This is a genomic window from Dyella flava, from assembly GCF_016904955.1.
Taxonomy (GTDB): Bacteria; Pseudomonadota; Gammaproteobacteria; order Xanthomonadales; family Rhodanobacteraceae; genus Dyella_B; species Dyella_B flava.
The window spans coordinates 340,549-395,858 of record NZ_JADIKE010000038.1; the positions used below are offsets into that span (position 1 = coordinate 340,549).

A 55,310-nucleotide genomic window follows, 5' to 3' on the forward strand; every position below is an offset into this window, starting at 1 on the left:
ACCGGGGCTACCGGGGGCACCTGGCGCAGGCGCGCGCGCATGTCTGGGACTTCTTCCACCCCGCGGGCGATCAGGCGAGCCAGTTGGGCGGTATGGCCGTTGCGGCTGTAGTAAAGAACCAGAATGTCACTCATTGAGCTTGGGGCGAAGGAATGTCCGATCCATTCTACGTGGGCGTTGCCGTTCCTGTCTGTTCGCAGACCACAGCGCTGTCGGCGCGCGGCTTTTCGGAGCATCCCCCGCCGGGATGGGGTAGTGTACGGTCCGTACCAGGGAAGTCGGCACCATGAACCTGCGTTTTGATCGCGACCGTACCCTTACCTTCGGCCATTTTCTCTGGCAGCGCTTTCTCGACGACAAATGCTTCGAGACCGCCGGCGCGTTGTCCTACACCACCCTGGTTTCGCTGGTGCCGCTGACGGTGGTGGTGCTGACCATGTTTGCGGCCTTTCCCATGTTCGAGGATGCCCGCGACACGCTGATCAATTTCGTTTTCAGCAATTTCGTGCCCGCGGCGGGCGAGACCGTACAGAACGCGCTGATCGATTTTGCCTCCAACGCGCGAAAGCTCACCGGCATAAGCATCCTGGTGATGTTGTTCAGTGCCGTGTCGATGATGATCAGCATCGAAGACCGCCTCAACCGCATCTGGCAAGTACATGCCCATCGGCCTTGGGGCCCACGCCTGTTGCTTTACTGGGCAGCGTTGACGCTGGGGCCCATCCTGGTGGTCGGCGGCATTGCGCTCACGTCCTACGTGGCGGCGGTGCCAATGCTGCGCACTGCCACAGAGTCGTTGGGCATCGGCCAGCAGTTGCTCAAGGCGGTGCCCTTTGTGGTGACGTTTTTTACGTTATGGCTGATGTACACCACCGTTCCCAATCGTCGTGTCAACAAAAGACATACGGCGATAGGCGCCTTGCTCGGCGCCTTGCTGTTCGAGGGCGCCCGCTGGCTGTTTACCCACTATGTGCGGCATGCGCATAACTACCAGCAGATCTACGGGGCATTGGCGATTATTCCGTTGTTGCTGCTGTGGATTTATCTGTCGTGGGTGATTGTGATTCTGTGTGCTTCAGTGGCGGCATCCGTGTCGGCATTTGAATATCAGAAGCCGTGTGATGTCATGCCGGAAGGCGCCGAATTTCTCGGCCTGCTGGTCGTGCTGCGGCACTTCATCGAGGCACAGCGCGCAGGGCACGGTGTTGATCCCGTGGCGATACGAGCTGCGGAACCTTGCTTGCGCAGCACCACCATCGTGACGTATTTCGAGGATTTGTCACGCGGCGGATTGATCCAGCGCAACGAGACCGGACAATGGCTGCTGATCCGTAGTCTCGACAGCACGGATCTGCTGCATGTCTATCGAAACAATCGTTACCGCATGCCGTTGAACCCTGCCGAGCAGGCCGCCGCCGCGGGCATCGCGCTGCCGCCGGAATTGTTGTCGCTGCTCACCAAAGTGGCACATGCGCTGCAGTCAACCCTGGGTGCACACTTGGACAAGGTTTATCCTGTCAACGCGGCAACATCGCCCAAGCACCCCGTCTCACATCCCCTGGAATCGGAAACATGAAGCTGTTTGCATCGTCGCTACTGCTCGCCGCATGCGCCCTGGCGACTCCCGTTTTTGCCGCCATGCCGGCGCAACCATCGCTGAAGGTGACGACGCTCGACGGCAAACCCTACGATCTGGCAACCCAGCGCGGCCATTGGGTGATCGTGAATTTCTGGGCCACCTGGTGTGGACCGTGCATCAAGGAATTACCGGATATCTCGCATTTCGTGGCGACGCATCCGAACGTCTCGGCCATCGGCATTGCCTACGACGATACCGATCCGGCCGACATCCGCGCCTTCTTGCAAAAGCATCCCGTGACCTATCCTGTGGCGCAGGTCACGATGGACAAGCCGCTGAAAGATTTTGATGAGCCGAGTGGCCTGCCCATGACCTGGCTGATCGGCCCGGATGGCAAGGTGGCCAAGGAGTTCACGGGACCGGTTACCCCGGCTTTGCTGAGTGCCGCCATCGGAAAGTGACGGCATGAGCAGTGCGCGCTTCCTGGTCAGCGGCCGAGTGCAAGGCGTGTTCTTTCGCGCCAGCACGCGCAACGAAGCGCTCAGGCTTGGCTTGAACGGTTATGCCCGCAATCTGACCGACGGCCGGGTGGAAGTGGTGGCCAGTGGCCCGTCAGAAACCCTGCACAAGCTGGAACAATGGCTGTGGCAGGGCCCTCCCGCTGCACGGGTGGAAGATGTGGCGCGCAGTGATTATCAGCAGCCGGTGGCGAATGGGTTTGTCGTCAGCTGAGCCGGTTTGATCATTGATCAAAACTATCCGGCACCCATAGCGCTTTTTCGGTGATGTTTTCGCGCCTGCGTTTGCCTTTGAGCTTGGGTAGCTTCACGGGCGGTATCGGTTTGTCGTGACGTGGCACCTGCTCCAGCAGGTGCCGGATCAGGTTGATGCGACCACGCTTTTGGTCGTTGAAATCGACCACGAACCATGGTGCGTTGGCGGCATGCGTGCGTTCGATCATGACATCGCGCAGCTGGCCAAGCTCAGCGTATTTCGTGCGTGATGCCAGGTCGACCGGAGAAAGCTTCCAGCGCTTGAGTGGATCCTCAGCACGCGAAGTAAAGCGCCGCTCCTGTTCTTCTTGATCGACGGCCAGCCAATACTTGATCAGGATGATGCCGTCGTCGGTAAGCAATTTTTCGAATGCCGGCACCGCAGCGAGAAATGCTTCGTATTGCTCCTTGCTGCAAAAGCCCATTGCGGGCTCGACCACGGCGCGGTTGTACCAGCTGCGGTCAAACAACACGAATTCACCCGCCGCAGGCAGGTGCGTCACGTAGCGTTGAAAATACCATTGCGAGCTTTCCACCTCGTCAGGCTTGCCCAGTGCGGCGATACGGTAGCCGCGCGTGTCCATGCTCTCGGTAATACGCTTGATGGTGCCGCCCTTGCCGGCTGCGTCGCGCCCTTAAAACACCACCACCAGCCGCTTGCCGCTGCGTTTCAGCCAGCGGTGCAGACCGGCCAGCTCGATCTGCAAGGCTTCCATGGTCTTGTTGTACTGCTTGTCTTGCTTGCTCATGGCCTGTCTCCAGGAAAGGCTGTGGCGGCAAAGCTACAAGTCGAGATCAGCAGGCGGTCGGCCGATGCGATAGCGCGCGCTGACGGCGAGCATGGCACGGTGGAAGTCGGTGGCAAAACCTTGCATGTCGAACAGCGGGCTCTGACTGCGCTGCTGTACAAGATGACGCCGCAGCGTCGCCAGCGCTTCGCGATCATTGCCCAGGGCGGTCGCCATGCCTATAAAGGACACACTGTCGGCTGTGATCAGTTCCGGTAGTCCGAGGTGATGCAGCAGGCTGGTGACGGTACGTCCGGCCATGGTATCGCCGGTGCGCGTCAGCACCGGACAGCCGGCCCACAGCGCGTCCGACGCGGTGGCGCGCGCATTGGCAGGCAGCGTATCGAGATAAAGATCGACATGGGCATAGCGCGCGAGATATTCAGCGTAGGGCAGGCGCGGCATGAAGATCAGGCGTGCGGGTGCGATATCCAGTGCGCTGGCCGCCTGGCGCAGGCGCTCGTGAGTCTCTTCAAAAGTGGAAAGCAGCCAGAGCACGCTATCGGGCACCTGCTGCAGGATCAGCATGCAGCGGGCAAAGACGGCCGGATTGAGCGCGTAGCTTTCGTTGAAGCAGGCAAACACGACCGCGTTTTCGGGCAGGCCGCAGGCTTGCCGCGAAGGTGTTTCGGCCATGCTACGGCCTGGATCATTCGGTTGCGCGCAACGCGGCAAACGGATCACCTTTTCGCTGACGTGCTCACGCAGCACGCTGGGAACGGTGATGGCGTCGGTGAGCAGGTAATCCATCCAGGGCGCGCCGGAGCTGCCGGTATAGCCCAGCCAGCCCACTTGTACCGGTGCGGCACGCAACGACATCACCTCGATGTTGCCGCGTCCGCGATAACCGTTGAGATCGAACAGGATTTCGATCGCCGTGCCGTGGATCAGCGAGACGACCTGTTTGCGATTGAGTCCCGAGACATCGTGCAGGGTTGCTGCCGCGGACAAGCGACGGCGGACCGCGCCACCATCATCGGGAGTGGTGGCGAACAGATGGATCTCCAGCTCGGTATCAGCCAGCGCCTCGATCAACGCAACGATGTGCTGGCCGACGGCGGTTTCATGGAAACCATCGGCCAGCATGCCGATGCGAACCGGACTGTCCGGCAGGGGTACGGGATGGCGCAGGTTGAACTGTTGCCGAAAGTCTGCCGCTTGCTGTTCGAGTACGGACGCGTAGGTCTTGGCGCAGCGCAATTGCAGTGCGGCGTCGGTGTCCTCGGCGAGAAAGGCAAAGGGATGTACGCCGGGCTGGCCTTCCGACACGGCAAGTATCACTTGCTCGCTCAATGCATCGATGTCTCGCCAACGGCACAGCCGACGGCGGACAAACAGCAACTGCCCGACCACCGGAATCGCCTCCGGGTTGCGCGACAAGGCATCGGTGAAGGCTTCATGGGCACCGATCACGTCGCCGGCTTCATCCAGCATCATGGCGGCCTGGAACATGTGCTGCACATTGTTCGGCGCCAGTTTGCCCGCTTGCAGCAGCATGGCCGCGCCGTCCCGCGGGCGGCGTTGCATGTGCAGCATGTGGCCGAGCATGGCGTGGGCCAGATCGGAAGACGGTGCGTGCTGCAAGGCCTGACGTACCTGCACTTCGGCTTCCGGCAGACGCCCCAGCTCCATTTCTGCGGAGGCCAGGTTGAGCCGGATGGAGGGATGTTGCGGCATGTTTTTCACCGCCAGGGCAAAGGCATCGCGTGCGTGCACGTGCTGGCCGCCGGCCATGTAAGCGGTGCCAAGCACCTGCAGCAGGGCCGGATGTCCCGGTGCATGAGTCAGCGCCTTTTGCAGGCGTTCAATCGCCGCACCCAGCTTGCCCTCGGCCATGGCCATGCTGGCCAGATTGCACTGCACCTCGATGTTGCCTGGCGCCAGCTCGGCGGCGCGAGTCATCGCCATCTGCGCATCGCGCTGGCGGCCCACGCGCAGCAGGGCGACCCCGTGCAAGCGAAGTAGATCGGCCGACACTGGGAACTGCCGACGCGCGAGTGCTCCGAGATTGGCGGCTTCTTCGTTGGCGTCGCGCTGCAGCAGCTCGTTGAGCCGTTGCAGGATCGGGGCGATGTCATTGGGCAGTGCGTCAGTCATGGAGCCAGGAGTGAGTGAAGAGGAGTGAGAAGTGAGTAAAGGCCGTCCTGCCAGCCGGCTGTGCCGGAGAGCTGTGGAGGTGTGTGAAAGTGCCCCTTGAGAATGCAGCCTAAGCGTAACGCGATCCAGCCGCTCTTACTCACTCCTCACTTCTTAATTTCTCACTCCTCAATCAGCCGCCGGCCAGCGATTTCAACTCGTCGGCCTGGTGTTCGCGGGTCAGCGTGCCGATCAGCTCAGCCAGATCGCCCTGCATGATGTCCGGCAGGCGGTGCAGGTCCAGACCGATGCGATGGTCGGTGACCAGGCTGTCCTTATAACGATAGGTACGGATGCGTTGGCTGCGGTCACCGGTGCCTACTTGCAGCCGCCGCGTGTGGGCCTGTTCGGCGCTCTGCTTGGATTGCGCTTCATCGAGCAGGCGGGCCTTGAGCAGGCTCATAGCGCGGGCGCGGTTCTTGTGCTGGCTGCGCTCGTCCTGGCATTCCACCACGATGCCGCTGGGCAGATGGGTGATGCGGATGGCCGAGTCGGTCTTGTTGACGTGCTGGCCGCCCGCGCCCGAGGCACGGAAGGTGTCTATTTTCAGGTCGGCCGGGGAGAGCTCGATCTCTTCGATGTCATCCAGTTCGGGCAACACGGCGACCGTGGCGGTCGAGGTGTGCACGCGCCCTTGCGACTCGGTCACCGGCACGCGCTTGACGCAATGCACGCCTGATTCGAACTTGAGCTGGGAGAACGCCCCGCGGCCTTCGATCCGGGCGACGATTTCCTTGTAGCCGCCGTGTTCACCGGGATTCTCGCTAAGCACTTCGACCTGCCAGCGTTGGCGCTCGGCGTAGCGGGTGTACATGCGGAATAGATCGCCCGCAAAAATGGCTGCTTCGTCGCCGCCGGAACCGGCACGCACTTCCAGGAACAGGTTGGCGTCGTCGCGCGGATCCTTGGGGATCAGCAGCAACTGCAATTCGCCGTCCAGTTCGGCCGCGCGCGTCTCCAGGCGAGTGATATCGTCCTCGGCCATGTCACGCAGCTCCGGATCGTCGAGCATGGCGCGCGCATCGGCCAGTTCGCGCTCGATGCCCGTTTGTTCGCGCATGGCGTCGGCCACCGGTTCGAGCTGGGCATATTCGCGCGACAGTTCGCGAAAGCGGGTGTTGTCGGCCAGGACGTCTTGCTGACCGAGTAACAGGCCGATTTCTTCGTGGCGTTCGGCGATGGCTTCGAGTTTGCGGCGTATGGATGGCGTCATGGACAGCGGCGGAAAGCGAGGGACGAGGGGCGAGCAGGATGCTCGCAGCCTGGAAACCGATGGAACGCGGCAGCCAGCCGCCCTCGCTATTTGTCCTCGAAGGATTCGTCCGTCGTGCCGGCTTTCGCGTCCTCGTCCAGTCCATACAGGCGACCGGCGGCGTGCAGTAGATCGTGATCCCCGCTGAGCGCGGCCGCACGCAGGCGTGCGCTGGGGTGATGCAGCAGTTTGTTGGTGAGCGTGTTGGCGAGGAACGACAACGCCTCGTCCGCCGACTTGCCGCGGGCGAGCATCGCGCGCGCTTTTTCCAGGACCTGGTCGCGATAGATTTCGGCGTGATGGCGCAGATCCAGCGCAGGATTTTTCACGGTGAGCGCACGACGCCACGCCATGTAGCGTTCGACTTGCAGGTCGATGATGGCGTCGGCTTCACGCGCAGCGTTCTCGCGCGAGCGACGGTTGTCGTCGATCACCTGGCGCAGGTCGTCGATACCGTAGAGGTAGACGTCATCGAGCTCGCCCACCGACGGTTCGATATCGCGCGGTACGGCGATATCGACCATGAACATCGGCTTGCGGCGGCGGGTGGCAATCGCCTTTTCCACCATCGCGCGGGTCAGCACCGGCTGCCGCGCAGCGGTGGAGGCGATCACGATGTCCGCTTCGGCCAGATGCTGCGGAAGGTCGTGCAGGCCGATGGCGTAGCCGCCGTGGCGACTCGCAAGCTCCTGCGCATTTTCCAGGGTGCGATTGGCTACGATCAGCCGGCGGACTTGCTTTTCCGCCAGATGACGTACCGCCAGTTCGATGGTGTCGCCTGCGCCGATCAGCAGCACGCAAGCCTGACGCAAATCAGTGAATACCCGCTCCGCCAGGCGTACGGCAGTAAAGGCCACGGATACGGTGTGTGCACCGATGCGCGTGTCGGTGCGGACTCGCTTGGCGACCGCAAAGGTGTGCTGCAGCAGGCGGTCCATCGGGGTTTTGAGGGTGTTGACCTCGCGCGCCTGCTGGTAGGCATCCTTCACCTGGCCGAGGATCTGCGGTTCGCCCAGCACCATCGAGTCCAGCCCGGTCGCGACCCGAAACATGTGCCTCACGGCTGCTTCGTCATCATGCCGATAAAGGAACTCGTCAAGCTTGCCCGGAGTCAGACGATGGTGACGATTGAGCCATTCCTGCGGCACGTCTTCCGCACCTGCCGCCACACTGACGTAAAGCTCGGTGCGGTTGCAGGTGGACAGGATCATTGCCTCGTCGACACCGGGTTGCTGGGTCAGGTCGCGCAGTGCGGTACCGGTTGCATCCACGTCGAACGCCACCTGCTCGCGCAAGCTGACCGGCGCGGTAAGGTGGTTGAGCCCGAGGGCGATCAGCTTCATGACGTGATGCGATTGGGGGCGACGGGCGTTGGCCGGCGTAGACTAGACATGGCCGGATGTAACCGGAACCGAAAGAAGATCTGGAGGAATAGTGTGCTGAGCGGGACGGCCAAGTTCAAGCAAGTGCGGCAGTATGTAGCTGTAGGTTTAGTCGTGCTTGGGGTGGCAGGATGTGCCGCGATACCCAATCGGGCTAGCGTCACATCGAAAACAACCCCGCAGCCGTTGGCGCAGATGACGGTAGCTACGCCAGACCTGGACCACGATCTGCTGGCCCAGCTCATGGCCGGTGAATTGGCGTTGTCCGGGGCGGATCTCAAGGCCGCCTCCCAGGCTTACGGCAAGGCGATGATGATTTCGCACGATCCGGAGGTGGCCGGCAAGGCTGCCGCTCTGGCGATCGCCATCCATGATCCGGATGCTGCGCGGCAGGCCATCGACCGCTGGCAGGCGCTTGGCGCCACCCCCGCCCAGTTGGCCCAGGCGCGGGCCGAGCTGGCGGTGGAGCAGGGCAAGACCGACGAGGCCCGGCACCAGCTTTCGCTGCTGCTGGCCAGTGGCGACAAAGACGCCTGGCGGATGTTCGGGCGCGTGCTCATCGGCAGCCGAGACGCTGCCTTGGCCTCCAATCTGCTGGAGTCGCTGGCCACGCCCAGCAGTCTGCCGCCGGATCCGAAGGCCTGGCTGGCGATGAGTCAGCTGGGTGAGCAGCTCGGTCGCCACCAGTATGCCCAGCAGATTGCCGATGCCGCGATGAAGCGTTTCGGCACGGCTGAGACGTATGCCTGGGCGGCACAACTCAAGCTCGACAATGGCGATCGCACCGGTGGCCTGAGTCTGTTGAAGCAGGCGCAGGTGAAGGATCCCACCAATATCGGGCTGCGCCTGACCTATGCATCCTTGCTCGGGCAGAGCGGTCAGTACGCGCAGGCCACCAGGTTGCTGGAGAAAGGTCCGCAGAACGCGCAGACCTATGCCATGCGCGCGGCGCTGGCAGCCAGTGCCAAGGACAACAAGTCACTCGAGCAGGTCTACAAACAGCTCTCGCAGGCGCCGGACGATGTGCGTACCGCCAGTGCCTATTTGCTCGGCCAACTGGCCGAAGTGCTTGGCCGCAAGGAAGAGGCGCTGAAATGGTATGACCAGGTGTCGGACGACGACGACCATGCCTTCGACGCCGATCTGCGCACCGCGATCATCCTGCAGGACCTTGGGCGCAGTGCCGAAGCGCATCAGCAATTGGCCGAGATGCAGACTGATTATCTCGATCAGCCCGCGCAGCTGCGCCGCGCCTATGAAGTGGATGCGGATCTGTACCTGCGCGAGAAGCGCTATGCGGAAGCCACCAATGCCTTTACGCATGCGCTGCAAGTGGTGCCGGATGATCCGGATCTCTTGTACGGCCGTGGCCTGGCTTATGCTGAGATCGGCAAGATCGATCAGGCGGTGGCGGATTTCCGCCGCCTGCTGCAGATCAAGCCGGACGACATTGACGCCAGCAATGCACTCGGCTTTACCTTGGCCGATGCCGGGCGCGATCTGCCGGAAGCCGAAAAATTGATCGCCGCGGCGCGTGCTGCGAAGCCCAACGATCCTTCCATTGCCGATTCCTGGGGCTGGCTGCAATACCGGCTCGGTCATCTCAATCAGGCTGCGCAGGTGTTGCGTGGCGCATGGCAGGCAGGCAAGGATGCCGATGTGGGCGTGCATCTGGGCGAAGTGCTGTGGAAGCAGGGACAGCACGATCAGGCGCAACAGGTCTTCGATGAAGTGCGTCGCATGGATCCCCACAACACCAGCCTGCAAGAAACCTTGAAGCGTCTCCAGCCATGAAATCATCGCTCCGTTTTCTCGCAGCGCTCGCACCGCTGCTGCTGGCTGCCTGTGCGCCACAACAAGTCGTGCGCAACAAAGGCGATGCCGCATCGCTGGCACAGCAGGCGGTGCGTGAGCAGCAATTGGCAAACGTCGATCATTGGACCTTGCAGGGCCGCCTTGGCGTGTCCAATGGCAAGGACGGCGGTAGCGGCGTGTTGACCTGGATTCAAAACGGCGATCGCTACGAGTTCACCTTGCGTGCGCCGATTTCCGGCAAGAGCTTCCGTCTTAGCGGCGGTCCTGACGGTGCGTTGCTGGAAGGGCTGGAGGGTGGCCCGTTACAGGGTGCCAATGCGGAAGAACTGATGCGTCGCGCCTTGGGCTGGGACATCCCGCTGGATGAACTACGTGCGTGGGTTCTGGGCGTGCGTACGCAAGGACAGGAAGCCGAATTGAGCTTTGGTGACGACAAGCTGCCGTCGTTGTTGCAGCAGGGCGGTTGGGCGATCAGCTACCCTGTGTGGGATAGCACACATCAACCGCCATTGCCGGCCAAGGTTTTTGCCGAAAAACCACCTTATTCCGTCCGGCTGGTGATCAGCTCCTGGACGTTGCAGTAACGCGCCTGGTTCAACTTGCCCATGTCATTCCGTATTGAACGTGCCGTCCGGACGCATGTCGACGCGATTTGCGCGATCGAACGCGCTGCTGTGGAGATGTTCCGGCAGCACAAGGCGTGGCGGTTCTATTCCGCTGTTTCGATCCCGCCCGAGCAATTAGAAGAGGAGATCCAGCGCGGGCTGGTGTGGGTGGCTTTGCCGGATGGTCGCGACGAACCGGTGGGTTTCGTCTGGCTCGATACCGAGCAGGGCAGTGATGTTGCGGGCATCGCCGAGATCGATGTGCTGCCCGAATACAGCCGGCGCGGCATCGGTGCGGCGCTGTTGAATCACGCCTGCGATTGGGCGAGGGCGGCGGGTTATCACCGGGTCGATCTCGGTACCCTGGCCGACGTGCCGTGGAACGCGCCGTTTTACGCCAGGCACGGATTTGCGATCGTGGATAAGCACGATCCGGCGTTTGCCTATGCACGCGAGCGCGATCGTGAGAACGGTTTTCCGGATACGTTGCGCGTGTTCATGTCGCGCCCGTTGTCACGTCCGCTTGCGCATGAATGGACCGTGTGGCCGGCGCCGGCCAAGCTCGATCTGTTCCTGCGCATCATCGGGTTGCGTGAGAACGGTCAAGATGAAACGCAGACGGTGATGCGGCTGCTCGACTGGAGCGATGAAGTTCGCCTGCGTGCGCGTGCTGACGAGCAGATTCACTCGCAAGACGAACACGCCGTGCGCGCGGCAGAATTGTTGCGGGAACGCGCTGGCATCCGCACCGGTGCGGACATAGCGATCGAGAAGCGCACGTCCGTCGATGCCAGCCTGGGTGGGAATGGCTCGGTAGCCGCCACCGTGCTGGTCGGCTTGAATCAAGTCTGGGGCTGTGGATTGGGCCTCGACGAACTCGACGATCTGGGGCGGCAGCTTGAGCTGGAGGTGCCGGTTTTCGTTCGTGGCCGCTCGGCGTGGGTCACGGGTGCAGGCGAGCACATCAAGCCGATCAAGCTGCCCAGGCGCTGGTACGTGTTGCTTGATACACACGAAAACGTGCGAACTGTTGATTTATTTCAAGCAACTGAATTGACACGTAATGCGCCCGCCGCCACAATTTCATCCTTTGCTTCCGGCGAAACGTTGGAGAACGTGTACGAGCCTGTCGTTCGCTCGCGCTACCCACGGGTCGCAGCGGCACTGGATTGGCTCGGAAGCCACGGCCACGCGCGGCTTTCCGGCAGCGGTGGTTGCGTTTTCCTCGAAACGGCAACGCCCGAACGGGCTGAGGCAGTCGCCAGGCGCTGTCCGGTCACGTTCACGGCCCGAGTGGTCGAGGGCGTCGGGTTGTCGCCGTTGCATCGGGCGCTGGTGCGCCACGCTGCAACGCGTTAACCGGCTGGCCAGGAAGCAGACTGCAAAACCAAAACGAGTAGTAACACTGGGGCGTCGCCAAGCTGGTTAAGGCACGGGATTTTGATTCCCGCATGCGTAGGTTCGAATCCTACCGCCCCAGCCATTCACACAATGGCCTGGTTTCTGAGGAAACAACCGTGGATACATCCAGCCCGATGCTGTTTGCCGGCAACGCTCACCGTGCCTTGGCTGAAGATGTCGCTCATCGACTGGGTGTGCCGCTAGGCAAGGCGCTGGTCGGCAAGTTCAGCGACGGCGAAGTCCAGATCGAAATCGAAGAGAACGTTCGTCGACAGGAAGTGTTCGTGCTGCAGCCCACGGGTGCGCCGAGCGCGGAAAACCTGTTCGAACTGTTGACCCTGGTCGACGCGCTCAAGCGCGCTTCCGCCGCCAGCGTCACGGCGGTCATTCCGTACTTCGGCTACGCCCGCCAGGATCGCCGCCCGCGCTCGGCGCGCGTGCCGATCACGGCCAAGCTGGTGGCCCGCCTGATCGGTACCGCCGGTGTGGACCGTGTGCTGACGGTGGATCTGCACGCCGACCAGATCCAGGGCTTTTTCGACGTGCCGGTGGATAACGTCTACGCCTCGCCGATCCTGCTGGCTGACATCTGGCGCAACTACAGCATGGACGACCTGATCGTGGTCAGTCCGGACGTGGGTGGCGTGGTGCGCGCCCGCGCCATCGCCAAGCGCCTGGATGACGCCGATCTGGCCATCATCGACAAGCGCCGTCCCAAGGCCAACGTCGCCACCGTGATGAACATTATCGGCGACGTCGAGGGCAAGACCTGCGTGATGGTGGACGACATCGTCGACACCGCCGGCACCTTGTGCGCTGCGGCCGCGGCCCTCAAGGAGCGCGGTGCCCGCAAGGTGGTGGCGTACTGCGTGCATCCGGTGTTGTCCGGTGCGGCGATCCGCAATGTCGAGGGTTCCCAGCTTGACCAGCTGGTGGTGACCAACACCCTGCCGCTGCGCGAGGACGCCAAGGCCTGCGCCAAGATCCGCCAGCTGTCGGTCGCCGAGTTGCTGGCCGAGACGATCCGCCGTATCGCCTTCGGTGAGTCGGTCAGCTCGCTCTATATCGACTGAGTTGGGCTGGGCCAGGGATTAGGGGCTAGTAGCGACGGCGGCACGCCCCCGGCTGGCCGCGAGCCACGCTACTGGCCCTTCGCCCCTGCTTTTGGCGTTAGGCCCCAAAATCCCGTATACTTGCGCGCTTTTCCGTCCGCATAAGCGGACAATCCGGCTCCTCTGGTCGCGGGGGAGTCAGTCTCGTCGCCGTGAGGCGGCTTCCAAACCAAGGCAATACTGACATGGCTAAGACTCATGAGATTCTGGCGCAAGGCCGCAAGGACGAGGGGAAAGGTGCGAGCCGCCGCCTGCGTCGTGCCGCTTTCGTGCCGGCCGTTGTTTACGGTGCGGGCCAGCCCGCTGAAAGCATCCAGATCGAACACAACACCATCCTGCTCGCCGCCAGGAATGAGTGGTTCTTCTCCTCGGTGCTCGACCTGAATGTCGACGGCAAGGTGCAGAAGGTGCTGGTGCGTGACTGGCAGAAGCACCCGTTCAAGCAGCAGATGCTGCACATGGACTTCCTGCGCATCAACGAGAACGAAGCGATTCGCGTGAATGTGCCGCTCCACTTCCTCAATCAGGAAAAGTCCCCGGCCGGCAAGACCGCTGGCGTGGTCATTTCGCACAACCTCAACGAAGTGGAAGTTTCCTGCTTGCCGAAGGATCTGCCGGAGTTCATCGAACTCGACCTGATCGACCTGAAGCCCGGCGACATCGTCCACCTGTCGCAGCTCAAGCTGCCGGCCAGCGTTGAGATTCCGGCCCTGCATCTGGGCGCCGATCACGACGCAGCGGTAGTCACCGCCGTGACCGTGCAGGAAGAAGTGGACGAAGCTCCGGCTGCCGAAGGTGCTCCCGAAGGCGAGGCCGCCAAGCCCGCCGCCGGCGACGCCACCAAGAAGTAAGTCGGCATGGCGCCTTCCTTCCTCTCCCCTCCGGGGAGAGGGTTGGGGTGAGGAGCCAATCTTGCGGCCAAGTCAATCCGACACATGGCAGGTCTACGACTCATCGTCGGACTGGGCAATCCCGGTACCGAATATCTCAGAACCCGGCACAACGCCGGGTTCTGGTTTGTTGACGCCCTGGCAACGGGGCAGGGCGAGCGCTTCGGTTTCGACGGCAAGCTGCATGGCGAAACCTGCAAAGTGCGCATCGATGGCGAGCCCGTATGGCTGCTGAAGCCGGCGACCTTCATGAACAAGAGCGGCATCGCCGTGGCCTCGGCGCTGCGCTACTACAAGATCGAGCCCGAAGAATGCCTGGTTGCGCATGACGATCTGGATCTTCCCGCCGGCACCGTGCGCATGAAATTCGACGGCGGCCACGGTGGACAGAACGGCTTGCGCGACATCATGGCCCACCTCGGACATGGCAAATTCCACCGTCTGCGCGTGGGCATCGGGCATCCTGGGCATCGCGATCAGGTCACCCCATGGGTGCTGGGTCGCCCTTCCGCCAAGGACGAGGATGCCATCATCGATGGCCTCGGCCGTGCACTGGACGTTTTGCCGCTGGCAGTCGACGGGCAGTTCGACAAGGCGATGCAGCAGCTCCACACACCCGAGAAGCGTTAAACGGTCAAGCTGCCGTTTTACTATTCCGTTTTTAGATTCTTTATTCCTGGATCCAGCATCATGGGCATCAAATGCGGCATCGTCGGCCTGCCTAACGTCGGCAAATCCACCCTGTTCAACGCGTTGACCAAGGCGGGCATTGCCGCGGCGAACTTTCCCTTCTGCACCATCGAACCGAACGTGGGAGTGGTGCCGGTGCCGGATGCGCGCCTGCAGGCGTTGTCGGATATCGTCAATCCGCAGAAGGTGATTCCCACTGCGGTGGAGTTCGTCGATATCGCCGGCCTGGTGGCTGGTGCCTCGAAGGGCGAGGGTCTGGGTAACAAGTTCCTCGCGCACATCCGCGAAGTCGATGCGATTGCGCACGTGGTGCGCTGCTTCGAGCACGGTGACATCGTGCACGTAGCCGGCAAGGTTGATCCGATTGCCGACATCGAAACGATCGACACCGAGCTGGCGCTGGCCGATCTCGATTCGGTCGAGAAGGCGTTGAATCGCGCCGAGCGTGCGGCCAAGGCCAATGACAAGGAGGCGCTGGCCAAGAAGCCGGTGCTGCAGAAGCTCGCTGCCGGCCTCAACGAAGGCAAGACTGCGCGCAGCCTTGGCCTGGATGAGGACGAAAAGGCGCTGGTGCGCGATCTGTTCCTGCTCACCCTCAAGCCGCTGATGTACATCGCGAACGTCCGCGAAGATGGCTTCGAGAACAATCCGCATCTCGACGCCGTGCGTACTCGTGCCATTGCCGAGGGCGCCGAAGTGGTGCCGGTATGCGCGGCCATCGAAGAAGAGCTCTCGCAGCTCGAAGACGCCGACCGCGATGAATTCCTCAAGGATCTCGGTCTGGAAGAACCTGGCCTCAACCGAGTGATTCGCGCCGGTTACAAGCTGCTTAATCTGCAGACTTATTTCACTGCAGGCGTGAAAGAAGTGCGTGCCTGGACCATCAAGCGTGGCTTCACCGCACCGCAAGCGGCCGGGGTGATTCATACCGATTTCGAGCGCGGCTTTATCCGTGCCGAAACGGTCTCCTACGATGACTTCATCCAGTACAAGGGTGAGTCTGGCGCGGCGGCGGCGGGGCGTCTGCGCAAGGAAGGCAAGGATTACGTGGTCAAGGACGGCGACGTGTTGCACTTCCTGTTCAACGTCTAACCCATACGATCGGCGAATATCAAAGCCCCGCTCAGGCGGGGCTTTTTTCGTGCGCCGATTCTTGCCGCGCCAGGGCCTGTTTACACTATTTGCGAGCTACGCAAATAGTGTAAACAGGCCCTGGGAGCAGATGATTGCGCGGGTCTTCCTATGTCCGAACAGCTGTTGCGTATCCGCCTGGCACGGCCTGAAGACGCGCCCGCCGTGGCGACCCTGATACGCCGCGTGGTGCGTCGCTGGGTTTTGCCGGATCAGCCGCGCAAGGCCGGGCAAGCCTTTCTTTTGCGCATCACCACCAGGTTTTTGCGCGAAAAAATCGTGGAAGGCCAGCGTTTCTATCTCGGTTATCTCGGTGATGTGCTGGTTGGCGTTTCGGGCATGCGGGACGATTGCCATCTGGTTCACTTCTTCGTCAGTACGCGCTACCAGGGCCGCGGCATTTCCCGGCGGTTGTGGCAACGGACCATGCGGGATGCCGTGCGCCGTGCGGGTACGCGTCGCTTTACGCTCAATGCCACGCGCTGCGGGGTGCCGATCTATCTGCGCTTCGGTTTCCGCGCCACCGGGCCTGAGCAGATTTCGCACAATGGCTTGCGGGTGACGCCGATGAAAATGATTCTGCCGGCGACGCGTGGTAAGCGGGCATAATGGCGTCTTCCAATCGTTGGCTTAGTCCGTTGGAGAGCACATGTCAGGCCAGCAGCATGAAGTGACTTTTCGTTTTCTTGCCCAGCCCACCGACGTCAATTTCGGCGGCAAGGTGCACGGCGGCATGGTGATGAAATGGATCGACCAGGCGGGGTACGCCTGCGCCGTGGCCTGGAGTGGTGCCTATTGTGTGACGGCGGCGATCAGTGGCATCCAGTTCGTCAAGCCGATCCTGATCGGTGATCTGGTGGCGGTACGGGCCAAGCTGATTCATACCGGCCGCTCCAGCATGCAGATGGCGGTTGACGTGCTGGCGCGTGACCTTCGTACCGGTGAAGAGCGCCTGGCGACCAGTTGCGTGATGGTGTTTGTCGCGCTGGACAAGCCCGATGGAAAGCCTGCGCCGGTGCCTCAATGGACGCCCCGTGACGAGAACGAGCGGCGTCTGCAGCAGGAGGCCCTGCATCTGCTTGAGCTTTCCAAGAGCATGCAGCAGCTGGTCGATACGCGCGGCGCCGGAAACGACTGAACCGCTGCGTCGGCTTGATCGGAAAAATCTCGAAAAAACCGCTGTTCAGCATCGTCAAGGTGTTGACACATCCGGCCTCGATCCACACAATAGCCGTTCTTTGTTGGAGGGATACCCAAGCGGCCAACGGGGGCAGACTGTAAATCTGCTGGCTTACGCCTTCGGTGGTTCGAATCCACCTCCCTCCACCAGCTCATTGCTCCGGGTAACCGGGTCGGGCTGGAAAGCAGGGTTGCAAACGCAAATGGAAATACGCTGTTGCGGCCTGTTAGACGAGTTCCGCGCAGGGCGGGAGTAGTTCAATGGTAGAACCTCAGCCTTCCAAGCTGATGGTGCGGGTTCGATTCCCGTCTCCCGCTCCATTGATCTCGTCGCTGTGTTTTTTTGTGCTCATGTAGCTCAGTCGGTAGAGCACTTCCTTGGTAAGGAAGAGGTCGCTGGTTCGATTCCAGTCATGAGCACCACCGCTTAGAGCTGTCGCGGTATCGCCTGATCACCTTAGTTTCCTCTCACTCATTGACTCCATCGGGATTTAGCGCTCATGGCAAAGGGTAAATTCGAACGCACCAAGCCGCACGTGAACGTGGGCACGATCGGTCACGTGGACCACGGCAAGACGACGCTGACGGCGGCGCTGACGAAGGTTGGCGCAGAGCGTTTCGGTGGTGAATTCAAGGCATACGACGCGATCGACGCGGCGCCGGAAGAGAAGGCGCGCGGTATTACGATCTCGACGGCGCACGTGGAATACGAATCGCCGAACCGCCACTACGCGCACGTGGACTGCCCGGGCCATGCTGACTACGTGAAGAACATGATCACGGGTGCGGCGCAGATGGACGGTGCGATCCTGGTGTGCTCGGCCGCGGACGGCCCGATGCCGCAGACGCGCGAACACATCCTGCTGTCGCGCCAGGTGGGCGTGCCGTACATTGTGGTGTTCCTGAACAAGGCCGACATGGTGGACGACGCCGAGCTGCTCGAGCTGGTGGAAATGGAAGTGCGCGAGCTGCTGAGCAAGTACGAATTCCCGGGCGACGACACCCCGATCATCAAGGGTTCGGCCAAGCTGGCGCTGGAAGGCGACCAGTCGGAAATCGGCGTGCCGGCGATCGTGGCGCTGGTGGACGCACTGGACAGCTACATTCCGGAGCCGGTGCGTGTGCTGGACAAGGCCTTCCTGATGCCGGTGGAAGACGTGTTCTCGATCTCCGGCCGCGGCACGGTGGTGACCGGTCGTGTGGAGACGGGCATCATCAAGGTCGGTGACGAAATCGAGATCGTGGGTCTGAAGCCGACGGTCAAGACCACGGTGACGGGCGTTGAAATGTTCCGCAAGCTGCTGGATCAGGGCCAGGCGGGCGACAACGTGGGTCTGCTGCTGCGCGGTACGAAGCGTGAAGACGTGGAGCGTGGCCAGGTGCTGGCCAAGCCGGGTTCGATCACGCCGCACACCGACTTCGAAGGCGAGATCTACGTGCTGTCGAAGGAAGAGGGTGGTCGTCATACGCCGTTCTTCAGCAACTACCGCCCGCAGTTCTACTTCCGTACGACGGACGTGACCGGTGCGATCAAGCTGCCGGAAGGTACGGAGATGGTGATGCCGGGTGACAACGTGAAGATCTCGGTGTCGCTGATTGCGCCGATCGCGATGAGCGAAGGTCTGCGCTTCGCGATCCGCGAAGGTGGCCGCACCGTCGGCGCCGGCGTCGTCGCCAAGATCACCAAGTAAGCAGTAAAATGGGAAGTCGCCCGTGATGCGGGCTGTAAAGCGCGAGGGTGGGGCATTCGCTGAGCCCTCGCGGCGCCAGGCGCAGCTTTACAGCAGGCAAAGCGAGCGACTTCACTTTTAGTTACCAAAAACGTACGCCAGTAGCTCAATTGGCAGAGCAGCGGTCTCCAAAACCGCAGGTTGGGGGTTCGAGTCCCTCCTGGCGTGCCATTTTTCCGAGGAATGATGGCGGGTGTGTCGCAACCAGTCTTGAAACGGGTTGCACCAAGCATCCGCTCGATGCGCATGAATACCAAGGCTGAACAGACCAAAGGCACGAGCGGCGCCGATATCGGCAAGCTGGTGCTGGCCGTGCTGGTGCTGCTGGCCGGCATCGTCGGATACACCTACCTCGGCAACATCGGCGCCGCTTCGCCGCTTCGCCTGATCACCATTCTGGTGGCAGTGGTTGCTGCCGGCGCCATTGCTGCGTTCACGGCGCCTGGTCGCCGTGCCCGCCATTTTCTGGCCGAGTCGCAATTTGAAATGCGCAAGGTGGTCTGGCCCACGCGGGACGAGACCATCAAGACCACCGGCATCATCATCGCAGTGGTCATTGTATTGTCCCTGCTACTAGGTCTGATTGACCTTATCCTGAAGTCGGTCGTGCTCGACTGGCTGCTCAAGCTTGGTTCGTAAGGAGCGTGCGATGAGCAAGCGTTGGTACGTCGTTCATGCCTATTCCGGCTTCGAGAACCAGGTAAAGAAGTCGCTGGTGGATCGCATTGCGCGCGCCGGGATGGAAGAGAAATTCGGTGAGGTGCTGGTGCCTACCGAAGAGGTGGTCGAAATGCGCAGCGGCCAAAAGCGCCGCAGCGAGCGCAAGTTCTTCCCTGGCTATGTGCTGGTGCAGATCGAGACCGATACCGAGGGCAAAGCTCCGCGTATCGACGACGAATGCTGGCATCTGGTCAAGGAGACGCCGAAGGTGATGGGCTTCATCGGCGGTACCGCCGATCGCCCGCTGCCGATCCGTGACAGTGAGGCCGATACCATTCTCAGCCGCGTCCGCGAGGGCGTGGAGAAGCCCAAGCCCAAGGTGCTGTTCGAGCCGGGCGAGATGGTTCGCGTCACCGATGGTCCGTTCAATGACTTCAACGGCGTGGTCGAGGAAGTCAATTACGAGAAGAGCCGCTTGCGCGTGGCCGTGCTGATTTTCGGCCGCTCCACCCCGGTGGAGCTCGAATTCGGCCAGGTCGAGAAGGCCTGAGTCCGGTTTTCGGCACGGGGCTTGCTTAAAGCCCGTTTCATCTCTAAACTACGCGGTTCACGCCGGGGTCTTTCGACTCGGCGTGTCCGTATTTCTGGATTTCGCAGGATCGCGGGGTCCCCTCCCACCAGGGATTGTGCATGGCGAGGAGCCGCAAGGCGCTTGAACTCGCGAGGAAACTCCAATGGCAAAGAAAGTTGTCGGTTATATCAAGCTGCAGGTCAAGGCCGGTCAGGCCAACCCGTCGCCGCCCGTGGGCCCGGCTCTCGGTCAGCGCGGCCTGAACATCATGGAATTCTGCAAGGCGTTCAATGCCGCCACGCAGAAGATGGAGCCGGGTCTGCCGATCCCGGTCATCATCACGGCCTATTCGGACCGTAGCTTCACCTTTATCACCAAGACCCCGCCGGCCACCGTGCTGATCAAGAAGGCCACCGGCGTCGCCAAGGGCTCGTCCAAGCCGAACACCGACAAGGTGGGCAAGATCACCCGCAAGCAGCTGGAAGACGTTGCGAAGCAGAAGGAGCCGGATCTCACGGCTGCTGATCTGGACGCCGCGGTGCGCACCATTGCTGGTAGCGCGCGCAGCATGGGCCTAGTGGTGGAGGGCTAAGACATGGCAAAGCTCACGAAGCGTATGAAGGCCGCTCAGGCGGCAGTGCAGCCGGGCAAGACCTACGGCCTGGAAGAAGCCCTCAAGATCGTCAAGGACAACGCCAAGGCCAAGTTCGCCGAGTCGGTGGACGTGGCGGTGCGCCTGGGCATCGATGCGAAGAAGTCCGACCAGGGCGTGCGTGGTTCTTCGCTGCTGCCGCACGGCACCGGCAAGACCGTCAAGGTTGCCGTGTTCTGCCCGGCCGGTGAGAAGGCCGAAGCCGCCAAGGCAGCTGGCGCCGATGCCGTTGGCATGGATGACCTGGCCGAGCGCATGCAGGCTGGCGACCTCGACTTTGGTCGTGTGATTGCCACGCCGGACGCGATGCGCGTGGTCGGTAAGCTCGGTCAGTTGCTCGGTCCTCGCGGCCTGATGCCGAACCCGAAGGACGGTTCGGTGACCGCCGACGTGGTCACGGCTGTGAAGAATGCCAAGGCCGGTCAGGTGAAGTTCCGCAACGACAAGGCGGGCATCATCCACGCCACCATCGGCAAGGCCACCTTTGATGCTGCGCAGCTGGCGGACAACCTGAACGCGCTGGTCGCCGACCTGCTGAAGGCCAAGCCGGCTACGGCCAAAGGCCAGTACCTGCAGAAGGTCGCGCTGTCCAGCACGATGGGCGTGGGCGTACCGGTCGATACCTCGACCCTGTCCGCGGCCTCGGCCAAGTAAGAAATTCAAGTCCTGCGTGGGGTTTGTGCTCCGCGCAGGCAGTTTTTGAGGGTAGCCCCGGCAGTATGCCGGAGCCGCCGTCAAAGACCGCAGGCGCGACCAGCGCGCGACGACGACGGGCAGGGAGCTCGATCTGGCAAAGGAATCGCCGTCGCCGCCAACGAGGTCGCTTAATCCGGTTTCCACCTGGCCTGCGTAGATGGTGCTGCCCCTTCTGGAATCGCTCTGGAAAGGCCACCACCCGGGACTTTAGTCCCCGATGTCAAGGACGGCATCGCTCAGGACCGCAAGCGGCAGGAGCCGTAAGCGGAGTTCATAAGAGGAGTGAAACATGGCTCTGAATCTCTCTCAGAAGCAAGAAGTAGTCGCCGAACTGGCCGAAGTTGCCGCGAAGGCTCACTCCTTGGTCGCTGCCGAGTATGCAGGCACCACGGTCGAACAGATGACCGCGATGCGCAAGAAGGCTCGCGAGTCCGGTGTGTACTTGAAGGTTGTCAAGAACACGCTCGCCGCGCGCGCTGTTGCCGGTACCGAGTTCGAGGTCGTCAAGGACGCCTTGGCCGGTCCGCTGTTGTATGCATTCTCGACGGAAGAACCCGGCGCTGCCGGTCGTCTGATCAAGGAATTCGCCAAGAGCAACGACAAGCTGAAGGCGAAAGTTGTCTCGGTGGAAGGCAAGTTGCTGCCGGCTGCGCACGTTGAAGTGCTGGCCTCGCTGCCGACCCGCGAACAGGCCCTGGCCATGCTGGCCCGTGTGCTGGCCGAACCCGCTGCGATGTTTGCCCGTGCCGTCAAGGCCGTGGCCGACAAGCAGGGTGGCGGCGAAGCGCCGGCCGAAGCCGCGTCCGCCTAAGTTCGACGCCGATCTAAACCGAATCCATTTCCAGAGGTAAATCAAAATGTCCCTTTCCAACGAACAGATCGTTGAAGCCGTAGCCGCCAAGTCGCTCATGGAAGTGATGGAGCTGGTGAAGGCCATCGAAGAGAAGTTTGGCGTCTCCGCCGCTGCCCCGGTCGCGGTGGCCGCCGGTCCGGCCGCCGCTGGTCCGGCTGCTGAAGAGCAGACCGAATTCGACGTCATCCTGAAGAGTGCCGGCGACAAGAAGGTCGACGTGATCAAGGCCGTCCGCGCCATCACCGGCCTGGGCCTGAAGGAAGCGAAGGACCTGACCGAGTCGGGCGGCGTCGTGAAGGAAGCCGCTTCGAAGGAAGACGCTGCGAAGTTCAAGAAGGACCTCGAAGCTGCCGGCGCCACGGTCGAACTGAAGTAATTGGCGCTCTTGCGCGTCGTCAGTTTGACCTAGCGTCAAGCAAGCCTGGGGGCGCGAGTCCCCGGGCTTTGCCCGCTTCAATGATCCAGCTCCAGCTGAAGTTTTGTACGGAGCGACTCGCGGGCCATGGATGGTCCGTCGTGAACCAGGCGCCCAGGCGCTTGGTTCATTCAAGCCAGGTCCATGGACTTGGCAGGTCCAGAAAGGGCAGGAGCCCTTTATTGGACACATCAAGCACGGACGCTCTGGATGTCGGGCATCGCGAATAGGGTTTTATGAGCAAGAGCCACTATTCACGATCCCCCAGATCCAGGCTTTCCCAATTTAGCCGGTGTGTGCACCACCGGCGCCACAGCGAACCGAGGCGTCACCGACCATGACCTACTCGTTTACCGAGAAGAAGCGCATCCGCAAGGATTTCGGCAAGCGTCCGCCCGTACTGGGCGTACCCAACCTGCTGACCATCCAGACCGATTCCTACCGTGAATTCCTGCAGGAGTACGTTGCTCCCAAGCAGCGCGAAGACAAAGGTCTGCACGCCGCCTTGAAGTCGGTGTTCCCGATCGTGAGCTATTCGGGCAACGCCGCCCTTGAATATGTCGATTATCGTCTCGGCGAGCCGCCGTTCGACGAGCGCGAGTGCCGCAACCGCGGCATGACGTTCGGCGCGCCGTTGCGCGTCACCGTGCGTCTGGTGATCTACGACAAGGACAGCCCGGCCTCGAAGAAGGCCGTGAAGTACGTGAAGGAACAGGAAGTCTACATGGGCGAAATTCCGCTCATGACCGACACCGGTACCTTCATCATCAACGGCACCGAGCGCGTGATCGTGTCGCAGCTGCATCGTTCCCCGGGCGTGTTCTTCGATCACGACCGTGGCAAGACGCACAGCTCGGGCAAGCTCCTGTTCTCCGCCCGTGTGATTCCTTACCGCGGTTCCTGGCTCGATTTCGAGTTCGACCCGAAGGACGCGCTGTTTACCCGTATCGACCGTCGCCGCAAGCTGCCGGTGACGGTGCTGCTGCGCGCGTTGGGCTACAGCAACGAAGAGATGCTGAACATCTTCTTCGAGCACAACGTGTTCCACCTGGGCAAGAAGGGCGTTACCACGCTCGAACTCGTTGCCGAGCGTCTGCGCGGCGAAACGCTGAGCTTCGATCTGATGATCGGCGACAAGGTGCTGGTGGAAGCCGGCAAGCGTATTACCGCGCGCCATGTGCGTCAGCTTGCTGCCGAAAACATCACTGCGCTGGAAGTGCCGGACGACTATCCGGTCGGCCGCATCCTCGCCAACGATATCGTTGACGCGAAGACGGGTGAACTGCTGGCTTCGGCGAACGATGAAATCACCGCCGAACAGCTGGAAAACTTCCGCAAGGCCGGCATCGAGACGCTGCCGACCCTGTATGTGAACGACCTGGACCGCGGTGCGTACATCTCGCACACGCTGCGCATTGACAACACCAAGACGCAGCTTGAAGCGCTGGTGGAAATCTATCGCATGATGCGTCCGGGCGAGCCGCCGACCAAGGAAGCGGCGCAGAACCTGTTCTTCAATCTGTTCTTCACCTTCGATCGCTACGACTTGTCGGCTGTGGGCCGCATGAAGTTCAATCGTCGCGTCGGCCGCAAGGACATCCTCGGTCCGGGCGTGCTGTACGACTACAAGTACTTCGGCGATCGCAAGGAAGAGGAATCGCAGGCGCTCGTCGCTTCGCAGGGTGAAACCTCCGACATCCTCGACGTGCTGAAGGTGCTGATCGAGATCAAGAACGGCCACGGCACCGTGGACGACATCGATCACCTTGGCAACCGTCGTGTGCGTTCGGTCGGTGAAATGGCGGAGAACACCTTCCGCATCGGCTTGGTGCGCGTGGAGCGCGCCGTGCGCGAGCGCCTGTCGCTGGCCGAAGCCGATGGCTTGACCCCGCAGGACCTCATCAATGCCAAGCCGGTCGCGGCAGCAGTGAAGGAATTCTTCGGTTCTTCGCAGCTCTCGCAATTCATGGACCAGAACAACCCGCTGTCCGAAGTGACGCACAAGCGTCGCGTGTCCGCACTGGGCCCGGGCGGTTTGACCCGTGAGCGTGCCGGCTTCGAAGTGCGTGACGTGCATCCGACCCACTACGGCCGCGTCTGCACCATCGAGACGCCGGAAGGTCCGAACATCGGTCTGATCAACTCGCTCGCCGTGTATGCGCGCACCAACCAGTACGGCTTCCTCGAGACGCCGTACCGCAAGGTCGTGGACGGCAAGGTCACCAACCAGGTGGATTACCTGTCGGCGATCGAAGAGGGCGACCACGTGATCGCGCAGGCGAACTCGCCGCTCAGCAAGGATGGCGGCTTCGTCGAAGATTTCGTGTCCTGCCGTTTCCGCGGTGAATCCGAACTGCGTCCGTCATCCGAGATCAACTACATGGACGTCTCGCCGATGCAGACCGTGTCGGTCGCGGCGGCGCTGGTGCCGTTCCTCGAGCATGACGACGCGAACCGCGCGTTGATGGGCGCGAACATGCAGCGCCAGGCGGTGCCGACGTTGCGTTCGCAAACCCCGCTGGTGGGTACCGGCATCGAGCGCGCCGTGGCGCGCGACTCGGGTGTCATCACCAGCGCCAAGCGCGGTGGTGTGATCGATCAGGTCGATGCGGCCCGTATCGTGGTGCGCGTGAACGAGGAAGAAGTCGGCGAGAACGATGCCGGCGTCGACATCTACACGCTGACCAAGTACACCCGCTCCAACCAGAACACCAACCTCAACCAGCGTCCGCTGGTGAACGTGGGTGACATCGTGGCGAAGGGCGACACGCTGGCCGACGGCTCGTCGACCGACCTGGGCGAGCTTGCGCTCGGCCAGAACATGCTGATCGCGTTCATGCCGTGGAACGGCTACAACTTCGAAGACTCGATCCTGCTCTCCGAGCGCGTTGTACAGGAAGATCGCTACACCTCGATCCATATCGAGGAGCTGTCCTGCATCGCGCGCGACACCAAGCTGGGTGCCGAGGAAATCACCGCCGACATCCCGAACGTGGGTGAACAGGCGCTGGCTCGCCTGGACGAATCCGGCATCGTGTACATCGGTGCGGAAGTGAAGGCCGGCGACATCATGGTCGGCAAGGTCACGCCGAAGGGCGAAAGCCAGCTCACGCCGGAAGAGAAGCTGCTGCGTGCGATCTTCGGCGAGAAGGCGTCCGACGTGAAGGACAGCTCGCTGCGCGTGCCGCCGGGCATGGACGGCACCGTGATCGACGTGCAGGTGTTCACGCGCGACGGCATCGAGAAGGACAAGCGCGCGCGCCAGATCGAGGAAATGGAAATCAAGCGAATCCGCAAGGACTTCGACGACCAGTTCCGCATCCTCGAAGGCGCGATCTACAACCGTATGCGCGCGCAGTTGCTCGGCAAGGTCGCCAACAGCGGCCCAGCCGGCCTGAAGCGTGGCGCGGAAATCACCAACGAATACCTCGATGGCCTGAAGAAGGACGAGTGGTTCAAGATCAACGTCAAGGACGAGGAAGTCACCGAGTTCCTGGAGCGCGCAGCCGATCAGGTCAAGCGCCATAAGGAAGAGTTCGACAAGCGCTTCAAGGAGAAGCAGGGCAAGATCACCCAGGGTGACGATCTCGCGCCGGGCGTGCTCAAGATGGTCAAGGTGTTCCTGGCCGTGAAGCGCCGCATCCAGCCGGGCGACAAGATGGCCGGTCGCCACGGTAACAAGGGTGTGGTGTCCAACGTGGTGCCGGTGGAAGACATGCCGTACATGGCTGACGGCACGTCGATCGACATCTGCCTGAACCCGCTGGGCGTGCCTTCGCGTATGAACATCGGTCAGATTCTGGAAGTGCATCTTGGCTGGGCTGCAAAGGGCCTGGGCAGGAAGATCCAGCAGATGATCGAAGCGCAGGAGAAGGTGACGAAGATCCGCGAGTTCCTCGACCAGATCTACAACCACCATGTCGCTGGCGCAGTACAGCATGTCGACCTGAAGTCGCTCACCGATGAGGAAATCATCGCGTTGGCGAACAACCTGCAGGAAGGCGTGCCGATGGCTACCCCGGTGTTCGACGGTGCCGAGGAAACCGAGATCAAGGCGATGCTGAAGCTGGCGGGCCTGCCGGAATCCGGTCAGACCATGCTGTTCGACGGCCGTACCGGCGAGGCGTTCGATCGCCCGGTCACCGTCGGCTACATGCACTACCTGAAGCTCAACCACCTGGTCGACGACAAGATGCACGCCCGTTCGACCGGTCCGTACTCGCTGGTCACACAGCAGCCGCTGGGTGGTAAGGCGCAGTTCGGCGGTCAGCGTTTTGGCGAAATGGAAGTCTGGGCGCTGGAAGCCTACGGCGCGGCTTACACCTTGCAGGAAATGCTCACGGTGAAGTCCGACGACGTGCAGGGCCGCAACCAGATGTACAAGAACATCGTCGACGGCAACCACGAGATGGCGGCGGGCATGCCGGAATCCTTCAACGTGCTCGTGAAGGAAATCCGCTCGCTCGGCATCGACATCGACCTGGAAGAGATCAAGTAACCCGCGGGTTACAGGAGCTTATGCAATGAAAGATTTGCTCAATCTGTTCAATCAGCAGCGCACCACGCCTGAGTTCGATTCGATCAAGATCGCGCTGGCGTCGCCGGAGCTGATCCGTTCCTGGTCGTACGGCGAGGTGAAGAAGCCCGAAACGATCAACTACCGCACCTTCAAGCCGGAGCGTGATGGCCTGTTCTGCGCCGCCATCTTCGGCCCGGTGAAGGACTACGAGTGCCTGTGCGGCAAGTACAAGCGCATGAAGCATCGTGGCGTGGTCTGCGAAAAGTGCGGCACCGAAGTCACGCTCGCCAAGGTGCGCCGTGAACGCATGGGCCACATCGAGCTGGCCAGCCCCGTGGCGCATATCTGGTTCCTCAAGTCGCTGCCGTCGCGCATCGGCCTGATGCTGGACATGACCCTGCGTGACATCGAGCGCATCCTGTACTTCGAAGCCTTCGTGGTGATCGACCCAGGTTTGACGGCGCTCGAGCGCGGTCAGCTGCTGAGCGAAGACCAGTACCTCGAAGCCGTGGAAGAACACGGCGACGAGTTCGACGCCCGCATGGGTGCCGAAGCCGTGTACGAGCTGCTGAAGTCGCTGGATCTTCCGGGCGAAGTCATTCGCCTCAAGGAAGAGATCGCTTCCACCAACTCCGAAACCAAGCTCAAGCGCCTCACCAAGCGCGTCAAGCTAATCGAGGCCTTCCTTGAATCCGGCAATCGCCCGGAGTGGATGGTCATGACCGTGCTGCCCGTGCTGCCGCCGGACCTGCGTCCGCTGGTGCCGCTCGATGGTGGCCGTTTCGCGACCTCCGATCTGAACGATCTGTATCGTCGCGTCATCAACCGTAACAACCGCCTGAAGCGTCTGCTCGAACTCAATGCGCCCGACATCATCGTGCGCAACGAGAAGCGCATGCTGCAGGAATCGGTCGACGCGCTGATGGACAACGGCCGTCGTGGCCGCGCCATCACCGGCACCAACAAGCGTGCGCTGAAGTCGCTCGCCGACATGATCAAGGGCAAGCAGGGTCGCTTCCGTCAGAACCTGCTCGGCAAGCGCGTCGACTACTCGGGCCGTTCGGTGATCGTGGTCGGTCCGACGCTGCGCCTGCACCAGTGCGGCCTGCCGAAGAAGATGGCGCTGGAACTGTTCAAGCCCTTCATCTTCGCTAAGCTGCAGAACCGCGGTGAAGCCACCACGATCAAGGCGGCCAAGAAGCTGGTCGAGCGCGAAGAAGGCCAGGTGTGGGACATCCTCGAAGAGGTGATCCGCGAACATCCAGTGCTGCTCAACCGCGCGCCGACCCTGCACCGTCTTGGCATCCAGGCGTTCGAGCCGAAGCTGATCGAAGGCAAGGCCATCCAGCTGCATCCGCTGGTCTGTACCGCGTTCAACGCGGACTTCGACGGCGACCAGATGGCCGTGCACGTGCCGCTGTCGATCGAAGCGCAGCTTGAAGCGCGCGCGCTGATGATGTCGTCCAACAACATCCTCTCGCCCGCAAACGGTGAGCCGATCATCGTGCCGACGCAGGACGTGGTGCTGGGCCTGTACTACATGACGCGCGAACTGGTGAATGCGAAGGGCACTGGCATGGTGTTCTCCAGCATCGCCGAAGTGCGCCGTGCATACGACAACCGCGTCGTGCAGCTGCATGCCAAGATCAAGGTGCGCATGAAGCAGGTGCATGTGCACGACAACGGCGAGCGCACCAGCACGATCTCCCTGATGGATACCACCGTGGGTCGCGCGCTGCTGGCTGAAATCATGCCGGAAGGCCTGCCGTTCGAGCTGGCCAACACGGAGCTGTCGAAGAAGGCCATCTCGCGCCTGATCAACGCCAGCTACCGCCGCCTCGGCCTGAAGGACACCGTGGTCTTCGCCGACCACCTGATGTACACCGGTTTCCGTTTCGCGACGCGTGCCGGTATCTCGATCGGCATCGATGACATGATCATCCCGGCCGAGAAGAAGCCGATCCTGGAAGAGGCCGAGAAGGAAGTGGTCGAAATCCAGGAGCAGTACCAGTCGGGTCTGGTGACCGCCGGCGAGCGCTACAACAAGGTGGTCGACATCTGGTCGCGCACCAACGAGCAGGTGGCCAAGGCGATGATCGACGGTATCGGCACCGACAAGGTGACCGACGCCGAAGGCAAGACGGTCAACCAGAAGTCCATGAACTCGCTGTACATCATGGCCGACTCGGGCGCTCGTGGTTCGGTGGCGCAGATTCGTCAGCTTGCCGGTATGCGCGGCCTGATGGCGCGTCCGGACGGCTCGATTATCGAAACGCCGATCAAGGCGAACTTCCGCGAAGGCCTGAACGTTCTGCAGTACTTCAACTCGACGCACGGTGCTCGTAAGGGCCTGGCGGATACGGCGTTGAAGACGGCGAACTCCGGTTACCTGACTCGTCGTCTGGTGGACGTGGCGCAGGACGTGGTCATCACCTCGACCGATTGCGGTACCGAGGAAGGCCTGATCATGCAGCCGATCGTTGAAGGCGGTGACGTGGTCGAGCCGTTGCGCGAGCGTGTGCTCGGTCGTGTGGTGGCCGAGGATGTCTACGCGCCGGGTGGAGACGACGAGCCGATCGTCACGCGCAACACGCTGCTGGACGAAGCCCTGGTCGAGAAGCTCGACAAGGCAGGCGTGCAGTCGGTGTCGGTGCGTTCGTCCATCACCTGCCAGGCCGCTCATGGCGTTTGCGCGCTGTGCTACGGCCGCGATCTCGCACGTGGTCACCTGGTGAACATGGGTGAAGCCGTGGGCGTGGTGGCTGCGCAGTCAATCGGTGAGCCGGGTACCCAGCTGACCATGCGTACGTTCCACATCGGTGGTGCGGCGTCGCGTGCGGCTGCGGTCGACAACGTCTCGGTGAAGACCACCGGTACGCTGAAGTTCAACAACCTCAAGACCGTGCAGCACAACCAGGGTCACCTGGTGGCCGTGTCGCGTTCGGGCGAAGTGTCGGTGATCGACGCCAACGGCCGCGAGCGCGAGCGCTACAAGGTGCCTTACGGCGCCACCATTTCCGTCAAGGATGGCGCGCCGGTCAAGGCTGGCCAGGTCGTGGCGAACTGGGATCCGCACACCCATCCGATCGTGTCGGAAGTGGCCGGTACCGTGCGCTTTATCGACTTCATCGATGGCGTCACCGTGCAGAGCCAGACCGACGAACTCACCGGCCTGGAGTCGGCGGTGGTGACCGATCCGAAGCGTCGTGGTACCGCTGCCAAGGATCTGCGCCCGATCGTGCGCCTGGAAGACAGCAAGGGTCGTGAGCTCAAGCTGCCGGGTACTGACATCGCGGCGCAGTACTTCCTGCCGGCGGGTGCGATCGTGTCGATCCAGAACGGTGCCGAAGTGGGCGTGGGTGACGTGGTTGCCCGTATCCCGCAGGAAACCTCCAAGACCCGCGACATCACCGGTGGTCTGCCGCGCGTAGCTGACCTGTTCGAAGCCCGCAAGCCGAAGGAACCGGCGATTCTGGCGGAGCGCTCGGGCATCATCAGCTTCGGCAAGGACACCAAGGGCAAGCAGCGCCTGATCATCAAGGATGTGGACGGCAACGAGCACGAGGAGCTGATTCCGAAGTGGCGTCAGGTCATCGTGTTCGAAGGCGAACACGTGGAGAAGGGCGAAACCATCGTGGACGGCGAGCCCAATCCGCACGACATCCTGCGCCTGCTGGGTGTCGAGCCGCTGGCTGCCTATCTGGTCAAGGAAATCCAGGACGTCTACCGCCTGCAGGGTGTGAAGATCAACGACAAGCACATCGAAACGATCATTCGCCAGATGCTGCGCAAGGTCGAGATCACCGAGCCGGGCGAAAGCCACTACCTGCGCGGTGAGCAGGTGGAGCGCGTACGGATCAACGCCGAAAACGATCGTGCGGATGCCCGCAACGAGCGTCCGGCGGAGTTCCAGTCGGTGCTGCTGGGCATCACCAAGGCCTCGCTGGCCACCGAGTCGTTTATCTCGGCGGCTTCGTTCCAGGAGACCACCCGCGTCCTTACCGAGGCGGCGGTTCGTGGAACACGCGATACCTTGCGTGGTTTGAAGGAAAATGTTATTGTCGGCCGTCTGATTCCGGCAGGTACGGGTCTGGCGTATCACGCACAGCGTCATCGCCAGGGCGGTTTGACCGCTTCGGAGCTGGAAACCCTTTCCGGTTCCACTCAGGTCTCCTTTGCGGAGGCGCCGGTAGGCACTGATGCAAGTGTTGAGTAAGCCCCAAGCGGCTCTACTCGCCGACATACGAAATGAGGCGCATCGGATGCGCCTCGTGTTCGCGTCAAGGATGGCGGGCGTTTTCTTGCCTGAGGTGAGGCGCCCATGTTAAATTCCCGCTTCTCGGCAGACCGGATTATTCGGTCTGCCTTTATGTTTCCCAGGAATAGCTTCGCATGACGACAGTCAATCAGCTGGTGCGCAAATCCCGCAGCCCGAAGAGCTATAAGAGTGCTTCTCCGGCCCTGCAAAGCAGCCCGCAACGTCGCGGCGTCTGCACGCGCGTGTATACCACCACCCCGAAAAAGCCGAACTCGGCGCTGCGTAAGGTTGCCAAGGTGCGCCTGACCAACGGTTACGAGGTCATCAGCTACATCGGTGGCGAAGGCCACAATCTGCAGGAGCACTCGGTTGTGCTCATCCGTGGTGGCCGTGTGAAGGATCTGCCGGGTGTGCGTTACCACACCGTCCGCGGCAGCCTCGACTGCGCCGGCGTCACCAAGCGCCGCCAGGCTCGTTCGAAGTACGGCGCCAAGCGCCCGAAGAGCTAAGTTAAAGGACACGAAACATGTCGCGTAAAGGTTCCCATCCCGCCCGTCTGGTCCTGCCCGATCCCAAGCACGGCAGCCAGCTCATCGCCCGCTTCATCAACATGGTGATGAAGAGCGGCAAGAAGTCCGTCGCCGAAGCTATCGTCTACGGTGCGCTGGATCATCTCGGTGAAAAGCACGCCGAGCCGGTGCAGCTCGTCGAGAAGGCGCTGGGCAACATCGCCCCGGCCGTCGAGGTGAAGTCCCGTCGTGTGGGCGGCGCCACCTACCAGGTGCCGGTCGAAGTGCGCCCGGGTCGTCGTATGGCCTTGGCCATGCGCTGGGCGATCGAGGCCGCCCGCAAGCGTGGTGAAACGTCGATGCCGCGCAAGCTGGCTGCAGAATTGCTGGAAGCTTCCGAAAATCGCGGTGGTGCGATCAAGAAGCGTGAGGAAACGCACCGCATGGCGGAAGCCAACAAGGCCTTCTCGCACTATCGCTGGTAAGCAGTATCGTACGGATTCGAGGTTAGTACCGTGGCACGCACCACTCCCATCGAGCGCTATCGCAATTTCGGCATCATGGCCCACATCGATGCCGGGAAGACCACCACGACGGAGCGCATCCTGTTCTACACCGGCGTCAGTCACAAGATTGGCGAGGTGCATGACGGTGCCGCGACGATGGACTGGATGGAGCAGGAGCAGGAGCGTGGTATCACCATTACGTCGGCGGCAACGACGGCGTTCTGGAAAGGCATGGATCGCTCCTTGCCCGAACACCGCTTCAACATCATCGACACCCCTGGTCACGTGGACTTCACCATCGAAGTGGAGCGCTCGTTGCGTGTGCTCGATGGTGCGGTGTTCGTGCTCTGTGCCGTGGGTGGTGTGCAGCCGCAGTCGGAAACCGTCTGGCGCCAGGCCAACAAGTACAACGTGCCGCGCCTCGCATTCGTCAACAAGATGGACCGCACCGGTGCGAACTTCGACAAGGTTGTCGAACAGTTGAAGTCGCGCCTGGGCGCGAACCCGGTGCCGATGCAGGTGCCGATTGGTGCCGAAGACAACTTCGAAGGCGTGGTCGACCTGATCAAGATGAAGGCGATCGTCTGGGACATGGAATCCCAGGGCATGAAGTTTGAATACCGGGACATCCCGGCCAACCTGAAGGATGCAGCTGAAGCTGCGCGCAACTTCATGGTCGAGTCGGCTGCCGAGACCTCCGAAGAGCTGATGGACAAGTACCTGGAAGAGGGCAACCTCTCCGAGGAAGACATCATCGGTGGTCTTCGTGCGGGTACGCTGGCCAACAAGCTGATCCCGGTGTTCTGCGGTACTGCGTTCAAGAACAAGGGCGTGCAGGCGATGCTCGACGCAGTGATCCAGTTGCTGCCGTCGCCGGCTGATCGTCCACCGGTCAAGGGCATTGACGAAAACGAGAAGGAAGCGAGCCGTACCGCGGACGATAACGCGCCGTTCTCTTCGCTCGCGTTCAAGATCATGACCGATCCGTTTGTCGGTTCGCTCACCTTCTTCCGGGTCTACTCGGGTACGCTGAATTCCGGCGATGCCGTGTACAACCCGGTGAAGTCGAGGAAGGAACGCATCGGCCGCATCCTGCAGATGCATGCCAACGAGCGTCACGAAATCAAGGAAGTCCGCGCTGGCGATATCGCCGCGGCGGTCGGCCTGAAGGACGTCACCACTGGTGACACCCTGTGTTCACAGGATCACGTCATCACGCTGGAGCGCATGACGTTCCCGGAGCCGGTGATCTCGATGGCGGTCGAGCCGAAGACCAAGTCGGACCAGGAAAAGATGGGTATCGCGCTTGGCCGTCTGGCCGCGGAGGATCCGTCGTTCCGTGTGCGTACCGACGAAGAGTCTGGCCAGACCATCATCGCCGGCATGGGCGAGTTGCACCTGGACATCATCGTCGACCGCATGCGTCGCGAGTTCAACGTGGAAGCCAACGTCGGCAAGCCGCAGGTGGCCTATCGCGAAACCATTCAGGGCGCTTACAAGGCGGACTTCAAGCACGCCAAGCAGTCCGGTGGTAAGGGTCAGTACGGTCACGTGGTCATCGAGTTTTCGGCGATGAACGACGCTGATCGCAAGAACCCTGACGTAAAGGACGACTTCCTGTTCGTCAACGAAATTACCGGCGGTGTGGTTCCCAAGGAATACATTCCGTCAGTGGAAAAGGGTTTGCGCGAATCCATCACCAGCGGCCAGCTTGCTGGCTTCCCAGTGGTGGGTGTCAAGGCGAAGCTGGTGTTCGGTTCGTACCACGACGTTGACTCGTCGGAAATGGCCTTCAAGATCGCTGCCCATGGCGCGTTCAGGGAGCTCTTCAAGGAAGGCGCGAAGCAATCGCAGCCGATCTTGTTGGAGCCGATCATGAAGGTCGAAATCGTGACGCCCGAAGATTATCTCGGTGACGTCATGGGCGACGTGAGCCGTCGTCGTGGTGTGCTGCAGGGTTCTGACGATACGCCGTCGGGCAAGACCATCAACGCGATGATTCCGCTTGGTGAGATGTTCGGTTACGCCACGGCGCTTCGTTCGCAAACGCAAGGCCGTGCCACCTTTACGATGGAATTCGATCATTACGAACCGGCACCGAACAACATCGCCGAACAGGTCATGAAGAAGGCCTGATAAGGTTTTCTTCTCCAAACAACACAGTTCTTTCAGAGGTTTGAGTCATGGCAAAGGGTAAATTCGAACGCACCAAGCCGCACGTGAACGTGGGCACGATCGGTCACGTGGACCACGGCAAGACGACGCTGACGGCGGCGCTGACGAAGGTTGGCGCAGAGCGTTTCGGTGGTGAATTCAAGGCATACGACGCGATCGACGCGGCGCCGGAAGAGAAGGCGCGCGGTATTACGATCTCGACGGCGCACGTGGAATACGAATCGCCGAACCGCCACTACGCGCACGTGGACTGCCCGGGCCATGCTGACTACGTGAAGAACATGATCACGGGTGCGGCGCAGATGGACGGTGCGATCCTGGTGTGCTCGGCCGCGGACGGCCCGATGCCGCAGACGCGCGAACACATCCTGCTGTCGCGCCAGGTGGGCGTGCCGTACATTGTGGTGTTCCTGAACAAGGCCGACATGGTGGACGACGCCGAGCTGCTCGAGCTGGTGGAAATGGAAGTGCGCGAGCTGCTGAGCAAGTACGAATTCCCGGGCGACGACACCCCGATCATCAAGGGTTCGGCCAAGCTGGCGCTGGAAGGCGACCAGTCGGAAATCGGCGTGCCGGCGATCGTGGCGCTGGTGGACGCACTGGACAGCTACATTCCGGAGCCGGTGCGTGTGCTGGACAAGGCCTTCCTGATGCCGGTGGAAGACGTGTTCTCGATCTCCGGCCGCGGCACGGTGGTGACCGGTCGTGTGGAGACGGGCATCATCAAGGTCGGTGACGAAATCGAGATCGTGGGTCTGAAGCCGACGGTCAAGACCACGGTGACGGGCGTTGAAATGTTCCGCAAGCTGCTGGATCAGGGCCAGGCGGGCGACAACGTGGGTCTGCTGCTGCGCGGTACGAAGCGTGAAGACGTGGAGCGTGGCCAGGTGCTGGCCAAGCCGGGTTCGATCACGCCGCACACCGACTTCGAAGGCGAGATCTACGTGCTGTCGAAGGAAGAGGGTGGTCGTCATACGCCGTTCTTCAGCAACTACCGCCCGCAGTTCTACTTCCGTACGACGGACGTGACCGGTGCGATCAAGCTGCCGGAAGGTACGGAGATGGTGATGCCGGGTGACAACGTGAAGATCTCGGTGTCGCTGATTGCGCCGATCGCGATGAGCGAAGGTCTGCGCTTCGCGATCCGCGAAGGTGGCCGCACCGTCGGCGCCGGCGTCGTCGCCAAGATCACCAAGTAAGTCGCTGTACGGAAACTGCCTGCTTCGCAGGCAGTTTCTCGCAAGTGCTTGTCCTATAGCGAAAGATCCGCTATAGTCGCTGAGTTGACTTGCCGCACAACACATCGTGTTGTTGCGGTCTACCGCGAAATGAGGCACAGGAAGTGCTTCGAGTTCGCTAACAAGGACGTTGCGGGGATCTCCTGGTTCTAGAGCTAAGTCTCTGTTACTGAAGGGTTTCCGCGTTCGTTATATATCTGGGCAGGCCGGCATACGGCCTGCCCGGCGTTTTGGAGTCTTTCGGGCGGCAAAAAGATCCGGATGGCTTGTTGTAAGACTTGCAGTGCAATGGGTTGTGCGAGGCGGTGAGAAGCCACCTCGGTTCACAGATTTGTTCTTTAGATAACAGGACACGGTTATGGCGAACCAAAAGATTCGCATTCGGCTCAAGGCGTTCGATCATCGTCTGATCGACCGTTCGGCCAGCGAAATCGTCGAGACGGCCAAGCGCACCGGCGCTACGGTTCTCGGTCCGATTCCGCTTCCGACCAAGATCGAGCGCTACACCATTCTGGTGTCGCCGCACGTCGACAAAGACGCTCGCGATCAGTACGAAACCCGCACTCACAAGCGCGTGCTGGATATCGTCGATCCCAACGACAAGACCGTGGACGCGCTCATGAAGCTTGATCTCGCCGCTGGCGTAGATGTTCAGATCAAGCTCGGTTGAGCGATAGACAGGATACGAACATGAGTATCGGACTGGTTGGCCGCAAGTGCGGCATGAGCCGACTCTTCACCGAAGACGGACGCTCGATTCCGGTGACGCTGATCGAAGCGACGCCGAACCGCGTGACGCAGGTGAAGACGGAAGATAACGATGGTTACAGCGCAGTGCAGGTTGCTGCCGGCGTCAAGCGCGCCAGCTTGCTGAATGCCGCTGAGAAGGGTCACTACGCCAAGGCGAAGGTTGAGCCGGGTCGTGGCCTCTGGGAATTCCGCTTGAATGCGGCTGACCTCGGTAAATATGCCGTGGGCGCCGAAATCAAGGCTGAGGAAGTGTTCCAGGTCGGCCAGATTGTCGACGTGGCCGGCGTCAGCAAGGGTAAGGGCTTCCAGGGCACCATCAAGCGCCACAACTTCAAGATGGGTGACGCTACCCACGGTAACTCGCTGTCGCATCGTGCGCCGGGTTCTATCGGTCAGCGTCAGACTCCGGGTCGCGTGTTCCCGGGCAAGAAGATGTCCGGCCACATGGGCGCGGTGAATCGCACCCAGCAGGGGTTGGAAGTGGTCAAGATCGACGCCGAGCGTCATCTGATCGCGGTCAAGGGCGCGGTACCGGGTGCGACCGGTGGCGACGTCGTGATCCGCCCGACCACCAAGGGTTGAGGAGAAACGGCATGGAACTGAATGTTATTGGCGCCAAGCCGCTCAGCGTGTCGGACGATGTGTTCGGTGGCGAGTTCAAGCAGGCCCTGATTCACCAGGTGGTCGTTGCCTATCAGGCAGGCGGTCGCGCGGGTACCAAGGCGCAGCTCTCGCGCGGCGACCTGTCCGGTACCACCAAGAAGTTCAAGAAGCAGAAGGGCGGTGGCGCCCGTCACGGTGACTACCGTGCCCCGATTTTCGTGGGCGGTGGTGTGACGTTCGCGGCCAAGCCCCGTAGCTACGAGCAGAAGGTCAACCGCAAGGCTTATCGCGTGGCGATTCGCTCCATTCTTTCGGAGCTGAACCGTCAGGGGCGTCTAAAGGTAGTCGAGAGCTTCAACATCGATACCCCGAAGACCAAGTCGATGGTAGCCAAGCTGGCCGAACTGCAGGTTTCAGGCCGCGTGCTGCTGGTGTCGGAAGATGCCAACGAAGCGCTGTTCCTGGCTTCGCGCAACATCCCGTACCTCCATGTGGTGGACGTGGTGGCGCTGAATCCGGTCAGCCTGGTCGGTTCCGACCACGTGGTGATGACCGTTGAAGCGGTCAAGAAGGTCGAGGAGTGGCTGGCATGAGCAACGAACGCATTCTCAATACGCTGCGCGCGCCGCATATTTCCGAAAAAGCGGCCCGTCTTGCCGAGAACAACCAGTACGTTTTCGTGGTTGCCCCCGAGGCAACCAAGGCCGATGTCCGTGCAGCGGTCGAGAAGATGTTCGACGTCAAAGTCGAGCAGGTGAACCTCGTCAATGCCAAGGGCAAGGTCAAGTCCTTCCGTTTCCGAGCGGGCAGCCGCCAGGGCAAGCGCAAGGCTTACGTCCGTCTCGCCGAAGGCCAGACGATCGACGTGGCCGCGAAGGCCTGAGCCAGGAGTTCTGACAGATGGCACTAATCAATCACAAGCCAACCTCGCCGGGTCGTCGTGACGCTGTCAGCGTCCGCACCGAGGGGCTGCACAAGGGCGCTCCGTACGCGCCGCTGACCGAAAGCCAGTCGAAGACGGGTGGTCGCAACCATTTCGGTCGCATCACCACGCGTCATCGCGGCGGCGGTCACAAGCAGGCTTATCGCATCATCGATTTCAAGCGCGACAAAGAAGGCATCGCTGCCAAGGTTGAGCGTCTGGAATACGATCCGAACCGCACCGCGCACATCGCACTGCTGTGCTATGCCGACGGCGAGCGCCGCTACATCATCGCGCCGGCCGGCGTGGCGGTGGGTGACCGTGTCGTGTCGGGTCACGATGCCCCGATCAAGGTCGGCAACAGCCTGCCGCTGCGCAATATTCCGGTCGGTTCGACGGTGCACTGCGTGGAAATGAAGCCTGGCAAGGGTGCGCAGATCGCGCGTTCGGCTGGTGCCTCGGTACAGCTGATTGCCCGCGAATCCGGTTACGCCACGCTGCGTCTGCGCTCCGGCGAAATGCGCCGTGTGCCGGTCGATTGCCGCGCCACCATTGGTGAGGTCGGTAACTCCGAGCACAGCCTGCGCAAGCTCGGCAAGGCTGGTGCTACCCGCTGGAAGGGCATTCGCCCGACCGTCCGCGGTGTGGTGATGAACCCGGTCGACCACCCGCATGGTGGTGGTGAAGGCAAGACCTCCGGCGGCCGTCATCCGGTCAGCCCGTGGGGCACGCCGACCAAGGGTTACAAGACCCGTAACAACAAGCGCACGCAGCAGTTCATCGTGCGTCGTCGCAAGTAATAGGAAACCGTCATGCCGCGTTCTTTAAAGAAAGGTCCCTTTGTCGACCTTCACCTCGTGAAGAAGGTGGAAGCTGCGGTTTCCACTAACTCCAAGCGTCCGATCAAGACCTGGTCGCGTCGCTCCATGATCCTGCCGGAAATGGTGGGATTGACCATCGCCATCCATAACGGTCGCCAGCACGTGCCGGTGCTCGTCAACGAAAACATGGTCGGGCACAAGCTCGGCGAGTTTGCCGTGACGCGCACTTTCAAGGGCCATGGCGGCGATAAGAAGGGCAAGTGATGAGCACCGAAGCCAAAGCGATCCTGCGCAGCGCTCGCATTTCAGCGCAGAAGGCACGCCTGGTAGCTGACCTGGTCCGCGGTATGCCCGTGGGCCGTGCCAGCGACGTGCTCCAGTTCACCAATAAGAAAGCCGCACACATGGTTCGTAAAGTGCTGCTTTCGGCCGTCGCCAACGCCGAGAACAATCTGGGCGCGGACGTCGATGAACTGAAAGTCTCGAAGATCTTCGTTGATGAAGGTCCGGCAATGAAGCGTATGCATGCCCGCGCCAAAGGCCGCGGTTCGCGCATCCTGAAGCGCACGAGCCACATCACTGTGGTCGTTGGTAACTAAGAGGACGTAGACGATGGGTCATAAAGTTCATCCCACCGGTATCCGCCTCGGCATTGCCAAGGATTGGAACTCGAAGTGGTACGCCAATAAGGGCGAATTCGCCCAGTACCTCGCTGCCGACCTGAAGGTCCGCGAGATGCTGCGCAAGAAGCTGGCTGCCGCCGGTATCTCGAAGATCCTGATCGAGCGTCCGGCCAAGACTGCCCGCGTGACGATCCACACCGCCCGTCCGGGCGTGGTGATCGGCAAGAAGGGCGAAGATATCGAAAAGCTGCGCAAGGAAGTCAGCGACATGATGGGCGTTCCGGCGCACATCAATGTCAACGAAGTGCGCAAGCCCGAGATCGATGCCCAGCTGGTCGCCGAGTCGATTGCTCAGCAGCTCGAGCGCCGCATCATGTTCCGTCGCGCCATGAAGCGCGCCGTGGGCAACGCGATGCGCCTGGGTGCGCTGGGTATCAAGATCAACGTGTCCGGTCGTTTGAACGGCGCCGAGATCGCCCGCTCCGAGTGGAGCCGCGAAGGTCGCGTGCCGCTGCACACGCTGCGTGCGGACATCGACTACGGCACCGCCGAAGCGAAAACCACCTACGGCATCATCGGTATCAAGGTCTGGATCTATAAGGGCGAAATCTTCGACCTGACCCAGGTCGGCCAGGAGCCGAAGGAAGAGCAGAACGCACAGCCGCGTCGTGAGCGCGAGGGTGGCGAGGGCCGTCGTGAAGGTCGTCGCGAGGGCGGTGAAGGCCGTCGCGAGCGGACGAAGTAAGGAGAGTTGCCATGTTGCAACCCAAGCGAACCAAATACCGCAAGCAGTTCAAGGGCCGCAATGACGGCCTGGCATTTAGCGCCAACCTCGTCAGCTTTGGCGAGTATGGCCTTAAGGCCACCACGCACGGTGCGCTTACCGCGCGTCAGATCGAAGCGGCTCGTCGTTGCATCACGCGTTTCGTGAAGCGCGGCGGCAAGTTGTGGATCCGCGTGTTCCCGGACAAGCCGATCACCAAGAAGCCGATCGAAGTCCGAATGGGCGCCGGTAAGGGTGGCGTGGAGTACTGGGTCGCACCGATCCAGCCGGGCCGCATGCTTTATGAAATCGAGGGTGTCGACGAGGCCACCGCGCGCGAGGCGTTCCGCCTGGCCGCCGCCAAGTTGTCGGTGCAGACCCAGTTTGTATCCAGGGCGGTGATGTGATGGCCATCAAAGACCTAACAACCAAGTCGGCCGAGGAGCTGAAGCAGCACCTGCTGGACCTTCGCAAGGAGCAGTTCAATCTGCGCATGCAGAAGGGCACCGGTCAGCTCAGCCAGCCGCACCAGCTGCGCCGTGTTCGGCGCGATATCGCCCGCACGAAGTTCGTGCTCGGCGGCAAGAAGTAAGGGACGGCCGACATGAGCGACAACAACAAACAGGTGCGTACCCTCGAGGGTCGCGTCATTAGCAACAAGATGGAAAAGACGGTCACCGTACTGATCGAGCGCCAGGTGCAGCATCCGCTGCTGGGCAAGATCGTGCGTCGTTCCACCAAGCTCCACGCGCAGAACGATCTTGGCGCGAATGAGGGCGACGTGGTGCGCATCGCGGAATGCCGTCCGCTTTCCAAGACCAAACATCACCGCGTGGTCGAAATCGTCACGCGCGCCGAAGCGTAAGGGGAGGGTGCAGACATGATCCAGATGCAAAGCACGCTTTCCGCCGCCGACAACAGCGGCGCCAAGGAACTGATGTGCATCAAGGTGCTCGGCGGCTCCAAGCGCCGTTACGCCGCGATCGGTGACGTTATCAAGGTCACCGTGAAGGATGCCATTCCGCGTGGCAAGGTGAAGAAGGGCGAGGTCTATAACGCCGTGGTGGTTCGTACCGCCAAGGGTGTGCGCCGCGCCGACGGTTCGCTGATCCGTTTCGACGGTAACGCGGCCGTACTCCTCAACAACAAGCTCGAGCCGATCGGAACCCGTATCTTCGGGCCCGTGACCCGTGAGCTGCGCGGCGAGAAGTTCATGAAGATCGTCTCGCTCGCACCCGAAGTGCTCTGAGGCGGAGAAGAACCATGAACCGTATCCGCAAGGGTGATCAGGTCCTCGTGATCACCGGTAAAAACAAAGGTCAGCGCGGCGACGTGCTGCGCGTTGAAGGCGATCGCGTGTTCGTCTCCAACGTCAACCTGGTCAAGCGCCACACCAAGCCGAATCCGCAGGCCAACCAGGCCGGCGGCATCGTTGAGCGTGAAGCTTCGATCCATATCTCCAATGTGCAGCTGTTCAACCCCGCCACGAACAAGGGTGAACGCGTTGGTGCCAAGACGCTCGCAGATGGGCGCAAGGTCCGCGTGTTCCGTTCGTCTGGCGAGGTCGTGGACGCGTAAGGAACACAAGTCATGACGCGCCTTGAAAACTTTTACAAAGAACAGGTCATCAAAAAGCTCACCGAGCGTTTTGGTTACCAGAACGTGATGCAGGTTCCCCGCATCACCAAGATCACGCTGAACATGGGCGTGGGTGAAGCTGCCGGCAACAAGAAAGTGCTCGAAAATGCCGTGGCTGATATGACCAAGATCGCCGGTCAGAAGCCGATTACGACCAAGGCGCGCGTGTCCGTGGCCTCGTTCAAGATCCGTGACGGCTGGCCGATCGGCTGCAAGGTCACCCTGCGCCGTGCCCAGATGTGGGAATTTCTGGATCGCCTGATCAATATCTCGCTGCCCCGCGTCCGCGACTTCCGCGGCGTCTCGGGTCGCGCCTTCGACGGCCGTGGTAACTACAACTTCGGCGTCAAGGAACAGATCATCTTCCCGGAAATCGACTTTGACGCCATCGACGCCGTGCGCGGTATGGATATCTCCATCACCACCACCGCCAAGACCGACGAAGAAGCCAAGGCGCTGCTTGAGGCCTTCAGCTTCCCGTTCCGCAACTAAGAGAGTCGCGAGAGATTTATGGCAAAGACCTCCATGGTTAACCGCGATATCAAGCGGACCAAGCTCGTCCAGAAGTACGCTGCCAAGCGTGCTGAACTGAAGGCGATCGTGCTGAACCCGAAGTCCTCGTACGAGGACAAGATGGAAGCGCAGGCCAAGCTGCAGAAGCTGCCGCGTGATGCCAGCCCGAGCCGTCAGCGTAACCGTTGCGAACTGTCCGGCCGTCCGCGTGGCGTGTATCGCAAGTTCGGTCTCGGCCGTAACAAGCTGCGCGAAGCCACCATGCGCGGTGACGTTCCGGGCCTGCGCAAGGCTAGCTGGTAAGTGTTTTAAGGGCGCCCCTGCCCCTGGCGGGCGGAGGGCTGCCAGACCCGGCGGCATGGCGACATGCCGCCGTTGATGCGACTTTGAAGCATCGTTATTCGCAAAAGCCGAAAAAGCCTGCTATGATCGACGGTCTGCGTATTCGCAGGCCGGTGTTTGGCCGGCTCACAATCTAGAATTGATTTCCGGTTTTATCGGATATCGGTGCACTCTGAAGGAAGTTTTCATGAGCATGACTGATCCCATCGCCGATCTGTTTACGCGCATCCGCAATGCCCAGGCTACGGGCAAGCAGGCTGTAAGCATCCCGTCGTCGAAGCTGAAGGTGGCGCTGGCCAACCTTCTCAAGAACGAGGGCTACATCCTCGACGCCAAGACCTCCACCCAGGAGGGCAAGCCGGTGCTCGAGATCAAGCTCAAGTATTTCGAAGGCCGTCCGGCCATCGAGCGCATCGAGCGCGTCAGCCGCTCGGGTCTGCGCGTGTACCGCGGCAAGGGTGACCTGCCGAAGGTGCTCGGCGGCCTGGGTATTTCGATCATCTCGACTTCGAACGGTCTGTTGACCGATGCGCAGGCCCGTGCCAAGGGCGTGGGCGGCGAAGTCATCGGCCTGGTCGCGTAAGGAGTCCCCGATGTCCCGTGTTGCCAAGAAACCCATTTCCCTACCCAAGGGCGTTGAGCTCAAGGTGGCGGAAGAGAACATTGCCGTGAAGGGCCCGAAGGGTACCCTGTCCATCCATGCCCTGCCGGGCATCTCGGTGGCCAACGATAACGGCACGATTAACATCCATGTCGCCGAAGGCGCGGATGACAAGTTCGGTGGCACCGCCCGCGCGCTGCTGGCCAACATGATCAAGGGCGTGTCCGAAGGTTACGAGCGCAAGCTGGAGCTGGTCGGCGTGGGTTACCGCGCATCGATGGCCGGCAAGGCATTGAACCTGAGCCTCGGTTTTTCCCATCCGGTGGTCTTCAATGCCCCGGAAGGAATTACTCTCGAGACCCCGTCGCAGACTGAAATCGTGATCAAGGGTTCGGACAAACAGCTGGTGGGTGAAGTTGCCGCCAAGATCCGTGGCTATCGTCCGCCGGAGCCCTACAAGGGCAAGGGCGTCCGTTATTCCGGCGAGAAGATCACCATTAAGGAAGCCAAGAAGGCCTAACGGTCGATCCGCTTTCTGGAGACACGATGATGAACAAGAAAGAAGCCCGTCTGCGTCGCGCCAAGTCCACGCGCTCCCACATCCGCAAGCTCGCGGTGGCTCGCCTGTCGGTGCATCGCACCGGCCAGCACCTCTACGCCCAGGTGTTCGACGCCTCCGGCGAGAAGGTGGTTGCGGCCGCCTCGACCGTGCAGAAGGCACTCGCGGAAGGCCTGAAGGGCACGAAGAATCTGGCAGCCGCTGCAGCGGTGGGCAAGGCCATCGCCGAGCGCGCCAAGGCTGCCGGCATCGAAGCCGTCGCCTTCGACCGCTCCGGTTTTCGCTATCACGGCCGTATCAAGGCGCTGGCTGATGCAGCCCGCGAAGCCGGCCTGAAGTTCTAATAAGCAGTAACCAAAACAACTCCAAGCGGCCTGGTCCGCAAGTAAAAGTCCCGGATGGTCCGGGCATACGGAAAAGATATGTCTTCGACTGATCGTGAAAATTCAGACGGCTTGCTCGAGAAGCTGATTGCCGTCAATCGCGTGGCCAAGACCGTGAAGGGTGGCCGCCAGATGAGCTTCACCGCGCTGACCGTGGTCGGCGATGGCGAGGGCAAGGTCGGCTTCGGCTATGGCAAGGCGCGTGAAGTGCCGGTGGCCATCTCCAAGGCCATGGACCGCGCACGTCGCAACATGGTGAGCATCGATCTGAACAACGGCACCCTGTGGTACGCCATCAAGGCCAACCACGGCGCGGCTCGCGTGTTCATGCAGCCGGCCTCCGAAGGTACCGGCGTGATCGCTGGCGGCGCCATGCGCGCTGTGCTGGAAGTGGTCGGTGTGAAGAACGTGTTGGCCAAGGCCGTTGGCTCGCGCAACCCGATCAATCTGGTGCGCGCCACCATCAAGGGCCTGCAGGCCGTTGCCTCGCCGAAGCAGATCGCTGCCAAGCGTGGCAAGACCGTGGAAGAGGTGATGGGCAATGGCTAATACCGAAAAAACCATCCGCGTTCGCCTGGTCAAAGGCCTGCGCGGCGTGCAGGCCCGCCATCGCCTCAGTGTGAAGGCTCTGGGTCTGAACAAGACCAACGACGTCCGTGAACTGAAGGACAGCCCGCAGGTGCGTGGCCTGATCAACACGGTCTATTACCTGGTGCGGGTCGAGGAGTAAGCATCATGCGTCTGAATGACATCAAGCCGGCTGCTGGTTCGCGCAAGACGCGCCTGCGCGTCGGTCGCGGTATCGGTTCGGGCCTGGGCAAGACCGCTGGCCGCGGTCACAAGGGTCAGCACGCCCGTGCCGGCGGTACCCACAAGTATGGTTTCGAAGGCGGCCAGATGCCGCTGCAGCGCCGCCTGCCGAAGGTTGGCTTCCGTTCGAAGAAGAAGGCCGAGAGCCAGGAAGTGTTCCTGTATCAGCTCGCCTCGCTGAAGGCGGACGTGATTGATGCGGTTGTGCTGCATCAGGCTGGCCTGATCGATAGCCGCGCCAAGAAGGTCAAGGTCGTCGCCAAGGGCGAGATCGGCCGTGCGGTGAAGCTGTCGGGTCTGCTGGCTACGGCCGGTGCCAAGGTGGCCATCGAGGCCGCCGGCGGAAGCGTGGAGTAATCACACGTGGCCGCAGCCAAGGGCACATCGGTCGGATCGCTCGGTAAATTGACTGAGCTGCGTCAACGCATCTTCTTCGTGATTGGTGCGTTGATTGTGTACCGCCTCGGCTCGTTCATCCCGGTACCGGGTGTGAATCCGGATGCGATGGCCAATCTGATTGGCCAGAGCGGCGGCCTGCTGGACATGTTCAACATGTTCTCGGGCGGTTCGCTGGGACGTTTCTCGGTGTTTGCTCTGGGTGTCGTGCCCTACATCTCCGCCTCGATCGTGGTGCAGATGATGGGCTCGGTGATTCCCAGTCTGCAGGCGCTGCGCAAGGAAGGCCAGTCTGGCCAGCGTCAGCTCACGATGTACACCCGTATCGGCACGGTCGGCCTTTCGGCCTTCCAGGCCTTTGGCATCGCAGTGGCGCTGATGAAGCAGTCCAGCGGCGGCATGCCTGTGGTCTACATGCCCGGCTTCGGCTTCATCCTGTCGTCCGTGGTGGGTTTGACGGCCGGCTCGATGTTCCTGATGTGGCTGGGCGAGCAGATGACGGAACGCGGCATCGGCAATGGCATTTCCTTGCTGATTTTCGCGGGTATCGTGGCCGGCCTGCCGGGTGCTGTGACGCATACGCTGTCCATGTCCAGCAATGGCGAGCTGAGCACGATCAAGCTGGTGATGGTGGTCGCGTTGATCCTGGCGGTCACGGCGTTCGTGGTGTTCATGGAGCGTGCGCAGCGGCGTATTACCGTGAACTATGCGCGGCGTTCGGGCGGGCAGCGGTCGTACATGAACCAGACCTCGCACCTGCCGCTCAAGATCAACATGTCGGGTGTGATTCCGCCTATCTTCGCGAACAGTATTCTGATGTTCCCGGCGATGGCGGCGACGTGGGGCAATGCCAGCCACCAGTCGCGCTGGCTGCAGGATCTGGTACAGCTGCTGACGCCAGGCGAACCGCTTTACGACATCATTTATGCAGTGCTGGTGATCGTCTTTGCCTTTTTCTACACGGCGATCGTTTTCAATTCGCAAGACACGGCCGATAACCTCAAGCGGTCTGGCGCGCTGATTCCGGGTATCCGCCCGGGCCGCTCGACAGCTGACTACATCGATTCCGTGATGACCCGTCTGACCGGTGTGGGCGCCCTCTACCTCGTGCTGGTCTGTCTGGTGCCGACGTTCATGCAGAACGCCTGGCATGTCCCGTTCTACTTCGGCGGCACGTCGCTGCTGATCGTAGTGGTGGTGGTGATGGACTTTACGGCTCAGGTGCAGGCGCATCTGGTCAGCCATCAGTACGAAGGGTTGCTCAAAAAGGCCAATCTGCGCCGCGGCTGAGGCGGCAGGTGGGTCTCGGGTGGAGAGACGCGGCACCGGAGTGCCGCAGGACTTTCCTAACAGTTTGATTAAGGTTAGAATTGCGCGTTTACCGCGCGAGAAAGCATCGGAGAAAGTACATCATGGCGCGCATTGCGGGTGTCAATTTGCCGGTCCAGAAGCACGTCTGGGTTGGCCTGCAGAGCATCTATGGCATCGGCCGCAGCCGGGCCAAGAAGGTCTGTGAAGCGGCGGGTGTCAACCCGAACACGCAGATCAAGTCGCTCAGCGAAGGCGAGGTGGAGAAGATCCGCCACGAAATCGCCAAATATGTCGTGGAAGGCGATCTGCGTCGTGAAGTCGGCATGGCTATCAAGCGTCTGATGGATCTGGGGTGCTACCGCGGTCTGCGCCACCGCCGTGGCCTGCCGGTGCGCGGCCAGCGCACGCGTACCAACGCACGCACCCGTAAGGGTCCGCGTCGCGCGATCAAGAAGTAATTGGTCGCTTACTGAGAGATTTGGATTCCGAACATGGCAAAGCCAGTTAAGACCAAGAAGAAAGTCAAGCGCGTTGTCACCGATGCGGTGGCCCACGTGCAGGCATCCTTCAACAACACCATCGTTACCATCACCGATCGTCAGGGCAACGCTCTGTCGTGGGCGACTGCCGGCGGCGCGGGTTTCCGCGGTTCGCGCAAGTCCACGCCGTTTGCTGCCCAGGTCGCCGCCGAGAAGGCCGGTCGCGCCGCAGGCGATTACGGTGTGAAGACGGTGGAAGTGCGGATCAAGGGCCCGGGCCCGGGCCGTGAGTCGGCGGTGCGTTCACTGAACGCCCTCGGCTACAAGGTTCTCAACATCATCGATGTCACGCCGATTCCGCATAACGGCTGCCGTCCCCCCAAGAAGCGTCGCGTCTAAGGAGCACAACCATGGCACGTTATCGTGGAGCTACCTGCAAACTCGCGCGTCGTGAAGGTTCGGACCTGAGCCTGAAGAGCCCGGCGCGCGCTATCGATTCCAAGTGCAAACTGGAAAACAAGCCCGGCCAGCATGGCGCCAACAAGCGCATGCGCATGTCCGATTACGCCGTGCAGCTGCGTGAGAAGCAGAAGGTCAAGCGCATCTACGGTGTGCTTGAGCGCCAGTTCAGCAACTACTACAGCAAGGCTTCGACCCTCAAGGGCAACACCGGTGAGAACCTGTTGCGCTTGCTCGAAAGCCGTCTGGACAACGTCGTTTACCGCATGGGTTTCGCGGTGACCCGCGCCCAGGCCCGCCAGCTGGTCTCGCACAAGGGCATTCTGGTTAACGGCAAGAAGGTCAACATTCCGTCTTACCAGGTTCGCCCGGGTGACGAGATTGCCGTGACCGAGCGCGCTCGCACTCAGCTGCGCGTGCAGGAAGCCGGCACGGTGTTCGACACCATGGATCTGCGCCCGCAGTGGGTGGAAGTGGATAGCAAGAAGTTCGCCGGCACGTTCAAGTCGGTGCCGGATCGTGCGGACCTGCCGACCGACATCAACGAAGCACTGATCGTCGAGCTTTATTCGAAGTAATCAACCGGAGCCCTGCATGGCAGTTTCGTCAACTAGCGTGCTGCGGCCTCGCGGCCTCAGCGTCGAGCAGCTCGGACCGAATCGCGCCAAGGTCGTGGTGGAGCCGCTCGAGCGTGGTTTTGGTCACACCTTGGGTAATGCGCTGCGCCGCGTACTGCTCTCCTCGATTCCTGGTAGCGCCATCGTCGAGGTGGAAATCGATGGCGTGCTGCACGAGTACACCACGTTGGAAGGTCTGCAGGAGGACGTGATCGAAGTCCTGCTGAACCTGAAGGAAGTGGCGATTCGTCAGCACACGGGTGATGAAGTCACCCTGACCCTGTCCAAGAAGGGCAGGGGCGTGGTTACGGCGGGTGATATCGCCGTCGATCACACGGTGGAGATCATCAATCCGGAACACGTGATCTGCCATCTGACCAAGGACATTGCGCTTAACATGCGTCTGAAGGTGCGTCGTGGCGTCGGCTACCAGCCGGCCAGCCTGCGTCAGCATCCGGATGACGAAGCGCGTCCGATTGGTCGTCTGCAGCTCGACGCGTCGTTCGCGCCGGTGCTGCGCGTGGCCTACGAAGTTGATGCGGCTCGTGTCGAGCAGCGCACCAACCTCGACAAGCTGGTGCTGGACATCGAAACCAACGGCACCATCGGTGCGGAAGATGCGGTACGCAAGGCCGCGGAAATCCTCAACGACCAGTTGTCGGTGTTCGGTGACTTCTCGCGCCGCGAGAGCGCCACGGACAAGGCGGAGAAGGGTGGTTTCGATCCGCTCCTGCTCCGTCCGATCGACGATCTGGAGCTCACCGTGCGTTCGGCGAACTGCCTGAAGGCGGAGAGCATCTACTACATCGGCGATCTGGTGCAGAAGACCGAAGTGGAGCTGCTGAAGACGCCGAACCTCGGCAAGAAGTCGCTCACGGAAATCAAGGATGTCCTCGGCGTGCGTGGTCTCGCTCTGGGCATGAAGCTGGAAAACTGGCCGCCGCCGGGCCTCTCGCACGGCATGCAGCTGGGCTGACCTACCGCAGCCGCAGTCGAGAACCGGCTGCGGCTGTTGGCTTGTGTAGGTTGGGTTAGCGCAGCGTAACCCAACAACTTGGAACATCTTGTTGGGTTACGCTGCGCTAACCCAACCTACGAAAAGCGGTCATTCCTGGCCGCACTCTTAAGAAGAGCCCGTCCCATCAAGGGCTCCAATAGCGGGTAAACCGCGGGGAACCGGCCATAAGGACCGGTTTTTCATAACAACAGACAAGAGAGTCTCATTATGCGTCATATGAAATCCGGGCGTAAGCTCAACCGTACCAGCAGCCATCGCGAGGCGATGTTTCGCAACATGGCGTCGTCGCTGATCAAGCACGAACTGATCCGTACCACCCTCCCGAAGGCGAAGGAACTGCGCCGCGTGGCTGAGCCGCTGATCACGCTCGCCAAGACCGACGGTGTTGCCAATCGCCGCCTCGCGTTCTCGCGTCTGCGCGACAAGCAGGCCGTGGGCAAGCTGTTCGTGGAGCTGGGGCCGCGCTACCGTGAGCGTCCCGGCGGCTACCTGCGTATCCTCAAGTGCGGTTTCCGCCCGGGCGACAACGCGCCCATGGCGTATGTCGAGCTGGTGGATCGTCCGCGCGCCGAGGCTGTCGACGCCGAGTAATTTCGGCCAGGCGGTATTTGGACGTCTAATTGTGCAAACCTCGGCCGGGTGACCTGCCGGGGTTTGTGCGTTTTGGGGGTAGGACAAACGCACTGCTGACAGCGCTACAGGGAGCGGGTAATGTCAGCATCCCGTCCCCCACTGCCAGTTCCGCCATGAATCCCTTTCGCTGGTCCTACCGCGTCAGCTTCGCCGTCGGCTGCCTGATTTGCGTTGCCTTGCTGGCGTTCGCGCTATATGCCGAGTACGTGCTTGGGATGGAGCCGTGCCCGCTGTGCATCTTCCAGCGTATCGGCTTCATAGTCATGGCAGTCTTCTTTCTGATTGGCGCAATCCATGGGCCAAGAGCGGGTGGCCGCTGGTTCTATACCGGATTGGTGCTGCTGGGCGCCCTGTTCGGCCTCGCGACGGCCGGACGCCATCTATGGATCCAGTCCCTGCCGTCGGACCAGCTTCCCTCCTGCGGGCCGAATCTGGGCTACATGTTCGACGCCTTTCCGCTCGCCAAGGTGCTGAAGATGGTATTCACCGGTTCTGGCGAATGCGCCAAGGTTCAGCCCATCCTGGGCTTGCCGATGCCCTTCTGGACCCTGTTGTGGTACATCCTTCTGTCGGTATGGGCCATTCGCGCGACCCTGCAACGCGCCGCGCCGAGGTTACGTCTATGAGCCAGGTCATCAGTGCCGTGCAGTCCCCGAATTGGACGCCCATGTCTTGGCAGCAGCGCGTGGCGTTGCAGCAGCCGCAGTATGAAGATGCGGCCGAGCTGGCCCATGCGATTGCTGAACTGGCGCAGTTGCCGCCGCTGGTCACTTCGTGGGAAGTCTTGGCGCTGAAGCAGGCGCTGGCGGAGGCCCAGGAGGGCAGGCGTTTCCTGCTGCAAGGCGGCGATTGCGCGGAAAGCTTTGCCGACTGCACCAGCCCCATCATTTCCAACCGCCTCAAGGTGTTGTTGCAGATGAGCCTGGTGCTGGTGCACGGGCTCAAGCAGCCGGTGCTGCGGGTAGGGCGCTTCGCGGGGCAGTACGCCAAGCCGCGTTCCGCGGATACCGAGACTCGCGACGGCGTCACGCTGCCGAGCTTCCGCGGTGACGTGATCAATGGGCCCGAATTCACGCCCGAGGCTCGCCGCCCCGATCCTCGCCGGCTGATTCGAGCGCATGCACATTCCGCGCTGACCATGAATTTCGTGCGCGCGTTGGTTGATGGCGGATTTGCCGACTTGCACCATCCCGAGTATTGGGATCTGGCCTGGGTAGAGCATTCCCCGCTGGCCGCCGAATACCGTCGCATGGTGAAAGGCATCGGCGATTCCCTGCGTTTCATGGAAACGCTGGCAGGCCCCATCGCGGGCTTCACACGCGTGGACTTCTTCACCTCGCACGAGGCCTTGCTGCTGCATTACGAGCAGGCCATCACACGCCAGGTCCCGCGTCATCGCGGGTGGTTCAATTTGTCCACCCATTTCCCGTGGATCGGCATGCGCACTGCCGCACTGGATGGCGCGCACGCTGAATATTTCCGCGGCATCCGCAATCCGATTGCCGTGAAAGTGGGCCCGTCGGTCACGCCGGAACAACTGCTGCCGCTGATCGAAATGTTGAATCCGGAGGACGAACCAGGCCGCCTGACCTTGATTCATCGCATGGGCAATGGGCAGATCGCCAACGCGCTGCCGCCGTTGCTCGAAGCCGTGAGGCGCGAGGGGCGGCGCGTGCTGTGGGTTGCTGATCCCATGCACGGCAACACCGAAAGCACCTCGATTGGCTACAAGACCCGCCGTTTCGACAATATTCGCGGCGAACTTGAGCAAGCCTTCGATATCCACGACGCCGCCGGTACCCGGCTCGGCGGCGTGCACCTGGAGCTGACGGGCGAAGATGTTACCGAGTGCATGGGCGGTGCACGTGATCTCAGCGAGGCCGACCTGCAGCGCGCCTACAAGTCGATGGTGGATCCGCGTCTGAACTACGAGCAATCGCTGGAATTGGCGATGCTGATCGTGCGCAAGTCGACCGAAGGCAAGCCGTAAATGCGTCGATGCCGGCCAGGGTTGGCCGGCATCCATTGCACGCTCTGATCGCTCGTATCACCCGTCTTTAGTCGCCATGCATGCGAGAGCTACGTTCAAGGCGCAGCGAACGACTTTCCATCCACGGTATCCAGGAACTTCGGCGCCTGCCAGGCATGAGTGTGCTGCTCGAAGCCATATGCGATCGAAATCAGCGTCGGCTCGCTCCACTTGGTGCCAAAGAACACGATGCCGACCGGCAAACCATGGGCCCATCCGGCCGGCACGGTGATCGACGGATAACCCGCGACGGCGGCCGGCTGTGAAGCGCCGCCGATAGTGGGATTACCGCTGACGATGTGATCACCCAGCACCAGATCCGTCATATAGGCCGGTCCCCATGATGGCGCCAGCAACGCGTCCAGATGATTGGCTTGCAGCGCGGCGTCGATACCTTGCGGGCCGGAAAGCTGCTTGGCCTTCGCTAACGCATCGGTGTACGCCTTGTCGGTAAGCGGTCCTTTGCTTTCCGCTTGCTCGAACAGGTCTTGACCGAACCAGGTCATTTCACGGTCTGCTTCACGTTGGTTGAAAGCAATCAGGTCGGCCAAGGTCTTCACTTGAAGACGCGGGCGATTGGCGAGATAGGCGTTGAGGTCGTGTTTGAAGTCATACAGCATCACCGTCATCTCCGGGTCGCCAAGCTCCGCAAGGTGCGGCAGCGTAACCGGGTCGACAATGATCGCGCCTTGCGCCTTCATCGCAGCGATGGCGTCATTGAGCACACGATCGGCATTGGGTTCGTTGCCGGCTAGTTCACGCACGACGCCGATGCGTTTGCCGCGCAGGCCATTGGGATCGAGAAAGCGCGTGTAATCGGTAGCGTGCTTGTCCGCGTCGGCGGTCGCCGGATCGTGCGAGTCGCTGCCCGCCATGGCGGTGAGCAGAATCGCGGCATCGGTAACCGTGCGCGCCATCGGCCCGGCCGTATCCTGGTTGTGGCTGATCGGAATAATGCCGGCGCGACTGACCAGGCCAAGCGTAGGCTTGATGCCGACGATGCCGTTCATCGACGCCGGGCAAATGATCGAGCCGTCCGTTTCGGTGCCCACGGCGACGGGTACCAGTCCGGCTGCTACCGCCACCGCCGAGCCCGAGCTGGAGCCGCAGGGATTGCGATCCAGCGCGTAAGGATTGCGCGTCTGTCCACCGCGCCCGGTCCAGCCGCTGCTGGCATGCGCAGAACGGAAATCCGCCCATTCGCTCAAATTGGTCTTGCCCAGGATGACGGCGCCGGCCTTGCGCAGGCGCATCACAAGCGCGGCATCTTCTGGGGCGGGAGCGCCCATCAGGGCGAGCGATCCGGCGGTGGTCAAGGTACGGTCGCCGGTATCGATGTTGTCTTTCAGCAGGACCGGAATGCCGTAGAGCGGACCGTGTGATGACGTACGTTTCGCGTCCAGTGCGCTGGCGATCTTCGATGCATCAGGGTTGAGCTCCAACACCGCGCGCAGCGTAGGACCGGATTGATCGATGCGGCGGATGCGCGTGATATCGCTCTGCACCAGGCTCTTGCTGGTCAGCTTGCCGGCATCCATGCGCTGTTGCAGCTGGCCGATGGTCAGCCAGGTCACGCCATCGTTCTGTGCGGCCAGCAAGGTGATGGGGGAAACGGCAAGCGCGAGAGCAGTGCAGAACAGCAAGGGACGAACCATGACAACCTCCGAAAGGATTCCCGACTGAGATATGTGGCACGATGCCGCAGCATAACCGCACGCCTCGCGGTTCGCGCGTGCTGCATGCCTATACTTTGCGCATGAGGACAACTGCGATGCTGGTCCAGCGCTCTCTTGCCCCACGGTGGATGCTGCCACTCGCATTGGCTCTTTGCGGCGGTCTTGCCCACGCCGATCAGCCGTCCGTACCCGACACGCTTCAGCAGCGCATCGCAGCTTGTACAAGCTGCCATGGCGTGCACGGCGAGGGTTCTCCCGGCAGCGGCTTCTTTCCCAGATTAGCCGGCAAGCCGGCCGGTTATCTGGCGCTGCAATTGCAGAACTTCCAGCGTGGGTTGCGCAAATACGCGCCGATGGAATACACCGTGCGCCAGCTCAGTCCTGCGTATATGCACGAGATCGCCGAGTACTTTGCCGCGCAGCAGGTGCCGTACGAGCGCAAGCCGGTGCCGGATCTCGCCGCTTCAGTGCTGCAACGCGGTGAGCAACTGGTGACATCGGGCGATCCCGAACTCAAGGTGCCGCCCTGTCAGGCTTGCCATGGCAAGGCATTGACCGGTACGGAGCCATCCGTACCTGGTTTGGTGGGTTTGCCCTATGACTACATCAGCTCCCAACTAGGCTCCTGGCGAACCGGTACGCGTGCATCGGCTGCACCGGATTGCATGGCGGAAATCGCCAATCGGCTTGCGCCTGCCGACATCACCGCGGTTGCGGCCTGGCTTGCCAGTCATGACGTGCCGCCTGACACCCATCCACAGCCGGCAGGTTCGATCACCCCGCCATTGCATTGCGGTGTGCTGGAAGGGCAGGGAGGCGGAACATGAGGCATCTGCGGCTGCTATGGATTCCAGCAGTGATCGTGGTGATGGCGCTGGCTGCCCGCTGGTGGTGGATGCACAGACAGCAAGCCATGTCCGCCGCAACAGAAGATCCTGCTATCGCCAGCATGTTGAAGGACCCAGGCGTCATTGCCAAAGGACGCTACCTGGCGATCGCTGGTGACTGTGTTTCCTGCCACACCGCGCAAGGTGGGCAGCCCTATGCCGGCGGTCGCCTGTTGCCCACGCCATTCGGCAATATCCCCGCCCCCAACATCACGCCTGACGCCGAAACCGGTCTTGGCGATTGGCGCTTTGAGGACTTCTGGCGCGCCCTGCATACAGGTATTGGCCGTCACGACGAACTGCTTTATCCGGCGTTTTCGTACACCTCGTTTACCAAGGTCAGCCGTGAAGACGCAATAGCGATTTTCGCGTATCTGCAATCCCTGCCACCCGTACATCACTTGGGCAGGCCGCTGGGCTTGAGCTTTCCCTACAACATACGCAGCGCGCTGACGGCGTGGCGTGCGGTGTATTTCAAACCCGGCGTGTATCAAACCGATCCAAAACAATCGGCGTCGTGGAATCGTGGCGCGTATCTGGTGCTGGGACTGGGACATTGCAACGAATGCCATGCCGCGCGCGGTACCTGGGGTGGCATCGTCACGCAGGCGCCGCTGTCAGGCGGCGAAATTCCAACACAAGAATGGTATGCGCCTGACCTGAGCACACAGGCCAACGGTGGCCTGCAAGGCTGGAGTGCACAGGACATCGTCGACGTACTCAAGACCGGACAATCGTCCAAGGGTGTCGCCCTGGGGCCGATGGCCGATGTGGTGGCGAGCAGTACGCAATATCTGCGCGATGACGATCTGCAGGCGATCGCTGATTATCTGAAATCCCTGCCGGCGCGCCCGCAGCTCGTCGCACAACCCTCCGCGTTGAACAGCAAGTCCGTGGCCGATCACGGCGGTGACATCTATGCGCAGCGTTGCGCTGATTGTCATGGCAAGGATGGCGAGGGC

61 protein-coding genes, 5 tRNA genes and 1 pseudogene (2 of these 67 only partly in view) are annotated in these 55,310 nt (G+C 61.6%); 61 read left to right on the forward strand and 6 right to left on the reverse strand.

Translation table 11 applies throughout. The features are described 5' to 3' along the window. On the reverse strand, positions 1-134 hold the start of the coding sequence (wrbA, locus tag ISP19_RS17290; RefSeq protein ID WP_204683659.1) for an NAD(P)H:quinone oxidoreductase. It extends 466 nt beyond the left edge of the window; only the first 134 of its 600 coding nucleotides appear in the window; the start codon lies at positions 132-134; its stop codon lies off the left edge, out of view. A gap of 152 nt (positions 135-286) precedes the next feature. On the opposite strand from wrbA, the gene ISP19_RS17295 reads away from it, so the two are divergent. From ISP19_RS17295 to ISP19_RS17305, 3 genes are read left to right on the forward strand one after another with little or no spacing between them, the layout of a single operon-like run. Then, positions 287-1,576: a YihY family inner membrane protein gene (locus tag ISP19_RS17295; RefSeq protein WP_204683660.1), complete on the forward strand. Its 1,290-nt coding sequence runs from the start codon at positions 287-289 to the stop codon at positions 1,574-1,576. Further along, on the forward strand, positions 1,573-2,040 hold the full coding sequence (locus tag ISP19_RS17300; protein WP_204683661.1) for a TlpA family protein disulfide reductase: 468 nt from the start codon (positions 1,573-1,575) through the stop codon (positions 2,038-2,040). The genes ISP19_RS17295 and ISP19_RS17300 overlap by 4 nt, the downstream gene beginning before the upstream one ends. A 4-nt stretch (positions 2,041-2,044) precedes the next feature. Next, on the forward strand, positions 2,045-2,311 hold the full coding sequence (locus ISP19_RS17305) for an acylphosphatase (RefSeq protein ID WP_204683662.1): 267 nt from the start codon (positions 2,045-2,047) through the stop codon (positions 2,309-2,311). Positions 2,312-2,321: 10 nt separating this feature from the next. Here ISP19_RS17305 and ppk2 read toward each other — a convergent pair. The 4 genes and pseudogenes from ppk2 to hemA form a co-directional block, all read right to left on the reverse strand. Further along, positions 2,322-3,101 (reverse strand): annotated as a pseudogene (gene ppk2, locus ISP19_RS17310) (polyphosphate kinase 2). Positions 3,102-3,134: 33 nt separating this feature from the next. Further along, a complete protein-coding gene (locus ISP19_RS17315) occupies positions 3,135-5,237 on the reverse strand; it encodes an O-linked N-acetylglucosamine transferase, SPINDLY family protein (RefSeq protein WP_204683663.1) in 2,103 nt (700 codons plus the stop codon). A gap of 172 nt (positions 5,238-5,409) precedes the next feature. Then, a complete protein-coding gene (prfA, locus tag ISP19_RS17320; RefSeq protein ID WP_204683664.1) occupies positions 5,410-6,489 on the reverse strand; it encodes a peptide chain release factor 1 in 1,080 nt (359 codons plus the stop codon). An 86-nt stretch (positions 6,490-6,575) separates the two neighbouring features. Next, positions 6,576-7,871, reverse strand: a complete 1,296-nt coding sequence (gene hemA / locus ISP19_RS17325; protein WP_204683665.1) for a glutamyl-tRNA reductase — start codon at positions 7,869-7,871, stop codon at positions 6,576-6,578. 234 nt (positions 7,872-8,105) lie between these two features. Here hemA and ISP19_RS17330 point away from each other — a divergent pair, with 234 nt between their 5' ends. The 56 genes from ISP19_RS17330 (at position 8,106) to ISP19_RS17605 (ending at position 51,746) form a co-directional block, all read left to right on the forward strand. After that, complete coding sequence (locus ISP19_RS17330) at positions 8,106-9,704, forward strand: tetratricopeptide repeat protein (protein ID WP_239556892.1); 1,599 nt, start codon at positions 8,106-8,108, stop codon at positions 9,702-9,704. Then, positions 9,701-10,309, forward strand: coding sequence for a lipoprotein insertase outer membrane protein LolB (lolB, locus tag ISP19_RS17335; protein ID WP_204683667.1), 609 nt, complete (start codon positions 9,701-9,703; stop codon positions 10,307-10,309). The genes ISP19_RS17330 and lolB overlap by 4 nt, the downstream gene beginning before the upstream one ends. 21 nt (positions 10,310-10,330) lie before the next feature. After that, positions 10,331-11,689 (forward strand): 4-(cytidine 5'-diphospho)-2-C-methyl-D-erythritol kinase, encoded by a 1,359-nt coding sequence (ispE, locus tag ISP19_RS17340; RefSeq protein WP_204683668.1) that lies wholly within the window; start codon positions 10,331-10,333, stop codon positions 11,687-11,689. Between the two features lie 47 nt (positions 11,690-11,736). Next, positions 11,737-11,813: transfer RNA gene (locus ISP19_RS17345), tRNA-Gln, on the forward strand. A gap of 52 nt (positions 11,814-11,865) precedes the next feature. Then, positions 11,866-12,804, forward strand: a complete 939-nt coding sequence (locus ISP19_RS17350) for a ribose-phosphate diphosphokinase (protein WP_204683860.1) — start codon at positions 11,866-11,868, stop codon at positions 12,802-12,804. A gap of 224 nt (positions 12,805-13,028) precedes the next feature. Next, entirely contained in the window at positions 13,029-13,694 is a 666-nt protein-coding gene (locus ISP19_RS17355; protein ID WP_204683669.1) for a 50S ribosomal protein L25/general stress protein Ctc, read from the forward strand. Between the two features lie 84 nt (positions 13,695-13,778). Further along, positions 13,779-14,363: an aminoacyl-tRNA hydrolase gene (pth, locus tag ISP19_RS17360; RefSeq protein ID WP_204683670.1), complete on the forward strand. Its 585-nt coding sequence runs from the start codon at positions 13,779-13,781 to the stop codon at positions 14,361-14,363. 60 nt (positions 14,364-14,423) lie between these two features. Beyond that, complete coding sequence (ychF, locus tag ISP19_RS17365; RefSeq protein WP_204683671.1) at positions 14,424-15,515, forward strand: redox-regulated ATPase YchF; 1,092 nt, start codon at positions 14,424-14,426, stop codon at positions 15,513-15,515. Positions 15,516-15,665: 150 nt separating this feature from the next. Continuing rightward, positions 15,666-16,163 carry a GNAT family N-acetyltransferase gene (locus ISP19_RS17370; RefSeq protein ID WP_204683672.1) on the forward strand — a complete coding sequence of 166 codons (498 nt, stop codon included), beginning with the start codon at positions 15,666-15,668 and terminating at the stop codon, positions 16,161-16,163. 40 nt (positions 16,164-16,203) lie between these two features. Further along, entirely contained in the window at positions 16,204-16,692 is a 489-nt protein-coding gene (locus ISP19_RS17375; RefSeq protein WP_204683673.1) for an acyl-CoA thioesterase, read from the forward strand. Between the two features lie 105 nt (positions 16,693-16,797). Continuing rightward, positions 16,798-16,883: transfer RNA gene (locus ISP19_RS17380), tRNA-Tyr, on the forward strand. Positions 16,884-16,980: 97 nt separating this feature from the next. Then, positions 16,981-17,054, forward strand: a tRNA-Gly gene (locus ISP19_RS17385). A gap of 26 nt (positions 17,055-17,080) precedes the next feature. Further along, positions 17,081-17,156: transfer RNA gene (locus ISP19_RS17390), tRNA-Thr, on the forward strand. 77 nt (positions 17,157-17,233) lie between these two features. Further along, complete coding sequence (tuf, locus tag ISP19_RS17395) at positions 17,234-18,424, forward strand: elongation factor Tu (protein WP_204678176.1); 1,191 nt, start codon at positions 17,234-17,236, stop codon at positions 18,422-18,424. 134 nt (positions 18,425-18,558) lie between these two features. Next, positions 18,559-18,634 (forward strand) — tRNA-Trp (locus ISP19_RS17400). 75 nt (positions 18,635-18,709) lie between these two features. Then, positions 18,710-19,102: a preprotein translocase subunit SecE gene (gene secE / locus ISP19_RS17405; protein ID WP_204683861.1), complete on the forward strand. Its 393-nt coding sequence runs from the start codon at positions 18,710-18,712 to the stop codon at positions 19,100-19,102. A 10-nt stretch (positions 19,103-19,112) separates the two neighbouring features. Next, positions 19,113-19,673, forward strand: coding sequence for a transcription termination/antitermination protein NusG (nusG, locus tag ISP19_RS17410; RefSeq protein WP_204683674.1), 561 nt, complete (start codon positions 19,113-19,115; stop codon positions 19,671-19,673). Positions 19,674-19,857: 184 nt separating this feature from the next. Next, entirely contained in the window at positions 19,858-20,286 is a 429-nt protein-coding gene (gene rplK / locus ISP19_RS17415) for a 50S ribosomal protein L11 (protein WP_192165969.1), read from the forward strand. Between the two features lie 3 nt (positions 20,287-20,289). Then, on the forward strand, positions 20,290-21,000 hold the full coding sequence (gene rplA / locus ISP19_RS17420) for a 50S ribosomal protein L1 (RefSeq protein ID WP_204683675.1): 711 nt from the start codon (positions 20,290-20,292) through the stop codon (positions 20,998-21,000). Between the two features lie 331 nt (positions 21,001-21,331). Then, positions 21,332-21,853 carry a 50S ribosomal protein L10 gene (rplJ, locus tag ISP19_RS17425; RefSeq protein ID WP_204683676.1) on the forward strand — a complete coding sequence of 174 codons (522 nt, stop codon included), beginning with the start codon at positions 21,332-21,334 and terminating at the stop codon, positions 21,851-21,853. A 46-nt stretch (positions 21,854-21,899) separates the two neighbouring features. Next, positions 21,900-22,271 (forward strand): 50S ribosomal protein L7/L12, encoded by a 372-nt coding sequence (gene rplL, locus ISP19_RS17430; RefSeq protein ID WP_204683677.1) that lies wholly within the window; start codon positions 21,900-21,902, stop codon positions 22,269-22,271. A gap of 376 nt (positions 22,272-22,647) precedes the next feature. Further along, positions 22,648-26,808: a DNA-directed RNA polymerase subunit beta gene (rpoB, locus tag ISP19_RS17435; protein ID WP_204683678.1), complete on the forward strand. Its 4,161-nt coding sequence runs from the start codon at positions 22,648-22,650 to the stop codon at positions 26,806-26,808. Positions 26,809-26,833: 25 nt separating this feature from the next. Next, positions 26,834-31,045 carry a DNA-directed RNA polymerase subunit beta' gene (gene rpoC, locus ISP19_RS17440; protein ID WP_204683679.1) on the forward strand — a complete coding sequence of 1,404 codons (4,212 nt, stop codon included), beginning with the start codon at positions 26,834-26,836 and terminating at the stop codon, positions 31,043-31,045. Positions 31,046-31,221: 176 nt separating this feature from the next. After that, positions 31,222-31,596: a 30S ribosomal protein S12 gene (rpsL, locus tag ISP19_RS17445; protein WP_115479997.1), complete on the forward strand. Its 375-nt coding sequence runs from the start codon at positions 31,222-31,224 to the stop codon at positions 31,594-31,596. 17 nt (positions 31,597-31,613) lie between these two features. Next, positions 31,614-32,081, forward strand: coding sequence for a 30S ribosomal protein S7 (rpsG, locus tag ISP19_RS17450; protein WP_128899618.1), 468 nt, complete (start codon positions 31,614-31,616; stop codon positions 32,079-32,081). A gap of 30 nt (positions 32,082-32,111) precedes the next feature. Further along, the gene (gene fusA / locus ISP19_RS17455) at positions 32,112-34,238 is read left to right on the forward strand and encodes an elongation factor G (RefSeq protein ID WP_204683680.1); all 2,127 of its coding nucleotides are present in this window, start codon (positions 32,112-32,114) and stop codon (positions 34,236-34,238) included. A gap of 47 nt (positions 34,239-34,285) precedes the next feature. Continuing rightward, a complete protein-coding gene (gene tuf, locus ISP19_RS17460; protein WP_204678176.1) occupies positions 34,286-35,476 on the forward strand; it encodes an elongation factor Tu in 1,191 nt (396 codons plus the stop codon). A gap of 397 nt (positions 35,477-35,873) precedes the next feature. Continuing rightward, a complete protein-coding gene (gene rpsJ, locus ISP19_RS17465; RefSeq protein WP_014402136.1) occupies positions 35,874-36,185 on the forward strand; it encodes a 30S ribosomal protein S10 in 312 nt (103 codons plus the stop codon). 20 nt (positions 36,186-36,205) lie between these two features. Continuing rightward, entirely contained in the window at positions 36,206-36,847 is a 642-nt protein-coding gene (gene rplC / locus ISP19_RS17470; protein WP_204683681.1) for a 50S ribosomal protein L3, read from the forward strand. Positions 36,848-36,858: 11 nt separating this feature from the next. After that, complete coding sequence (rplD, locus tag ISP19_RS17475) at positions 36,859-37,461, forward strand: 50S ribosomal protein L4 (protein WP_204683682.1); 603 nt, start codon at positions 36,859-36,861, stop codon at positions 37,459-37,461. Beyond that, a complete protein-coding gene (gene rplW, locus ISP19_RS17480) occupies positions 37,458-37,751 on the forward strand; it encodes a 50S ribosomal protein L23 (RefSeq protein WP_204683683.1) in 294 nt (97 codons plus the stop codon). The genes rplD and rplW overlap by 4 nt, the downstream gene beginning before the upstream one ends. 17 nt (positions 37,752-37,768) lie before the next feature. Continuing rightward, entirely contained in the window at positions 37,769-38,590 is an 822-nt protein-coding gene (gene rplB, locus ISP19_RS17485) for a 50S ribosomal protein L2 (protein WP_204683684.1), read from the forward strand. A gap of 12 nt (positions 38,591-38,602) precedes the next feature. After that, entirely contained in the window at positions 38,603-38,875 is a 273-nt protein-coding gene (gene rpsS / locus ISP19_RS17490) for a 30S ribosomal protein S19 (RefSeq protein ID WP_115477112.1), read from the forward strand. Next, complete coding sequence (gene rplV, locus ISP19_RS17495; RefSeq protein ID WP_115477111.1) at positions 38,875-39,210, forward strand: 50S ribosomal protein L22; 336 nt, start codon at positions 38,875-38,877, stop codon at positions 39,208-39,210. The genes rpsS and rplV overlap by 1 nt, the downstream gene beginning before the upstream one ends. Positions 39,211-39,223: 13 nt before the next feature. After that, positions 39,224-39,979 (forward strand): 30S ribosomal protein S3, encoded by a 756-nt coding sequence (gene rpsC / locus ISP19_RS17500; protein ID WP_204683685.1) that lies wholly within the window; start codon positions 39,224-39,226, stop codon positions 39,977-39,979. An 11-nt stretch (positions 39,980-39,990) separates the two neighbouring features. After that, the gene (rplP, locus tag ISP19_RS17505; RefSeq protein ID WP_115477109.1) at positions 39,991-40,404 is read left to right on the forward strand and encodes a 50S ribosomal protein L16; all 414 of its coding nucleotides are present in this window, start codon (positions 39,991-39,993) and stop codon (positions 40,402-40,404) included. Further along, complete coding sequence (gene rpmC / locus ISP19_RS17510; RefSeq protein WP_109723395.1) at positions 40,404-40,589, forward strand: 50S ribosomal protein L29; 186 nt, start codon at positions 40,404-40,406, stop codon at positions 40,587-40,589. Before rplP ends, rpmC begins: the two co-directional genes overlap by 1 nt. Before the next feature lie 12 nt (positions 40,590-40,601). Next, positions 40,602-40,862, forward strand: a complete 261-nt coding sequence (gene rpsQ / locus ISP19_RS17515) for a 30S ribosomal protein S17 (protein ID WP_192556438.1) — start codon at positions 40,602-40,604, stop codon at positions 40,860-40,862. Positions 40,863-40,877: 15 nt separating this feature from the next. After that, positions 40,878-41,246 carry a 50S ribosomal protein L14 gene (gene rplN / locus ISP19_RS17520; protein ID WP_115477106.1) on the forward strand — a complete coding sequence of 123 codons (369 nt, stop codon included), beginning with the start codon at positions 40,878-40,880 and terminating at the stop codon, positions 41,244-41,246. A gap of 14 nt (positions 41,247-41,260) precedes the next feature. After that, positions 41,261-41,575 (forward strand): 50S ribosomal protein L24, encoded by a 315-nt coding sequence (gene rplX / locus ISP19_RS17525; protein ID WP_204683686.1) that lies wholly within the window; start codon positions 41,261-41,263, stop codon positions 41,573-41,575. Positions 41,576-41,587: 12 nt separating this feature from the next. Then, the gene (rplE, locus tag ISP19_RS17530; protein ID WP_204683687.1) at positions 41,588-42,127 is read left to right on the forward strand and encodes a 50S ribosomal protein L5; all 540 of its coding nucleotides are present in this window, start codon (positions 41,588-41,590) and stop codon (positions 42,125-42,127) included. An 18-nt stretch (positions 42,128-42,145) separates the two neighbouring features. Further along, the gene (gene rpsN / locus ISP19_RS17535) at positions 42,146-42,451 is read left to right on the forward strand and encodes a 30S ribosomal protein S14 (RefSeq protein WP_204683688.1); all 306 of its coding nucleotides are present in this window, start codon (positions 42,146-42,148) and stop codon (positions 42,449-42,451) included. Positions 42,452-42,677: 226 nt separating this feature from the next. Next, entirely contained in the window at positions 42,678-43,073 is a 396-nt protein-coding gene (rpsH, locus tag ISP19_RS17540; protein ID WP_204683689.1) for a 30S ribosomal protein S8, read from the forward strand. 10 nt (positions 43,074-43,083) lie between these two features. Next, positions 43,084-43,611 carry a 50S ribosomal protein L6 gene (gene rplF, locus ISP19_RS17545; RefSeq protein ID WP_204683690.1) on the forward strand — a complete coding sequence of 176 codons (528 nt, stop codon included), beginning with the start codon at positions 43,084-43,086 and terminating at the stop codon, positions 43,609-43,611. Positions 43,612-43,640: 29 nt separating this feature from the next. Beyond that, complete coding sequence (gene rplR / locus ISP19_RS17550; RefSeq protein ID WP_204683691.1) at positions 43,641-43,994, forward strand: 50S ribosomal protein L18; 354 nt, start codon at positions 43,641-43,643, stop codon at positions 43,992-43,994. A 78-nt stretch (positions 43,995-44,072) separates the two neighbouring features. Beyond that, a complete protein-coding gene (gene rpsE / locus ISP19_RS17555; protein ID WP_204683692.1) occupies positions 44,073-44,582 on the forward strand; it encodes a 30S ribosomal protein S5 in 510 nt (169 codons plus the stop codon). Continuing rightward, positions 44,575-44,763: a 50S ribosomal protein L30 gene (gene rpmD / locus ISP19_RS17560; protein ID WP_204683693.1), complete on the forward strand. Its 189-nt coding sequence runs from the start codon at positions 44,575-44,577 to the stop codon at positions 44,761-44,763. Before rpsE ends, rpmD begins: the two co-directional genes overlap by 8 nt. A 5-nt stretch (positions 44,764-44,768) precedes the next feature. After that, positions 44,769-45,200: a 50S ribosomal protein L15 gene (gene rplO / locus ISP19_RS17565; RefSeq protein WP_204683694.1), complete on the forward strand. Its 432-nt coding sequence runs from the start codon at positions 44,769-44,771 to the stop codon at positions 45,198-45,200. Between the two features lie 6 nt (positions 45,201-45,206). Further along, positions 45,207-46,529 (forward strand): preprotein translocase subunit SecY, encoded by a 1,323-nt coding sequence (secY, locus tag ISP19_RS17570; protein WP_204683695.1) that lies wholly within the window; start codon positions 45,207-45,209, stop codon positions 46,527-46,529. A 122-nt stretch (positions 46,530-46,651) separates the two neighbouring features. Next, on the forward strand, positions 46,652-47,008 hold the full coding sequence (rpsM, locus tag ISP19_RS17575) for a 30S ribosomal protein S13 (protein ID WP_204683696.1): 357 nt from the start codon (positions 46,652-46,654) through the stop codon (positions 47,006-47,008). A gap of 33 nt (positions 47,009-47,041) precedes the next feature. Then, positions 47,042-47,428 carry a 30S ribosomal protein S11 gene (gene rpsK / locus ISP19_RS17580; protein WP_115477094.1) on the forward strand — a complete coding sequence of 129 codons (387 nt, stop codon included), beginning with the start codon at positions 47,042-47,044 and terminating at the stop codon, positions 47,426-47,428. Positions 47,429-47,439: 11 nt separating this feature from the next. After that, on the forward strand, positions 47,440-48,066 hold the full coding sequence (rpsD, locus tag ISP19_RS17585; RefSeq protein WP_204683697.1) for a 30S ribosomal protein S4: 627 nt from the start codon (positions 47,440-47,442) through the stop codon (positions 48,064-48,066). Between the two features lie 16 nt (positions 48,067-48,082). Next, entirely contained in the window at positions 48,083-49,081 is a 999-nt protein-coding gene (locus tag ISP19_RS17590; RefSeq protein ID WP_204683698.1) for a DNA-directed RNA polymerase subunit alpha, read from the forward strand. A 249-nt stretch (positions 49,082-49,330) separates the two neighbouring features. Further along, on the forward strand, positions 49,331-49,714 hold the full coding sequence (rplQ, locus tag ISP19_RS17595; protein ID WP_204683699.1) for a 50S ribosomal protein L17: 384 nt from the start codon (positions 49,331-49,333) through the stop codon (positions 49,712-49,714). A 155-nt stretch (positions 49,715-49,869) separates the two neighbouring features. Continuing rightward, complete coding sequence (locus ISP19_RS17600; protein WP_204683700.1) at positions 49,870-50,382, forward strand: disulfide bond formation protein B; 513 nt, start codon at positions 49,870-49,872, stop codon at positions 50,380-50,382. After that, the gene (locus ISP19_RS17605) at positions 50,379-51,746 is read left to right on the forward strand and encodes a class II 3-deoxy-7-phosphoheptulonate synthase (RefSeq protein WP_204683701.1); all 1,368 of its coding nucleotides are present in this window, start codon (positions 50,379-50,381) and stop codon (positions 51,744-51,746) included. The genes ISP19_RS17600 and ISP19_RS17605 overlap by 4 nt, the downstream gene beginning before the upstream one ends. 95 nt (positions 51,747-51,841) lie before the next feature. Here the strand turns inward: ISP19_RS17605 and ISP19_RS17610 are convergent, their stop codons facing one another. Continuing rightward, positions 51,842-53,440, reverse strand: a complete 1,599-nt coding sequence (locus ISP19_RS17610; RefSeq protein ID WP_204683702.1) for an amidase — start codon at positions 53,438-53,440, stop codon at positions 51,842-51,844. 116 nt (positions 53,441-53,556) lie between these two features. On the opposite strand from ISP19_RS17610, the gene ISP19_RS17615 reads away from it, so the two are divergent. Both ISP19_RS17615 and ISP19_RS17620 read left to right on the forward strand, forming a co-directional pair. Then, positions 53,557-54,288 carry a c-type cytochrome gene (locus tag ISP19_RS17615; RefSeq protein WP_379946447.1) on the forward strand — a complete coding sequence of 244 codons (732 nt, stop codon included), beginning with the start codon at positions 53,557-53,559 and terminating at the stop codon, positions 54,286-54,288. Further along, on the forward strand, positions 54,285-55,310 hold the 5' portion of the coding sequence (locus ISP19_RS17620; protein WP_204683703.1) for a c-type cytochrome. Its footprint extends 267 nt past the window's final position; 1,026 of the gene's 1,293 nt are visible here — the first part of the coding sequence; it begins with the start codon at positions 54,285-54,287; its stop codon lies off the right edge, out of view. Before ISP19_RS17615 ends, ISP19_RS17620 begins: the two co-directional genes overlap by 4 nt.

Coding starts and splice junctions, on each gene's coding strand:
- rplK (WP_192165969.1), top strand. CDS start 19,858: ATGGCAAAGAAAGTTGTCGGTTATATCAAGCTGCAGGTCAAGGCCGGT.
- rpmC (WP_109723395.1), top strand. CDS start 40,404: ATGGCCATCAAAGACCTAACAACCAAGTCGGCCGAGGAGCTGAAGCAG.
- rplC (WP_204683681.1), top strand. CDS start 36,206: ATGAGTATCGGACTGGTTGGCCGCAAGTGCGGCATGAGCCGACTCTTC.
- rpsK (WP_115477094.1), top strand. CDS start 47,042: ATGGCAAAGCCAGTTAAGACCAAGAAGAAAGTCAAGCGCGTTGTCACC.
- rpsL (WP_115479997.1), top strand. CDS start 31,222: ATGACGACAGTCAATCAGCTGGTGCGCAAATCCCGCAGCCCGAAGAGC.
- ISP19_RS17370 (WP_204683672.1), top strand. CDS start 15,666: ATGTCCGAACAGCTGTTGCGTATCCGCCTGGCACGGCCTGAAGACGCG.
- rpsH (WP_204683689.1), top strand. CDS start 42,678: ATGAGCATGACTGATCCCATCGCCGATCTGTTTACGCGCATCCGCAAT.
- rplQ (WP_204683699.1), top strand. CDS start 49,331: ATGCGTCATATGAAATCCGGGCGTAAGCTCAACCGTACCAGCAGCCAT.
- rpsJ (WP_014402136.1), top strand. CDS start 35,874: ATGGCGAACCAAAAGATTCGCATTCGGCTCAAGGCGTTCGATCATCGT.
- rpsG (WP_128899618.1), top strand. CDS start 31,614: ATGTCGCGTAAAGGTTCCCATCCCGCCCGTCTGGTCCTGCCCGATCCC.
- rplE (WP_204683687.1), top strand. CDS start 41,588: ATGACGCGCCTTGAAAACTTTTACAAAGAACAGGTCATCAAAAAGCTC.
- rpsN (WP_204683688.1), top strand. CDS start 42,146: ATGGCAAAGACCTCCATGGTTAACCGCGATATCAAGCGGACCAAGCTC.
- rplN (WP_115477106.1), top strand. CDS start 40,878: ATGATCCAGATGCAAAGCACGCTTTCCGCCGCCGACAACAGCGGCGCC.
- ISP19_RS17355 (WP_204683669.1), top strand. CDS start 13,029: ATGGCTAAGACTCATGAGATTCTGGCGCAAGGCCGCAAGGACGAGGGG.
- ISP19_RS17315 (WP_204683663.1), bottom strand. CDS start 5,237: ATGACTGACGCACTGCCCAATGACATCGCCCCGATCCTGCAACGGCTC.
- ISP19_RS17330 (WP_239556892.1), top strand. CDS start 8,106: ATGACGGTAGCTACGCCAGACCTGGACCACGATCTGCTGGCCCAGCTC.
- ychF (WP_204683671.1), top strand. CDS start 14,424: ATGGGCATCAAATGCGGCATCGTCGGCCTGCCTAACGTCGGCAAATCC.
- ISP19_RS17295 (WP_204683660.1), top strand. CDS start 287: ATGAACCTGCGTTTTGATCGCGACCGTACCCTTACCTTCGGCCATTTT.
- rpsC (WP_204683685.1), top strand. CDS start 39,224: ATGGGTCATAAAGTTCATCCCACCGGTATCCGCCTCGGCATTGCCAAG.
- hemA (WP_204683665.1), bottom strand. CDS start 7,871: ATGAAGCTGATCGCCCTCGGGCTCAACCACCTTACCGCGCCGGTCAGC.
- prfA (WP_204683664.1), bottom strand. CDS start 6,489: ATGACGCCATCCATACGCCGCAAACTCGAAGCCATCGCCGAACGCCAC.
- ISP19_RS17350 (WP_204683860.1), top strand. CDS start 11,866: ATGCTGTTTGCCGGCAACGCTCACCGTGCCTTGGCTGAAGATGTCGCT.
- rplF (WP_204683690.1), top strand. CDS start 43,084: ATGTCCCGTGTTGCCAAGAAACCCATTTCCCTACCCAAGGGCGTTGAG.
- tuf (WP_204678176.1), top strand. CDS start 17,234: ATGGCAAAGGGTAAATTCGAACGCACCAAGCCGCACGTGAACGTGGGC.
- ISP19_RS17600 (WP_204683700.1), top strand. CDS start 49,870: ATGAATCCCTTTCGCTGGTCCTACCGCGTCAGCTTCGCCGTCGGCTGC.
- ISP19_RS17615 (WP_379946447.1), top strand. CDS start 53,557: ATGCTGGTCCAGCGCTCTCTTGCCCCACGGTGGATGCTGCCACTCGCA.
- rpsM (WP_204683696.1), top strand. CDS start 46,652: ATGGCGCGCATTGCGGGTGTCAATTTGCCGGTCCAGAAGCACGTCTGG.
- rpsD (WP_204683697.1), top strand. CDS start 47,440: ATGGCACGTTATCGTGGAGCTACCTGCAAACTCGCGCGTCGTGAAGGT.
- rplJ (WP_204683676.1), top strand. CDS start 21,332: ATGGCTCTGAATCTCTCTCAGAAGCAAGAAGTAGTCGCCGAACTGGCC.
- ISP19_RS17590 (WP_204683698.1), top strand. CDS start 48,083: ATGGCAGTTTCGTCAACTAGCGTGCTGCGGCCTCGCGGCCTCAGCGTC.
- ISP19_RS17605 (WP_204683701.1), top strand. CDS start 50,379: ATGAGCCAGGTCATCAGTGCCGTGCAGTCCCCGAATTGGACGCCCATG.
- rpoB (WP_204683678.1), top strand. CDS start 22,648: ATGACCTACTCGTTTACCGAGAAGAAGCGCATCCGCAAGGATTTCGGC.
- tuf (WP_204678176.1), top strand. CDS start 34,286: ATGGCAAAGGGTAAATTCGAACGCACCAAGCCGCACGTGAACGTGGGC.
- ispE (WP_204683668.1), top strand. CDS start 10,331: ATGTCATTCCGTATTGAACGTGCCGTCCGGACGCATGTCGACGCGATT.
- rplO (WP_204683694.1), top strand. CDS start 44,769: ATGCGTCTGAATGACATCAAGCCGGCTGCTGGTTCGCGCAAGACGCGC.
- ISP19_RS17610 (WP_204683702.1), bottom strand. CDS start 53,440: ATGGTTCGTCCCTTGCTGTTCTGCACTGCTCTCGCGCTTGCCGTTTCC.
- rplX (WP_204683686.1), top strand. CDS start 41,261: ATGAACCGTATCCGCAAGGGTGATCAGGTCCTCGTGATCACCGGTAAA.
- lolB (WP_204683667.1), top strand. CDS start 9,701: ATGAAATCATCGCTCCGTTTTCTCGCAGCGCTCGCACCGCTGCTGCTG.
- ISP19_RS17300 (WP_204683661.1), top strand. CDS start 1,573: ATGAAGCTGTTTGCATCGTCGCTACTGCTCGCCGCATGCGCCCTGGCG.
- rplB (WP_204683684.1), top strand. CDS start 37,769: ATGGCACTAATCAATCACAAGCCAACCTCGCCGGGTCGTCGTGACGCT.
- rplW (WP_204683683.1), top strand. CDS start 37,458: ATGAGCAACGAACGCATTCTCAATACGCTGCGCGCGCCGCATATTTCC.
- secE (WP_204683861.1), top strand. CDS start 18,710: ATGAATACCAAGGCTGAACAGACCAAAGGCACGAGCGGCGCCGATATC.
- rplL (WP_204683677.1), top strand. CDS start 21,900: ATGTCCCTTTCCAACGAACAGATCGTTGAAGCCGTAGCCGCCAAGTCG.
- ISP19_RS17375 (WP_204683673.1), top strand. CDS start 16,204: ATGTCAGGCCAGCAGCATGAAGTGACTTTTCGTTTTCTTGCCCAGCCC.
- nusG (WP_204683674.1), top strand. CDS start 19,113: ATGAGCAAGCGTTGGTACGTCGTTCATGCCTATTCCGGCTTCGAGAAC.
- rplR (WP_204683691.1), top strand. CDS start 43,641: ATGAACAAGAAAGAAGCCCGTCTGCGTCGCGCCAAGTCCACGCGCTCC.
- rplP (WP_115477109.1), top strand. CDS start 39,991: ATGTTGCAACCCAAGCGAACCAAATACCGCAAGCAGTTCAAGGGCCGC.
- rplA (WP_204683675.1), top strand. CDS start 20,290: ATGGCAAAGCTCACGAAGCGTATGAAGGCCGCTCAGGCGGCAGTGCAG.
- pth (WP_204683670.1), top strand. CDS start 13,779: ATGGCAGGTCTACGACTCATCGTCGGACTGGGCAATCCCGGTACCGAA.
- rplV (WP_115477111.1), top strand. CDS start 38,875: ATGAGCACCGAAGCCAAAGCGATCCTGCGCAGCGCTCGCATTTCAGCG.
- rpmD (WP_204683693.1), top strand. CDS start 44,575: ATGGCTAATACCGAAAAAACCATCCGCGTTCGCCTGGTCAAAGGCCTG.
- ISP19_RS17305 (WP_204683662.1), top strand. CDS start 2,045: ATGAGCAGTGCGCGCTTCCTGGTCAGCGGCCGAGTGCAAGGCGTGTTC.
- rplD (WP_204683682.1), top strand. CDS start 36,859: ATGGAACTGAATGTTATTGGCGCCAAGCCGCTCAGCGTGTCGGACGAT.
- rpsE (WP_204683692.1), top strand. CDS start 44,073: ATGTCTTCGACTGATCGTGAAAATTCAGACGGCTTGCTCGAGAAGCTG.
- rpsQ (WP_192556438.1), top strand. CDS start 40,602: ATGAGCGACAACAACAAACAGGTGCGTACCCTCGAGGGTCGCGTCATT.
- rpoC (WP_204683679.1), top strand. CDS start 26,834: ATGAAAGATTTGCTCAATCTGTTCAATCAGCAGCGCACCACGCCTGAG.
- rpsS (WP_115477112.1), top strand. CDS start 38,603: ATGCCGCGTTCTTTAAAGAAAGGTCCCTTTGTCGACCTTCACCTCGTG.